We start from the raw sequence: 57,671 nt of genomic DNA, 5'->3' as shown, positions 1-57,671 counted from the left end.
CAGTCTCCAGTTTTCAGTCCCCAATTTCAGATAACTGAAAAATCGTACACTATAATGTCATACGCTGGGGGTCGAGGCTGAAACTTCGCCCTTTATTGACGATAATTAGAATCTAAACCAAGCTAGAAAAGGTATTGCACTTACAAATGAGGTGAATTAACTTATGTTTTAAAATTTTGATTTCAATATAGGGAAACCTTTGAGTAGAAAGAGCTAACTAATGTATATATCAAGTAGTCATGTTAATGCCACAAATCTAGTGTTCAAGTCTTGGCTACCGATCTTAAATTTGTTTTACCTAATCTGTTGGAACCGCACAAGGTATTTATAGAATGAATGTCTCCGCAAGTTTAACGCCGTTCAACAGTTCAACCCAAGAGTCACTGCCGATGATTCTGGACACTTTACCAGATCCTGCGATCGCTTCCAAAACCTGTCCTCGGAGAACCAGGCTACAAATTGACCTGATTTTACTGGCGATTGAAGCTTTAGAGCTTGGCGGTTCAGAAGCAATCCTGGCTTTTGCTCAAGAGTTGGATCTTAAAGGAATTGTTAAAGACAGGGTGAATTTATGGCGGATGCGTAGCTCTAACCCGCTACGAAGGGCGCACATGCGTCGTCCCTTAACTATTATGGAAGCAAAAGCTCTGGTGGTCATTGCTTGCTACATAGCACGGCGTTTAACTGTTGTCATCCGCCAGTTACTAATGATATGTGAACAAATGGAAGAAAAGCAGATTCCATTAGAACAGAATTTGCGGCTATCTAATTATCTAGAACGGTTTAGAGCGCATTTTAAGAGCCGGATGAATGCTCGACGTTCTGGTGTCCTAGCATTAACTTCTGATGAAAAATTAGATGCGCTAGCAATAAATTTGTTAGGACAATTACTCTTTTGTACTGGTACAGCTGGAATGCAGCGGTTCTGGATTAGTCTTTTTGACGGTGAAGTGGAATGAATATTCAACGTAAGTACAGTCTACCTAATTGTACACTGCTTTTAGAAGGGTTAAGTGATGTCACCAGGGCCGCACACTTCCAGGAGATGCGCCCAGAATTATCAATATTGGTAAATGCAGAATGCTATTTATCTGGTTACAACCAACCGATAACGGGAGGGCGAGAATTTTTTGAAAGTTTGGTGAGGGCTGTTAGTGGCTATGCCCAAGAATTTTTAAGTAGCGTACCTAACCCACAAGCACATAACCAGGAATCGGAACTGGTAGAGTTTCAAAAAATTGACAGCAACCGACACAGGTTAATCATCCATTCAGAAGGTGCTCCAGAGGGGTTCGAGTCTCAGTCTAATAATTCCAAACGCCCGCCTATTGAAATAGATTTAAATACGGTGCAGTTGTTTGATTTAGTGGAAGCAGTGGATCAGTTTTTTGCTGATACCCAGACTTTACCAGAACTATCTCTAGAACTACAACCAGTTACCAGACGCTATGGCGGTGCTAGTCAAGCCTTGATCAAGCAAGCTGTTCCTGCTGCTGTAGGAGTCTCAAGTTTAGCAGTAGCAGCGATCGCTTTTAACTTGATTCCACCTCCCCAAATGCGTCCACCGCAGCCTAAGACAGATGAGCAAACTAACTCTACAACAAAGAGCCTCACTCCTCCAGCATCAGCGGCTCCAACACCCATTGCGGCTGCAACGCCCACACCAACACCTACAGCTAGTGCAAAGCCAGTAGTTAAAGATTTAGAAGCACTTTTAAATACAGTTTCGGAAATTACTGATCCATCCCAGCTTCGTGCATTGAATCGCCAAGTATATAACCAAATTCATCCAACTTGGAGTAATCGCTCAGGATTGCAACAGGATTTGATCTATCGTCTGGGTGTAGCTGCGGATGGAGCGATCGTTGGTTACAAGGCGGTGAATAAAGAGGCAAATGAAGGAGTCGGGCAAACTCCTCTGCCTAACTTACTTTATAATCCTGCTAACCGCGCTCCCATTTCTAATGAACCGATCGCCCAATTCCGAATAGTGTTTACTACACAAGGTGTGCTGCAAGTTAGTCCTTGGCGGGGATATGCTAGGACACCAGAGGTAGTAGGTGCAAAAATTACTGACTCTAATATAACTAAAGGTTTAAATCAAAAACTTTATAATACAGTTCGCCAAACCTGGAGTGGTACCCCCACCTTTACGCGAGATTTGAAATATCGGGTAGCGCTCAACAAAGAGGGTGTAATCGCTGACTATGAACCACTTAACCAAGTCGCCTTTGATTATTTCCGAGAAACACCCCTTCCCAAGATGTTCAACGATATCTACGGTTCTAATGTAGCTGCTCCCAATAACAAAGAACCTCTCGCCCACTTCCAAGTAATATTCAAGCCTAGCGGTAAACTTGAAGTCACTCCTTGGCAGGGATATCAGTAATTGGGCATGGGGCATGGGGAAGAGAATTAAGTTCCTATTCCCTATTCCCTATTCCCTATTCCCTATTCCTTATTCCCTATTACCTTGTAATCCGCCGCATATAATTTCCCCACAATTGAGCGGCTTGAGCGCTGCTACCAGATGTTGGGGAATTATTGTCGTTTCCCAGCCAAACGCCAGTTACAAGGCGCTGACTAGGGATAAAACCAATAAACCACAAGTCAACGTTTTTATCAGTCGTGCCAGTTTTACCAGCTTCCCCTAATCCAATGGCGGCACTACGACCAGTACCTCTTGTAACTACACCACGCATTAAACTAGTCATCTCATCGGCTACACCATTTGTCAGCACTCGTTTATTGGCATCTGGATCTTGGTCGAAGGAGTAGATCACACGGCAGGTTTTGATATCATTGCGATCGCGGCAATCACCACTGTCTAAAATCCGGTTAATGGCATGGGGAGGATTCAATACACCGCGATTACCAATAGCGCCAAAAGCACCAGTCATTTCCAAAACATTGACCACGCTTTGACCCAATACCAAGCCAGGAACGGGATCGAGGTTTGACTTTACCCCCAAACGCTGCGCCATTGCCACGACTTTATCCAGCCCAACTTCACGTGCAACTCGCAGAGCGATGGGATTTTCTGAAAGCGCCAGCCCGGTGGCAATATCTAAGCTACCACCAGCACCCGCACGACAGGGTTTATAAGTAAAACCTTGCCAAGTTAAAGGAGCGCAAGAATAACTTTTTGATTCTGAAAATCCCTGTTGAATAGCGGCGGTATAAGCAAAGATTTTGAAGGTGGAACCTGGCTGTCTTTTGGCTTGAACAGCACGATTAAACTGACTTTTTCTGTAATCAGTCCCGCCAACCATTGCGAGGATACTGCCTGTACTGGAGTCAAGAGTGACTACCGCCCCTTGAGAAAAATTAAAATTTCTACCAGCGTTATTCACTGAATTATTCAACGCTGCTTCTGCTTGGCTCTGTATCGCTGGATCGAGCTTGGTTTCAATAATATAGTTTCCTTCTCTTGCGGCTCCCTCCCCCAAGATTGATTCAAGCTCAGAGAAGACGTAACTGTAAAAATAAGGAGCGATCGTTTTAGCTTGCTGTTCGCAGACTTTAGGACTAACTTGGACGGTGGAACGTCTGGCTCGGTTTGCATCATCAGGTTGAATTTTACCCATCTCCAGCAACCGCTTAATCACGCGATTCCGGTATTCCGCCGCTTCTAGCTTATTTGGCCCATCCCCACAAAAATCGAAAGCGTTGGGGGCTGGTAAAATTCCTACCAATGTTGCTGCTTCTGCCAAAGTTAATTCTTTAGCCGACTTTTCAAAGTAATATTGGGCTGCATCTTCAAAGCCGGAAGTATCTCCCCCCAAAAAAACCCGATTTAAGTACATCAGCAAAATATCATCTTTGCTGTAAAAGGTTTCGAGCTTCAAGGCGACAATTGCCTCTCGCAATTTGCGTCCAAGGGTATCCTGTCTGCCTACATACTCGCGGAACAAACTGCGGGCAACTTGTTGGGTAACAGTACTAGCTCCTTGTTGCACATCGCCGCTGCGGCTATTGATCAACACGGCTCGTAAAATCCCTAGAGGGTCAACCCCAAAGTGCCAGTAATAACGACTATCCTCTGAAGCCACTACGGCAGCAGGCAAATAAGGGCCAAATTCCTCTAATCGCTTCATGTCTACATGAGAGATTGTCCGAGGTTCTCTCAGCGGGGTGGCTCCATCACGGGCGTAAACAACTACTGGAGCGCGTGTCGCTGTAGGTAAGGGTTTAACTTGAAATTTCAGCCATTCGACGCCAATCACTAATGCTAACAGGGCACTGACACCACCGACACCATAAGCTGTCCAACTTGCAGCTTTGACATACCAGGCTGGTGGATCGACGTATTGCAACCGCACAGAAGCGGCGAGTTCTGGAGGCCCCAGGGTGAGAATATCGCCGTGACGCAGTTCTAGGGAACTAACACGACGCTTGCCACGATAAATGCCGTTGGTGGAGTTTTCGTCTTTAATTACGAAAACTGGTGTGTGTTGAGTAGAATTGCGCGATAGCGACAGGTGAATTTGGCTGACAACAGGGTTACGGATGACAATATCGCTGGATTTGGAGCTACGACCGAGAATATAGCGATCGCCCAAGAGTGGATATACCTCTGCTTTATCCGCCCCCGCATCCTGCACCCAAAGTTCCGGTACTTTGGCATTAGGCTTGAGCGCCAATTTTGAAAAATCGACTCTAGCTTGAATCGTATGTACTGCTTGAGTCAGTTGACCTAGTAACGTTTGTGGCTTGTGAGGGGGTTGGGGAGAACTCATCGGCTATTCACATCACAGTTTTTAATGAAGAATCAGGCGAATTACAATCTTAGATGTTAGTCTTTCATCATTTTACTCTTAAGCCAAAGCATAATTTAGCTATACGGAACTTTTTGAACTAATTTATACTTTAAATTCAAGTTATACACAAGATTAACTTGTGATTTTCATCACTTATGTACAGAGGCACAAATTTTTTTCCATTCTCAAAGGTTTATCTAATCTACTATTACTAGTTCCATAACTACAAACATAATTTTTTATTTTGTATTTTTTAACACTAGTTACCAATAAATAACAGATTTAATTTTTACCAATTTTACATATCCACATATTCTGAAACAAACCTAAATATATTCATTTAGGAAGATTTTCTAAATCTCATTGTCTGTTTTAATGGGCCGAGTGTTCCGTTGAGGTTAATTTCAGAATGATGGGAAAATCTCTGACCATGATTGGTACAGCTCTATCTTTGGCGCTCACCGCTAACATTGCTGTGGCCGAATCCAGTAAATCCCCCATAGCTCAATCCAGTAGCGATTCATCCACTAGTGCACCAACGGAAATCAAGATGTCGCCAGAAGGGATGAAAATCCTTTGCCAGAATTTCCCCCTTAACTCTCGGTGTGCCGGCGGCACAGCAGTCACCCCTAGCGCTCCTGGTAGCACTACAGTACCAGCAGAAACCACGCCATCAGATACCACCACTCCTGATAGCACAACTACACCAGAAGGTGTTACCCCACCTGAAGATGCTCCTAGCAACTTGACTCCAGCGCCAGGAACCATGACCCCACCTGAAGGTGCTCCTAGCAACTTGACTCCAGCACCAGGAACCATGACCCCACCTGAAGGTGCTCCTAGCAACTTGACCCCAGCACCAGGAAGTGTCACTCCTCCTGAAGGTGCTCCTAGCAACTTGACTCCAGCACCAGGAAGTGTCACCCCTCCTGAAGCCGCTCCTGGCAGCACTACCGAACCAGGTCTCTCTCCCAGTACTCCTGGCTCTAGTTCGCCAAAAACTCCTGCAACAGGTAATTAAATTAAAAGCTGGGGCATAGTCTGAGTACTATTTTGCCATCAGCGATCGCAGGTGCATCTTTCTTGAACTCTTTCACCAGTCATGCGAACTGGTGTAAGATGACAAACAAAAATCGCTGTAACCATACAGATCAAGTCTTCGCATATAGGACTGACCAAAGGTTTCAGTAATAACAAGCCAAGCCTGGGATGATTAATCCCAGGCTTAATAGTTTAATGCGATCTGCCATTTGAAGTTGGTGTTTTTTGCAACGAAGCAATTAACAGGCAAACAATACCAATACTAATAAATGAATCTGCTACATTAAACACAGCAAAGTTAATCAGGCGAAAATCAAGAAAATCAACGACGTAGCCTAAAACAAAACGATCAATACCGTTGCCCATCGCTCCACCTAAAATCAAGCCATAGCCCAACTGATCCCACAAATTTAACGTTGGGCCAAATAAAGCCAACGCTATCAATACTAAACTCACTCCTAAAGATAGCCAGCGCAACCACTCTACTTTTCCACTTAATAAACTAAAGGCGGCACCAGTGTTAGTGACATAAGTGAAGTGAAATATCCCAGGTAAGAGTGGTAGTGTCTGCCCCAAGCTAAAGGTTTGTACCACCCAATATTTTGTGATTTGGTCTAAGAAAAAAGCTATGAAGGCAGCGATCCAGAAAAGACGATTTTTTAAACGCATGGCTAATTAGTCATTGATCGTTGGTCATTGGTCATTGGTCATTGGTCATTAGTCATGAGTTTTTGACAAATGACAAAGGACGAAGGACAATAAACTAATAAAACATTAAGTGACGCAGTACATATGCTATTACAGTAACTGCACAGACGACAGTTAGTTGACCTGGTAGTGCAAACCAGGAGTATCTGAGGATTGCTTGCATCAAGGGTAGATTTTCAGTGCCTTTCCACTGAAAAAAATAGCTAATAATCAAATAAGTAATACCGCATAGGTGGAGGGTTAACAAGCCACAGACGCAACTAAAGGCAAGAGTTTCTAGTCTAGGTCTAGCTTTGAAGGCAACTAAGCCACAAATCCAAGCTCCAGGAATAAAGCCTAGTAAATAACCAAACTGAGATAGCTTGATATAACCAATACCACCGCCATCGGCAAATACAGGTAATAATGTTAAGCCCATGACTAAGTAGGCAATTTGCGACAGCGCACCGGCATTTTTGCCCCCTAAACAGCCTACCAAGAGTACTGCGCCAATTTGAAAAGTGACACCTAAAGAAAAAGTCTGAATTCCGTGCTGACTCCAAGTCCAAGGTAAGGTGATGCCATAAGCTTCTAGAAAAGTGCCACCCATTGTCAGGAGTAAGCCAATCATAGACCATAGTAATTGATTGGAAGCAGCAAACATTTATCACGCAACCAGGAAAAGGCAAAAGGGCAAACCAACAGCAACCAGTATAAACATTAATATATAAACTCTCCCACCTTAGCTATGCCTATACTGCTATAGGAATCAGATTTGATTCCTGAACCTATTTGCGTAGAGAGGGAACAGGGAATAGCGAACAGGGAACAGAAAGAAGGGAATAGATGTGTACACTTTTGACTTTCCTTGTGGTCTGGGAAAAAGTTAAAGGGTAAAGGGGTCAAGGATACATTTAAAACCTTTTCCCTTTAACCGAGCCATCTTGGATGTGTACTGAGTTTTTTCAAAAATCAAATAGGAGTTCTATAGCTTGCTTAAGAGTAGGAGTACACAGAACCCAAGGGACAGGTCTGGGTTCTCATTTCACTATGGAATATCCTACATTAAAGCTGCTTCTTGATTGATAATTGATTGCTAATTTGTACAGTAAATTCATTTAAAAATGTGCAGATTCAAAAAAATATTTAAAACGTACCCAAATTATTTATGTTTTACTTTATCTAGCTAGTAATAGTTAATGGTATAATTTGCATCAATCCATCAAATATTATGCTTTTTAATGTGTGCTTTTAGTAACTTTAAATTTGAGAAATTATAAGTATGTATTAGCATTTGCTTAACCGTTTCTTAACCTTCCTCTTACTCTTGAGTGCTAATGTTCATACTGTTAATCCATAGCATCATTCTATAAAGATCCTTATGTTCTCTTCAAAGGTGCGGTTGGTTGCTCCCCTAGTTGCTCTAGCAATTGGTATTGGCTCTTGCGGCGATAACAATCAAGCTTCTAACAACTCTAGTCCAGCTGATGGCGGTGCTACCCCAGCCACCAATACAGCAGCTGGATCGAATTTATCTGGAAAAGTCCAGATTGATGGTTCTAGTACCGTCTATCCTATTTCTGAGGCGATGGCAGAAGAGTTTCAAAAGGCTAATCCTGGAGTGCAAGTCACTGTGGCTTCCTCTGGTACGGGTGGCGGCTTCAAGAAATTCTGTGCGGGTGAAACTGATATTTCTAATGCTTCCCGTCCCATTAAGCCGGAAGAAGTGGAACTCTGTAAGAAAGGTAATATTGAGTACATTGAATTGCCGATTGCTTACGATGGTCTGTCTGTGGTGGTTAACCCCCAAAACAACTTTGCAAGTTGCCTCAAAGTTGATGAACTAAAGAAAATGTGGGAACCTGGAGCACAAGGCAAAGTTACCCAATGGAACCAAATTAATCCTAAATTCCCTGCACAGAAAATAGGTTTATACGGCCCTGGTACTGACTCTGGTACTTACGACTATTTCACTCAAGCAGTTGTGGGTAAGGAAGGGGAAAGCCGAGGAGATTTCACTGCTAGTGAAGATGACAACACCCTGGTACAGGGTGTAACCGCTGATCAAGGTGGTATAGCCTTCTTTGGATATGCCTATTATGAGAACAACAAAGAGAAGTTAAAGCTGGTTGGCATTGATGCTGGCAAGGGCTGTGTTCAGCCGAGTCCACAAACAATCGGCGATGGTACTTACCAGCCGCTTTCTCGTCCAGAGTTTATCTACGTTAAGAAAACTGCGGCAACGCGTCCTGAAGTCAAGGCTTTTGTTGATTTCAATTATGCTCCAGCCAACCAAAAGCTAGTTACAGAAGTGGGTTATGTGCCTTTACCTAGCGATCTACTCACTGAAGTTCAGGGACGCTTCAATAGTGGGAAAGTAGGTTCGGTTTTTGAGGGTAAAGGTTCTCAAGTGGGCGTTACTCTGAAAGACCTTCTTAAGCAAGAAAAGTAAGAGTTATCTTACTAATTACTTTTTTGAGAATGTGAGTTTATCTGCACAATTTGCACTCAGCCCTAGTAGCTGGAAGTAGTAGCTTGTCAAAAAAGCCTCTTTATACTGACTTTATTTAAGTCTTACAGTCTTGAGAGTAAGCTTTATTTCCAGCTTGAGGGCAGTTCTCATAGAATAGTAGTGTGTCCATAAATACAAAAGGAGTTTTAATTTATGAGGTTGTCCGCAAATGACTTCCAACCCGTTATCTAATCAACCAAGTAATTCCAACTTATGGCAGCCTAATCGGGCTTTGAGTAAACGGGTGGAAACTGGCGTCAGAGCGCTGTTCGCTTTGTTTGCTTTTGTTTCGGTTGTAACCACAATTGGCATTGTCTTAACGCTGATTTTTGAGACTGTTGAATTTTTTCAAGAAGTTTCGATTTGGCAGTTTTTAACAGACACACAATGGACGCCGCTGTTTACTAATAAGCAGTTTGGAATCATGGTGCTAATTAGCGCCACATTGCTTATATCTGTAATTGCGATCGCAGTAGCATTACCACTAGGATTGTTAGCTGCTATCTGCTTAAGTGAATATGCTCCAGCGAAACTTCGCAAATGGCTAAAGCCTGCCCTAGAAATATTGGCAGGGGTACCCACTGTTGTGTTTGGTTACTTTGCACTATTCACAGTTACGCCCTTCCTCCAATCATTTATCCCAGGGATGCAGGGATTCAATGCTTTGAGTGCAGGTATAGTACTGGGAATTTCGATTATTCCTTTGGTAGCTTCTTTGAGTGAAGACGCTCTTTATTCCGTTCCGCGTAGTTTGCGCGAAGGTGCCTATGCATTGGGATCAACTAAGCGGGAAACAATTATTTCAGTAGTGCTACCAGCGGCTTTATCGGGGATAGTAGCTTCTTTCATCTTGGCTATTTCCCGCGCTATTGGTGAAACAATGATTGTTACCATCGCGGCTGGTCAAAATCCTCAGTTGGGTTTAAATCCGCTAGTACCAATTCAGACAATGACAGCATACATTGTCCAAGTAAGCAAAGGAGACACACCAGCAGGCTCACTGGCCTATAAAACTATTTTTGCGGTGGGTATGACTTTGTTTCTCATCACCTTAGCCCTGAATATTTTTAGTTACTGGTTTGTTCGTCGCTTCCGGGAGAAATACGAATGACAAAGAGCAATACTCCGTTTACAAATTTGTCTGACTCTGGGGAAAATAAGAATTTTGATCTCTCAATAAATAAGCGCTACAACCTTGACAAAATTTTTGCGATCGCTACCTGGGGTGCGACTTTCTTCGCATTAGCGGTGTTAGCTATTTTGCTCATAGATGTTTTAACTGACGGTGTTGGCCGCTTGAATTGGTCTTTTATTACTAGTTTTTCCTCTCGCCGTGCCTCCTCTTCTGGAGTATTAGCTCCCTTAGTTGGCAGTATTTGGCTGTTGGTAATAACTGCCTTAATTTCCTTTCCCTTAGGAGTAGGCGCAGGAATTTTCTTAGAAGAGTATGCCACGGACAACTGGTTTACTCGGTTAATTGAAATCAATATTGCAAATTTAGCCGCAGTCCCATCAATTATTTACGGGTTGTTGGGCTTGCAAGTTTTTGTGCGGGTGATGGAACCAATCACCAGGGGACGCACGGTGTTAGCTGGTGCTTTAACCTTGAGTTTGTTGATTCTACCAATTATCATCATTACTACTCGTGAAGCGCTGCGTGCTGTTCCCGATAGTTTACGGCAAGCAGGTTTTGCCCTTGGTGCTAATAGGTGGCAAATCATCCGAGAACAAATTTTTCCTATTGCTTTACCAGGAATCCTGACCGGTACAATTCTCGCACTCTCACGAGCGATTGGTGAGACAGCTCCGTTGATTGTAATTGGGGCTGTTGGCTTCATTACTTTCTTACCCCAGCTTTCTTTCCAAGGTTTGCAAAGTTCTTTTACAGCACTGCCAATTCAAATTTTTGATTGGGTTTCTCGTCCTCAAGTAGAGTTTCACCAAAATGCTGCTGCTGGCATTATTGTTTTGATGCTAGTGCTGCTGTTGATGAATTCAACAGCAATATTTTTACGCAATAAATTTCAGCAGTCACGCTAAACAAATCAACCTCATTATAAATGTAGATTTTCAGGATTTATCTGAAATTTTTGTATGGTATCAAGTTCAAGAACCGCTACTTCCGAGAGTATTTTACAAGCCGAGCAATTATCTGTTTTCTATGGTAATTTCAAAGCAGTTCGTGATGTTAACCTAAACATCGGCAAAAACAAAATTACAGCTTTTATTGGCCCTTCTGGATGTGGTAAAAGCACTGTATTAAGATGTTTTAACCGTTTAAATGACTTGATTCCTGGCGCACATATTCAGGGAAGAATCACCTTCGGTGAAACCGATATTTATGACAAAAGAATTGACACGGTAGAATTACGCCGTCGGGTTGGTATGGTTTTTCAGAAGCCTAACCCCTTTCCCAAGTCAATTTATGAAAATATCGCCTTTGGAGCCAGGATTAATGGTTATAAAGGTGATATGGATGAATTGGTAGAACGGAGTTTGCGGCAAGCTGCGTTATGGGATGAAGTTAAGCATAAACTAAAGCAGAGTGGTCTATCTATATCCGGTGGTCAACAGCAGCGCTTGTGCATTGCTCGCGCTCTGGCAATTCAGCCAGAAGTTTTGTTAATGGATGAACCTTGCTCCGCTCTTGATCCAATTTCAACTTTGCGGGTTGAAGAATTACTCCAAGAACTGAAGTCGCAATATACCATTATTATCGTCACCCATAATATGCAACAAGCCGCGCGGGTGTCGGATATGACAGCCTTTTTCAATGCTCAGGCAACAGAAACGGGCAGCAAAATGGGATATCTTGTCGAATACAACTATACAGAGAATATTTTCAATAATCCTCAGCAGGAAGATACGCGAGATTACGTAAGTGGTAAATTTGGGTAATTTGATAAATATTTTACATTCTTGGTGTTAGAGCAATGAGGGATACTCGGAAATTAAAGCTGTGCGATATTCCTCTAGTTTTTTCATTTGTTTGCTAAGGTTAGCGATCGCTTCATTAAACCTGCCTTGAAAATAGGGATTGGGGACTGGGGACTGGAAAAGAAATATTTTCATTCCTTCGTTGTGAACCGTGTTCATGGAGTCTCTTGCAAAAAATGTGTTACAGTTGTAAGCCTAAAAAACTTCAGGTTAACTAGCTTTGTTAAGGTCATAATTATAAATCCCAACAATTAAGTGATAAAGTAATCCAAAGCATTTTCTACAATTGTGATAGCCTTGACTGAAAATTCGAATCTCCATGCTTTCCGAAGTTTATTACTTGGTGCGTTCAAAAACTGACGGTAATTATCTCATTGCTCGTCCTGATGCCGAAAAATCAGGTTACTTATTGCTGTTTCAGGAAAACTTTGATGCCCTTAGCTATCTCAATACCCATGCAGCAGAAGTAGCAAATCGCTTTGCTGTGGAATCTATTGCGCGTACACAGTTGGGAAACTTGCTCAAACGTTGGGGTTTTAGCGGTGTTGGTGTTGTGACTGATCCGTTATTGCCCAAAGTTGAGTTTTTACAGCACAGTTAACTAATTCGTAATTCGTAATTCGTAATTCGTAATTTGTGTTAAGTGAATAGTTGAGCGTAGGTGTAGCCATCATTATCGCCAAAAATTATTCCTGGAGCAGTCACAACTTCTCCCAGACTACTAGTTTGTGACCAATTATCTAAGGAAGTGCTCATTCTGACACAAGTTTTTTGATGCTTCCAGTGAAGGGTGGAACGATGCCTACGGCAGCAAGCTACGCTCCACCCAACCTAAAATAATCTAATAATTAGGGACTAATTAGCTACCTCAGCTACCTCAATAACCCGCCCTTCATAGTCCTTGACCAAAAAATTCAGGGGCTTATGGTTGCGAATCTTTAATTTCAAACCGCGCATTTCAACTCGCATTAAAATCATTTCCAGGCAGTCATGGTCAAAACAAACATGGCGTTGCTGATTTTTGCTACCTAAACTCGCACCAGTAATGACGTGTAGCTGGGTGTTTTTCTTCAATTGATACCACAGCCCATCATTGGCATTATTCATCATTTTGCTAGACAAGCTCGGCCCAGTAGACATATATAGTGGATCAATGCCAGTTGCGCCGATAGTTTGTTCGTAATTGTAGTAGTAGTGCAATGGCACCTCAGCTGCTGGCAAATCTAGCAGCCCCTCATACAACTGTCGGGCAATCTCCAAATCTGACACCATTACAGTGTGTACTTTTGGGGCACTGGTGAGAAACATCCACATAGCACCAGCATAAGCTGCTAGCAGCATTACCATAATGCCTTGGGTGGAGAATAAGCTATCTAAGGGCAGAGAAGGCAGAAAGGAGCCTAATGTAAGGGGACTGAGCAGGAACGATACCACACTAACTGCTATAACCATGAACAAATAAGGATTCTATAAGGGAGTTGATTTTATGATTGTCGATTAAGACTAAAATTAAGTCCTTGTTTCTAGTTTATCAATACTCTAGTAGTCTGAGTCTCATCTACAAACTGAGCAACACCAAGATATTATGCGATTAACTACGGGAGTGCAATTCCCAAAATTATTTTAACAACTATCAATCGCAAGGCTTATGCAAATTCCTCATTTTACGGAAGCTAATCACCCACTGGTGAAATCGCTGTTCCATCACAGTGACCATGAATTACTGACTCTGTTTCAGCGTTATCCAGATGCCGGAAAGTATTTTACGGTGATTTTTTGCCGCTATAGCCCTATAGTTTATACCTTAATTCGGCATTCGGCGCGATCGCCTGTGCAGGCAGATTATCTGTTTGCCCTCACTTGGCGTCATATCTACTATGAACTAGGTGGACTAAATTTAACCGACTCTGAATCGGGCGAGGAAACCTTAACCATGCAAAATTGGTTAATTAATATGACAGCTTTCTGTATTAACGAGATTAAACTCCCACCCACAGAAGCAATTCATTACTCTCTCCAAGCGACTTCGCCGCCACTATGGTGCTATGTACAACAGGCGTTAGACCAACTACCACCAGTTTTGCGATTAATCGTGTTAATGTCTCAAACTTTCCACTGGAGCGAAACTAGAATTGCTGCCTATCTCCAAGCCGAAGGAGAAGCAATCGCTCCCAATGAAGTAGCCAATTTTCTCCAGGAAGGCTATCGTATGCTAGAGGACAAATTACCCACAGATATCCGCGCCATATACTTTGGGGAAGATTTAGAGGAATCGTAACTCAAGTGTAAATACGTATATTGCTTGTCTTCAATTTAAAACTTAAAACTTCTTCTTAGACCTTCTACTTAAACCCGCAACTTTACGGGTAATTTTTATGAAACAACGGCTTGTATTTCCCAGGCAAAAGGTAGGCTTAATTTGTGTAGGTGCGATTTCTCGTCCCCAGGTACTTTTACAGAGCTTTTTACTGTTTACTTTTTTATTGAGTCCGATGGCGGCGGGTGCGGTTGATATTACGCAACAACTCCACCGCCCTTTAAATAGTTCCGTTGGACGACAATCAAGAGATGAAGCAGATAGTTTGCTGCGTATCGGTGAGCAACAATATGCTTCAGGATATGCGGATAAAACAATTGCGTCTTCCTTGCGGGCACTAGAACTATATCATTCAATTGGCGACCTGAAAGCACAAGGTCTGACTTACAATTTGCTTGCTAAGGCTTATGTCCAGCTAGGTAGTTTAAAAGAAGCAGAAGATGCTTTAAGACGAGGATTAGCGATCGCTCGTGATACTAAAGACTTCCAAAGTCAGATTTTTGTGCTAAATAATATCAGTACATTTCTGCTGCAACAAGGAGAATTTGCTGCTGCTGGTAAAACTGTGGAAGACGCACTCGCAATTGCTCACAATGTCAAAAATATTGAAGGTGAAGGACTATCTTTGAGCAATTTGGGTTTGGTAACTGCTAGGTTGGGAGATTACAACAAGGCGATTAAACTGTACGAAAATGCTTTAATTTTCCGCCGTCAGACTGGGAATGCGATCGGTGAAGCAAATACCTTGAATAATTTAGGAGATGCCTACCTAGCATCTGGAAATTATCAGGATACCATTGCCACTTATGGGGCAGCAATGCGGATAGCTAAAACTAACCGCGATCGCACCAATGAATTACGAGCAATTGATGGTTTAGTTACGGCTCACACTGCCGTCGGACGCTATGAACGCGCCTTTGACTTACTAGAGCAACGTTTAGCACTAGCTAAAGAATTGCGAAATTTGCGAGAAGAATTAAAATCTTTTGAATCTTACGCTCAGTTATACAAGCAACAAGGTAACTTCATAACTGCCCGCAATTTCTACGAAAGGGCGATTATACTGGCGCGGACATTGGAAGATAGCAAACAAGAAGTGCAATTGCTAGATCAGCTAACTAAAATGCTTCAACGCAAGTAGGAGTTAGTAACTTCTAACTCCTCACTCCTTGATTAATTCAAGTACACTGAACCGTTGGCTTCAATTCTCATAGCACTTCTTCCTTGTGCTGCATTTGTCGCTTCGTTAAATGTCACTTCTAGGCTTCCTGGCTCTGAGGAAGCTTGGGGAGTAACTATCAACTGTCCGCCATCTTCCCGTTCAAATGTCACTGTTACTGGTGCGCTTAAACCTTGCAATATTACATCTGACTTACGTTGTAGCGATCGCGGTGCAGTATCGCCAATCACTTGGAAAGTTACATTAGCAGCAGTATCATTTACCAGCCTGATATTAACTGTACCATTTGCTAGTGCGATCGTCGCGCTAGGGGCTTGCCGTGGTTGTTGTGCTGCTGGTTGGTCATTGGGAACCGCGCCTGGTGAGGGTTGTTGTCCAGGAACTGGTTGTGATGGTATAACACCTGTTTCTGTAACTTCACCACCAACACCCAATCTTGTTTGATCTTGTGATGGGGTAGCAGGGACGGGAAGAAGCCCTTGAGCAGCGAGTCTTTGTGTTAGAGCGTTGGGAGGACAACCTTGTGGCACTACAACGCGAGTGTTGTGTGGTTCTTCGTAGAAAATTCTAGGACAAGGGTTAACTTTGGGAGTAGATTCTTGTGCTATTGCTTGAGGAATTGCTGGCAAACTAATCAGTAATCCTCCACAAATAGCGCCAAATAACTCAGCCGACTTGCGAAACTTTTGAAATTGCATATTCATTATTGACTCCTGGAAAAAGTTAAATTTTCTTTATTTAAAAATTTAATACATTACATTCAATATGGTTCAAACTCTCGATGCACACATACAATACTACCAGCTAACTTTATTTCTTGTATCTAACCAGAGACGAGAAAATAATCTAAAATTAGACATAAATATTTTATTCCCAAGAGTTGAAAAGCTAAATCATTAGTGATAAATCTCAAAAATATAGCGGTTATCAATTGCATAGAATACAGACCTAACCCCCAGATCCTTCCCTTATAGCGTTGGAGAGAAGGTCAAAATGTATTGCATACAAACGAGAACCGCTATAACCAAAAAATTAATGAGTTATAAATTTAAAATAATTCATAACTCATTATCCAAGAATCTTGGTGGGTAGAATAGTTTAAGAGATTTAACCGACTACCGTGGGTCTAAATCCCCGCCACAAAACTGAATTACGAATTACGAATTACGAATTATTTAAGCTTCTTCCCAAAGCTGACGAACTTTATCAGGTAGCCAGCTAGCGATTTCCTGAATTCGTTCTGGTGATAATTCGTCTTTAGTAGCAGAAAACACAGCTTTAACTACTTGTTCGCGTTCTACGTTTGGTGGCATTCCACCTTCATTTGCTACCCGAAATAAGAAGCGATCGCTATTAATTTTAAAGATGCCGGGGCCTTGCCAAGGTGGACGCACTCGACTTAAAAATCCGACAATTGGATTTGTATCGTGCCATAAGTCTGCAATATCCATTTGCAGCGATTTGTCATCGGTTATTTCAGCTGGTTTTTGCAGTTCACCTTCAACTCGATCAGCTGCTTCTGTAGTCATCAGGTCACGCATCACCCGAAATACTACTTCGGTGATGTCTCTAGCATCGTAAATGTCTGGCAAACCACTTTGAGCCTTGACTTTTTCCAAAAATGGTATATCTTTTTCTTTTATATCGCTGGAAGAAGTTGCCATTTAAATAAACCCCCAAAGTATTATTCATAGATGCATATTTGCCAAAATAAAATAGCAGTATGTATAACTATCCCAGCAAAGAAAGAGGAGTAGAAATATCAAACTGTAGCAATTAAATAAATGGCTAAATATTGCAACTGTTGTTATGTACAGTAGTAAATTTCGTTACTTTTCTACATCTATCACAGGAAACAGAAATTTATGATCAAATTAAGACTCAAGAGTTATTGGTAAAGTGATAGTAAACGTAGTGCCAATGCCTTGGGTACTTTCAACTTGAATATGACCCTGATGATGTTCGACAATAGCTTGAGCGATCGCTAATCCCAATCCTGAACCAGTAGCGCTGGCTGTAGCTGTATTCCCAGTCCTATGAGTCCGTGCCGGATCTACCCGATAAAAGCGGTCAAACAAGCGTGGTAGTGCTTCCGCTGGAATTCCAACTCCGGTATCCTTGACTTTAACTTGCAACTGAGCAGTGGTATAACGTAGTCCAGAAACGCGATTTATTCCCTCCATCCGCGCCAATTCCACTTTCACCTGTCCACCAGCTGGAGTGTAATGCAAGGCATTAGCAATTAAGTTTGTGAACAGCCGCACCAGTTGATCCCAATTGCCTACAAGGGTAAACCAATTGTCCAGTAATTCCGGGCTAATTTCCGAGGCGGGAGGATCAACTAATTCTAGAGAAAGGTCAATTTCTTTTTCAGGGACTAACAATTGTTGTTCTTCAACCACCTCCATCAGCAAAGCGTCCAGCGGACAAGGTGAAAAAGTATCTTTGCTAATACCACTATCTTGACGTGCTAAGAAGAGTAAGTCATTGACTAACTTACCCAAACGCTGCGTTAAGCGTTCCACCACCTTTAACTGTTGCCGATACTGCAAAGAAGTTGTCCCTTCTACCTCTGCTAAATCTAAGTCAGCAAGGGCAACTTGCACATTAGTTTGAATCAAAGTAATGGGACTTCTAAGTTCATGTGAAGCATCAGCAGTAAATTGTTTGAGGCGTTGGTAAGATTCACCTACAGGTTCCATCGCTTTACCCGAAAGAAACCAGCCACTTGCACCTACGGAAACCACCATTAACCCAATACCTAGCGCCAAATCAAAAATTAACTGGCGACTAGGTTTAGTGACTTCAAACCAGGGATGACTAACACGCAGATATCCTAATACTTGCCGTCCCACTTCTACCCGTTGGGTGATTTGCCGCAATAACAGTGGGGAGTTGGGAGTGGAGAGTAGGGAGTTGAGAGTAGGGAGTTTATTATCTTCACCTTTTTCTTTCTCTTCTTTGACTACGCGCACAGTTTCACCAGTCCGGTTGGCATGAATGGGAATATTTAGGGGTTCGGATAGCGTTGACCAAAGTAATTCACCAGTAGGACTAAACCATTCTAGGTCGATGTGATCATCTTCTACGGCGTCGGTATTGTCACGAAAACTAGCTTCTACGTTAATGCGAACTTTCTCTGCATCAGTATTAATTGGCTCAAATATGAGCGTAGACGCACAACGGCTGGTTGTGATACAACGCTCCACTATTTCCACTACATGGTTAAGGGTGTCATCAATCCGCTCAATCAGCGTACTGCGGACGTATAAATAAACGCCACTGGCAAATAGTAGTAGTAATACAGCAGTGACCGCAGTGTACCAAATTGCAAGACGGCGGCGAGTAGCCTGAAACATATTTTTCATCCACTTTTTTGACTGAATATCTTCACATTACGTGTTTATACGGTTAAAAATTAGCTCACTTTTTTAGCTGTGGTGATTTTGCTGAGGTTTAATTTTTGCTCAAGAATTACACTCTTGTTGCAGTAAATCTGCTTAATCCTATTTTATTCTTTACATCCAGGATAAAAAATCGTTCTTCTTTGGTTATCTATATCGAAGTAACTGGAACGATTGTTGAATACATTCCACTAAAACAACAAAAACATCCAAGCTTGGAAAATTAAGTCATAACTTAATTTTTATCTTGAGTAATTTATTTTGATAATTGAAATAAGTATTAACCAACTTTTATTGTTTGAATTAATTTTGATTTTTGAATCTACCAAAGAGCATATTCTATTGTGGAAACCTGTAAAATTTCAACTCGAAGAATTCTAAGAATCTCACTCATGAGATTTAAAAAAAATCTCAAATTAATTGTGACTTGCTTTTTGTCTTCAACAATTTTGTTCAAAGTAATACTGGTTCAATTTTCTGCGTTCGCATTAGAATATAACGATCAGAATAGTGTTACTTTGAAAGCAGAAAATAATGTAAATGTTATTGACAACAGTTCATTAAACTCGAATACGACAGATAATTTACTAAGCCAAACGCTGTTAAAAAAAACTTTAAAAGATGCTAACTATCGATTACAAAAAGCCAAAAAGTTACGCAGCTTCACCATAGCTGACGTTATCCCAATCGAAGAATATAAAATAGAGCCTCCCAAGCCACCTGAGCAAGAAGAAGAAACTCAACCGGATACAATTAAACCGTCAACTTCAAATGAACAAAAACCTTATACAACAACACAACAAATACTAATAGAAAAGCTACGTCAAGCTAAAAAGCAACAACAAGCAAATCAGAAGAAAATAATTATTGATGCTCTTACAATTAGTGCTAATAGGTATCCGTGGATTGTTAATCCTACAGATAACCTTACTTTTAAACCTCAGTTATTTAAACCAAATGAAGACGAAAATTATATAGATACAGATTTAAATATTAGATTTTCTGGAGACAATCAGTTTATTGATAAATTTACCTATGCTAAATTTCCCAAAGAAGACCAGTTTTACTGGGTTCTCGATAACAATAGATTAGTAATTGAGACTAAAGGTACACAAGTAGGTATTCTTGCACAAGGTAGAGCTACTGAAACTTACAGTACCCAAAATATGACGTCAACTCAAGGATTTTGGGGGTTACAATATCTTACTAGTCTACCTGTTAATTTTGATGAATTAATCGGTGAAGCTGAAATTAATGATTTTTCTATAGTTTCTATAGCAGGAGAACTAGTTAATCCTGAAGGAATATCTGCTGGTAGAGTGATAATTAATAGTGGAATCAATCCTGAAGATCCTAATGTCACAGTTCTAGAAAATATTACACCAATTATTGGTAGTGGTTCCACCTTGAGTAATGACGGTGGCGGAGCTTTATTCGACTTATTAGATGCTACTAATACACCTCGAATTATACAAGCTTTTCCTACTACAAATTTAAAGCCTTTACTAGATGGGGGGAATGTTAGACTCCAACTAGGCGAAATTATTCCTGATTCTGTTCTAGAAGCAACTGGTATTTTATGGGGTAATATTTTGACAGGCGAAGGTTTTGGCTTTACTGCTCCCGTCTCTTCATTACCAGGTATTAAGATTACCCAAAGAGACAAATTTGATAATTTTGATTTATTGAATATAGCAGTTAATCCTTTCTTGACACCACTTGAGAGAGATGTGTCTTATTTAAATTCTTTATCTTGGGTATCTTTCGGCAAAAGAGATCCCATATTTGAAGTGTTATCTGAGACACAAAAAACTTCTAATTGGCACAGACTATATGTTAGCTACCCTCATAACCGCAGTATTATTCAATATGATCCAGAAAAAATTAGTGCTACTTATTCTAATATCTTTTCTAGCCCAGGAATATCTATTACAGCTAATTTCAGCGAATTCAGTATTGATGGGATACAAACAGCTAATTCTACTTTGGGATTGGCATTGGGTGGAATCTTTGAATTTATTAAAATAGATAATATTAATGAAAGTTTAGCAGAAGCGCGACAAAGCTTTAAAAACGGTGAAGGTTTTGTTCCCTTAAATACAAAGTCTACACCAGATCAAAGAAGACAAATTAACAATAGAATTAATCGGACTTTAGCCTATTCTAATGGAGCGACTAGTCTAGAACAGGTATCTGGGAATTTGACACTTCAGAGTAAAATTACTCCCAATGACTCTAGTATCTTGCAAATAAGAACAGGAAATCACAAGCGAGCAGTCCAATTTTTACAAAGAGATATTGAACTTTTAGATCCCGGTGATACATTCTTTTCAACCCTCAGACTTTCTAATGAAAGATTTGGCCCTCTAACTTTTATAGGAAATCAAATTCCTCTGACTAATACTGATATTAATCCTATTAACGAATCTACTGCTGCTGAAGTTATTTTAACTAACTCCGAAGGGAGACAATTTGTACAAAAGTTTAGTTCTGAAGATAACACTATAGTACCGATTCCAGTCAGGACATTTGATTTAGCATTCGATTATTTTGAACTCACCAGAGTTGATCTTATAGGTGTAAACTTTAACAGCTTTAATGGTTATCTATCTTTACCTTCAGTCGAATTATTAGCAGCAGGCTCTACTGGTAATTTAAATTATAGTGCTAGTTTGGGAACTTGGTTTAATATAAATGCTAACTCTGCACCTGGAGTTTCTAATAATAATTTAGGTTTAGCAGAACCATCTGTGGGCATATATGCTAATCTTCTGGTTAACTATATTAAAACTAATGTCCAGTTAAACTCAAATAAAAAACCTGTAGCTATCAATACTCACGTACCATCATTAAAAATTGACTGGAATAGTGCATCAAATAGCAATAATCCTTTCTCTACTGTTCTCAGCTATTACTTTAATCATCAAGAAAGAAATCTAAGCTTTTCTTTAGCACCTGCTATAGCTTTTGTTGAAGAAAATAGTAATGGTGAGTTGCTAGGACTGTTTAGTGGTGATCTTAGTACTAGCACGGGTTTGAATATTAACACAAGTCTAGAGTTAGGGAAAAGTCTTTTCTATGAGTTACAGGGTTTACAAAAAGTTAGCACCAATCTATCTGTTGGTGCTTATATTAAAAATTATACTACAAGGAATTTGGGTTTAAATAGCCGATTGTCTGGCTTGAACTATGGAGCTATTTTTAGATATAGCTTTACCGATAATAATGTTTTTTTAGAATCTAAAATTGGTACGGGTGAAAATGGATTTGATTTACAAATTCAAGGTGGTTATCGATTTTGATAATATTAATATATGTAATAACTGTATATTGAGCACTGCTACAAGCTTTAAAATCTAATTTTTTCGGCATCAGTAAGCAGTGCTCAATATCCAAATCAGGCTAATCTAAAGCACCTGAGCTATTAACACCAGTGCCAGCTCGAATTATAGTTGTTATATCTTCAATTGAAACACTATTATTCAGCGAACTTGTTATTGGATCAATCAATGAGGTTGGGCTAGAGGGTGTATTAGTTTGAAGTAATCCTGGAGTTATAGTGAGACTAGTGATAGTTTCATTATTTCCACCTGCTGTCCCTCCATAGGTAGGTGTAATTGTTATGCCGTTATCAAGGGATGAGCCGGAAGGTAAAATTAACTCGCCACTGACGCCAAGAAAAGTACCGGAAGGTCTAATTAGACTAACAGCACCACGAGCAGTGGCTTGTTGTGCATTTGCTGGCGCTGCTAAAAAATTTCCTGCACTCACTAAACCTAATAGACAGATACTTCCTCGGAAAATTATAGATAATTTGTCAGATAAATTTTTCATGATTTTATTAACTCTTCATGCTTTGCGTCTTAGGCTAGTTCCCAGATTTTGCTTGGGAATGCAGATTCAACCTCGACTAGGAAAAGTAAAGGCGTAATCTTTTTTTATTTCTTTTTGCAAATAAAAATATAGAACCCTTGCTGTGAGTATTTTGTTAAAAATGAACATTTTTAGGCTTCGTATTGTTACGTAAGTGCTCTATCCATTTTTTGGTAAGTGTTACAGGGTTTATATTGATATGACTAAAATTATGTAAAGGGATGATGAGGAGTTGCGGCAATCACTGATGCTTTGATTCTATTCTGAGGGGTTAAAGAAATTTAATCTTTTTATATGGAAAGCTTCTACGCGTCGTATGCAAGACAATTTAGGGGCACATAGCTGCACCCCTATGCAAGTCAGTACAACAATATTCCCAATTTCTCTAAGGAATATTACGAATTACAAATTGGTATTAAACATTTACCAAAACGGCCTCTCGCAGCTTGGCAATTACATCACTCAGATTACCCGTGTTCAGGCGGTAACTCAAAGGATGAGCAATTAACCGAGCCGTGCTTTCATAGAGAGTGGCAACTTCAATCAGACCATTTTCGCGCAAAGTTCGACCTGTGGAAACTAAATCCACGATCGCTTCTGACATTCCAGTAATCGGCCCTAATTCCACTGAACCATACAACGGCACTATTTCCACAGGTAAATCCAGACTGTGGAAATATTCACGAGCGCAATTTACATACTTGGAAGCAACTCTACCATGCGGTGGTAAATCTAAAGGCGATCGGTAAGAACTTGATGCTTTTACCGCCACCGACATCCGACAATGCCCAAACTGTAAATCTACCAAGTGGGCAACTTGCGGCTGCTTTTCCCGCAACACATCGTAACCGACAACACCCAGTTGTGCTTGACCATATTCTACATACACCGGCACATCTTGCGCCCGCACCAACAAAGCTTTTGCAAGTCCCTTTGTGTCAGGAATTTGAAGTTGGCGAGTTCCTGAATCTAAAAAAGCACTAAAATCTAATCCCACAGCTTGTAGCAGGCGGATGCTATTTTTAAGTAGTTCCCCTTTTGGCAATGCAACAGTCAGCATTCTTTTTATTGGTATCCTTAGCGTCTCGACAGTTGAATAATATTGAGAATATCTCTATATGCTTACCACAAGCAGCATGAGAATTTTATTAGTTGATGATGAAATTGAACTAACTGAACCCTTGAGTCGCTTATTAACTCGTGAGGGTTACGCTGTTGATGCCGCTTACGATGGCACAAGTGGCAGTGAACACGCACAAGCAGGCAATTATGACCTATTGATTTTAGATTGGATGCTGCCAGGAAAAACGGGGTTAGAGATTTGTCAGGAATTGCGACGCCAAGGCAAAACTACCCCCGTGCTGTTTCTCACAGCCAAGGATACTTTGGATGACCGCGTAGAAGGTTTAGATGCTGGTGCTGACGACTATTTAGTTAAACCTTTTGAACTGCGGGAGTTACTAGCGAGAGTCCGTGCTTTATTGCGTCGTTCCGGTTCTCAAACCTATGAAACCACCACTGGACGTTTAACTGTCGCTGATTTAGAACTCGATTGTGAAAATCAAGTAGCCTATCGCCAAGGACGAATAATTGAGTTATCTCAAAAAGAAAGCCAGTTGTTGCAATACTTTATGGAACACACGGGACAGCTACTAACTCATGCCCAGATTATGCAAAATTTGTGGCAAGAGGAAGAACAACCTAGTAGTAATGTGATAGCGGCATTAATTCGCCTGTTACGCCGCAAGATTGAGGTAGGTAGAGAAACTGCGCTGATTCACACAGTCTATGGTAAAGGCTATCGTTTCGGTGCTTCCTCAATGGAGTTAGTTTAAGCGTCTACTTCCAACTCACAAGGATTCGGCTCATTGGTAGGAGAATCATTAAAATTTTTCAATCTTTGCGATTTTAATTCCTGTCGAAGTTTGTTGTAGAGGGATAAATCCACAGGCATCATAATTTGTGAAATTCCCTTCCAGACAACAAGCTGATTATTCGCACCCATATCTTCCATGAGTTGCTCAGTATAACGCAAGGAAAACGAGGTTATACATGTTGCCTTCGATACAACGCTATTGTATTGAGTTTTCATCCAATTGATATCTGCTGCCATTTCTTGATACATTGCTGGCGGCGAAGGCAATAACAAGTTGCCTTGGACATACTCTAGCAGCCACCAAGCACCAACTTCTGATGTCAACTGACTGTAAAAACTGCTGTTATAGCCAATAAAACCCATTTGTGGAATATTAGGATGAATCAGATAACGGTAAAGGTTAAAATTACCATCTTCATCGATTACCTGTCGCCGATATTCTTCCTCAAGAAATGGAAGTTCTTGGCAAAATCCTGTTCCAAAAATTACTATGTCTGCCTGTAACTGCTGACCATTAGCTAATTCCACACCATCAGGGATAAACTTGGTGATGCTGGTTTTTATTGCCTGAATTTTACCAGAGTGTATGTACTTGAAAAAATCTGGAGGAGCTATGCTAATGCCACAGTTAGCCTGATTCATAGGTTGTTCAGGCAACATACCGCAGCTATCAAGACCGAATTGCAGGCGTAGCACCATCTCATTAGTCCGCCAAAAAGCCCATACTAGTGGCTTACCCAAAGTGTGCAGTAGTTTTTCAATTCGTCCCATCTTACGGTAGGGGAACCAAGCTTCTGAAAAGCGGGTTAATAAAACATACTTCAGGTTTACTAAACCCAGAAAAAATCTAGGAATCTTCCATAGAGGTTGACGAAAGACGAGAGTGGATTTTTTGGCTATGTTTGCCGCCAAAGTTGCAATGTCGCAGGCAGATTTGCCAAAACCCACTACTACTACCTGCTTACCCTCAATGATTGAGGCATCGTTAAACTCGGTAGAATGCAGTACCCGTCCTCCAAATGCGGCGAACTCCTCCTTACCTGGTAAAGAAGGTAGCTTAGGAATACTATATGTGCCATTGCACACTAACACAAAGTCAAATTCGTGCTTTTCTTCTTTTGCCTTACCCCCATTATCTTCCTTCACTCTGATGGTAACTACCCATCCTGGACGTTCTCCAGTTTTTCGGGAAACATTGGTCACTTCCGTTTGGAAACGAATTCTCTCAAGAACCCTAAAATTATGAGCGTATGAATCTAAGTAATCCCGCATCTGTTCTGCTGTGGGCCACTCTGGGTAGGATGCAGGCATGGGATAGTCTGAAAAACTATAGGTGTCACCCGTATTTTGGGTTGTTAATCCTGGGTAAGTTCGAGATTTTTCCCAAACACCACCAAGTCCTTTTTGTTTCTCGAATACAGTAACGTCATAGCCTTCTTCGATAAAAGTTTTAGCTGTCACCAGTCCGCTGATTCCAGCCCCGATAACGCAAATATCTTTGATTTCCATTCTTTTTTATGTAAATTATGAAATAATTTTTGCAAAGATGAATTTACAGTAGGTTTTATTTATTTGAACTACATCTGTCGTGGGCCCTAAAGAAATAAGCTAATCAGCATTTAAGCTGCAACATAGCTGAAATTACCTTTATGTTTTATATTCCGATGCCACCTAATCACTAACTCGCCTTGATTCAACAGCTTATCTAGCAGTGATTTTAATTCATCTACTGATTTAAATAACCGATGAGCAATATATTCTTTACATGAATGCCAGACTAACTCGATAATGTTGTAATCAGGGCTGTAAGCGGGCAAGAACTCTAGAACAAAATTTGGGAATTCTTCAGATATTTTAGCTAGAACATCTTTGCGTTTATGAAAACTAGCATTATCTAAAATTAAAATAATCTTTGGCCCATATTTCGCAAAATCCTCACCAAGGTTTCCTTTGCTTACCCATTCTTGCTTAATTAATTCATTTAATTGTTGTAATTGCTCATAAAAAATATCTGCGTTCCCTTTTTTAACAAAAAAGCATACTCGTTTTCGGTCTAGTTCTCTGATTGCCCCCATTACATTTACTCGACCACAACGCCGTTGACCTGGAACATTCTTGCGTTTTCCTTTTTTACCCCAACCCTTGCGACGAATCACGCGTAAACTAAAACCGCTCTCGTCCCAAAACCATACCTGTAAACGCTCTGGTTGCTCTCGCGCTATTGATAAATATTGAGTAAGTTTCTCTTTAAACTTCGCTCTTTCAATAGGATTTTGTTTATCTTCTAGGTCATATTTAGCCCAGATATAACTATACTTTTTTCTCTTTAATATCCTCCTAACCTGAGAGCTACTTAAATCAATTCCTGTTTCTTTTGTTAAATATGTGGCTAATCTTTCTGCCGTCCATCTGCCGAAGTCGTAGCCTAAATCTGATGGTTCTTGGTCAACAGTTTTTAATAACAGTTCAATATATTCAGGAGTCGCTTTTCGATAATGTTCATACTCTCTTTTATTATGTAGAGTTTCTAGCTCATCTGGATCACCATGCATACACCAATATGCCACTGTTCTGTGCGAACAGCCTAAAAATTTAGCAATTTCATGTTGCGGTTTCCCATCATTCTGTAGCAGAATAATTAAAATTCTTTCCCTGACGTGTGGTTTGTCGCTCTCTTTTAGAGCTTGCTGTAAGGAGCTAACTTGTTCTGGCGTTAAAAAGTTCTTGGCTGGGGGCGGCATCGTCGCTTTTAAACGGCTTCATCTTCTTATTATGCAACTTAAGTGACGATTAGCTTAGCAGACATTATTGCTCATGGTTAAATAGGCACAAACATTACAAGTAAATAAAACCTACTTTTTAGGATGCAGATTATCAATGAGGTTTGTGCAAGTTTAATCTGCAAAGCAGGTTTTGATGACTCGCATATTCAAAACTTAATTGAAGATTTTGCAAAAGGCTGTGAAATATTGCCTGTCTCACTATAGGAATCCGCTTTGATTTCTGAACTAATTTGCGTAGGCAGGCAATAGGCAATAGGCAACAGTCAAGAAGGCTTCTTATACCAATTCTTTATGAAGACGCATAGAAAGAACCCCACCGCCTGCGGCATCTCCCCGATATTTTGGGGAGGTTGAGAGGAGTCAAAATAATATGCAGCTTCATAGAGAATTGGTATTACAGATTGTGAACCCATTTTTAACTCTATATTGATAAGCTTTGCTTAAGCATTTCTAACAAAGGTATAATCATTTGCTGGAAATGCTTCTATATTGATAAGCTTTGCTTAAGCATTTCTAACAAAGGTATAATCATTTGCTGGAAATGCTTCTATATTGATAAGCTTTGCTTAAGTATTTACAACAAAGGTATAATCATTTGCTGGAAATGCTTCTATATTGATAAGCTTTGCTTAAGTATTTACAACAAAGATATAATCATTTGCTAGAAATAAACAAACTATTGTTACTAAGGTTCAAGCATTTGTAACAATGGCTTCTATTTTTGTAACCAATGGATAAGCTGTAGTTACTTCCTACACGACATTGATATTGCGGTTCTCGACAAGCGTGAAGTACAATTTTGACCTCTCTCCCAAAAGGAGAGAGGCTTTGAATTTTTCCCCATTCCCAAAGCGGGAAAGGGGTTAGGTCTATTTGCACACTTGTACCTCACCGGATTCAAAATGGCTATAACGCAATACGCTTGGGTTAAGCGCTACTTGTACAAAATCGTGGGTTTTTGAGACGCGATAAATCGCCGTCTCTACAAGTGTTTTGGTTTTATCTGAACGTATTGGACTATAACGTAGCTGCTGCAAAAATACTCAAATTATTCTTGAATTTCTGCTTGTAGTATTAAGATTTACCCAAAAACTGATGAATTTGAAGTTGAAGTTTTTCTCGTAATTGTTGCGCCTGTTGATAGGCTACTGCACGCCCTTTGTTTGAGTGGTTATCCAATCGTGCTGGTTCTAAAGACTGAATAAAGTAACGCAAACGAGTTCTCATCGCCCAAATTCCCATTGAGGGAAACAGAAGTAAAATTAGCATCAAAGGCGAGAAAGGCAAGAATGGTAATTTGATTAGTCGTTGCAACTTAGTAAAATTAACAGCCCAAGGATGTAAAGATTCACTACCAATGCAAACTACTGGGAGAATGGGAATATGATAGCGATCGCTCAACTGAATAAAACTCACATCAAACTTTTCTAGTTGATAGCGTCTTCTCCAACCTTTCAAAGGGCCGCGGATACCTTCGGGTGCATATAAGAGAATTTTACCTTGAGCGATTGCTGACTCAAAATTATCTAATTCGGCTCGCACACCACCTAAAACCTGCGACCATTTAGGTGGTAGCCACCAAATCACCCAAGGATGCTCAAATAATGCTGGACTTGCTACGGGTTGTACCACCCATCCTCTGGTTTCACTTAATAAATAACCCAAGGTCAAAAAGTCCCAAGGAAAACACATCCCCGCGTGATTCATTGCCACAATCAATGGCCCTGTTGACGGCAAGTTTTCAACTTGTTGCAATTCTCCCCGAAAATATGATTTAACGATGGGGCCAAGAACTTCTTGGCGAAAGGCTTGTTGATATTTGGGATCAAATTCACCAACTTCTTTTCGGGGTGAACGAAAACCCAGACGCAACCAGCGACTTAGCAACGCTAGATAAAATCCGCCAGGAATTAAAAATAATCCATATTCTAGCCAATTCCAACCATCTGGGTCAGCGTGATAGTGCTGCCAATGGCGGTTGAATAAAATTAGCCAACCTGGAGGATACCAAAGACAAAACCAGTCAAACCAGTTAAATACATAACCTTCACCTGGTAAATTTTCCAGTTGAGTGTTTAGGAGTTTTTCGGAATGTTGATTAATCAAAATGGTTAAAAATCAGGCAAAATTTTTATTAAAAGTGCATCATAGCTATATAATTTTGCCATTGGCATCTTACCATAGAAGTAAAATTAACTACAGACTTGGAAACCCGTTTCAGATTTGGTTGCCAAAATTACCAAGTGAAAAATTTATCAATGGAAATTATTAAGCAAAACTTATATATAGATATCCTTTATATATGAAAAATTAAGTTGAGTATGAAGTATGAGAATGTAACACACCACCAAGAAATTTTTGGCGGTGTGTAATGACTAATATCATTAAATAGCCCTAAATAATACTATTGTGGCGTCACATATTAGACAAATTTAATATTTATTTTATAGATAGGTTTTGCAGTCAACAATAAGCAGTGAAAACTGATAAATGAATATTGGTGTTTCGCCAAAAGATGAAATTGATACTAACTAATGACTATTTAAATTCTTCCTCAAGCTGGAGACAAATGGCGAGACACCTGTCTTAATCTTCCTACTATGGAACTAGGAAAGCCACTAAAAATTTCAGATCTAATCCGTGAACTTCGGCAGCAACTCGATCTCTCTCAGGAAAAGTTTGCAGCCAAGTTGGGAGTTTCTCTGCGAACAATCAATCGCTGGGAGAACGGATCTACAGTGCCTTCACAGATGGCACTAAAGCTGATTGAAGAAATGTTACAGAAAATGGGCGAACCAGGTAAAACACTAGTGAAAGAGTATCTCTCAAAAGCGGAGCAACGGGAGGACTCTTAAGATGATGGTGAAAGTACCCGAAAAAATTTTGATGATGCGTTCTCGGCTCATAGCTTGTGGTGTAATGATTGTGGCAGTCATAGCGGCGTTGCTGCTGACAAAATTGTTGCTGCCAGTCTTTGATCCGAGCGTATTTCCATTATTTTATGCTGCGGTGGCAGTCAGTGCTTGGTATGGCGGCATGAGACTTGGAGTGTTAGCGATCGCTCTTTCTGTGACAACTGCGCTATATTTTTTGATTGAGCCAGTCTACTCCTTCGATTTCTTCAGCCAAAACGTTTTGGTAAGATTAACGACGTTTTCACTAGTATCCTTCTTAATTACCGCCCTTTCTTCAGAGTTGCAAACTGCTAGACGCAAGGCAGAGACAAGCCTAAAGTTGTTGCAAAATAGCGAGATGCGGTTTAGCCGACTGGCAGAATCTAACATCATTGGAGTGATTGTCACTGATATGAAAAACGACTCCATCATGGCAGCCAATGATGCTTTTCTAAAAATAGTCGGCTATGAGCGAGAAGATTTGTCCGCTAACCGAATGAACTGGCGCGATATTACCCCACCAGAGTATCTTTTTTTAAGTGAGCGTTCAGTGCAAGAACTGAAAACCACCGGAGTATGTAAACCCTTTGAGAAGGAATATATCTGCAAAGATGGTACAAGAGTTCCCGTTTTGCTCGGTTCTGTCCTCGTGGGAGACACTGAAGAAACTGTTATTGGCTTCGTTATTGATTTGAGCGAACAGCAAGCTGCACTACGTGAACGCCAACAAGTAGAACAAACTTTGCGGGAGAAGGAGGAGCGACTGAGGTTAGCTAACGAGCGGTTTGAGTTAGCTGCATCTGCGGTAAACTGTCTCATCTATGACTGGAATATAGAAGAGGATACCGTTGAAAGAACCGAAGGGTTAACTCGAATTTTGGGCTATTCTCTCGCTGAAGCTGAAGCAAATGGTAATTGGTGGCGCAAGCTTGTGCATCCAGAGGATTTGCAACGTGTACAAGATGAGGCGGGAGTTGCTTTGGCGAATAGCGATCGCTATACTGCGGAGTATCGAATTCGCAACAAAAACAATCAGTACATCTATGTGTTAGATCAGGGGATAATAGTGCAGCGAGATGCTGATGGCAACCCACTACGCTTAGTTGGCAGCACTACAGATATTAGCGAACGCAAGCAGGCAGAGAAGGCAGTCCAAGCAAGTGAGGAGCGGCTTAGGAGTTTTGTGAAAGCGAATGTAGTTGGTATTCTTTTTGGTGATGTGAATGGTAGTATCACCGAAGCCAATAACGAGTTTTTGCGAATTGTCGGCTATACCCAGGAGGATATCCAAGCAGGTAGATTACGGTGGACTGATATCACGCCATCTGAGTACCAATATTTAGATGAACTGGCCATTACCGAGGCAACAGCGAAGGGAACCTGTACTCCTTATGAGAAGGAATTTATTCGCAAGGATGGTTCTATTGTCCCAGTTGTAGTTGGTTACTCTCTTTTAGGAGAATCTCGACAAAAATCAGTTGCATTTATTCTGGATATTAGTGATCTCAAACAAGCTAAAAAAGCACTGAGTCAGAGTCAAGAGCAATTCCAAGCTTTTATGGACAATATTCCAGCCGCAGCATGGATTACGAATGTAGACGGGCGTGTAGTTTACCTCAGTCCAACTTATTTGAGTACATTTGACTTAGCAGTAAATAAGGCGATTCATAAAAATATTTTTGAGCTATACCCAGCCCAAATCGCTCAACCTCTCCTCGATAACATTAGAATGGTTGCCGAGACAAATCAGGTTGTTCAAACGATTGAGTCTGCCCCACGCACAGATGGCACTCTCGGCGAATTTTTAGTCTATAAGTTTCCCATTGCCAATGCATCTGGGCAACGTCTAGTAGGAGGGGTTGCAATTGACATCACCGAACGCGAACGCGCCCTTCGGGAACGTCAGCTTGCAGAACAAGCTTTACAAGAGCGCAGTGAAAGACTCAAACTGCTCTCGGAAACAACCAGCGATTTGCTTTCAACTGAGCGCCCCTTGGATTTAATGAACAGCTTGTTTAGCAAACTCTCGGCGCAGATGGATTTGCACTTTTACTTCAACTATCTAATCGATACACAAGAAAATAAGCAAAAACTCCGGTTAGTAGCTTGGAATGGCATCACTGATGAAGTATTTCAAGCAATTGAATATCTGGAATTTAATCAAGGCATGTGCGGAGTGGTAGCACAAGAACGCCGTCAAATTGTCATCAACAATGTCTTGCACTCTAGCGATCCAAATGCCCACATTCTCCGTGCTTTGGAAATCACAGCCTACGCAGGGCAACCATTAATTGCTCAAGGAAAGCTGCTTGGTGTTCTCTCTTTTGCCAGTCGCACCCGTACTCACTTCACTTCTGGGGAAATTACTCTATTACAAGCAACCTCCGATCAGGTGGCGGTTGCTCTGGAACGCGCTCAGTTAATGGCTTCTTTACAGCGACGGAAAGAGGAATTGATCCAAGCTAATCGGATCAAAGATGAATTTTTGGCGGTTCTTTCCCACGAACTTCGCACGCCGCTAAACCCGATCCTGGGATGGTCGAAGTTACTGCAAACGAAAAAGTATGATGAAGCAACCACCACTCGCGCTCTCGAAACCATTGAGCGCAATGCCAAGTTGCAAACTCAATTAATCGAAGATTTGCTGGATGTCTCTCGCATTCTGCAAGGTAAACTTAGTCTGAATATTGCTCCTGTAAATCTGGCAACTGCGATCGCTTCAGCCATAGAAACTGTACGTTTAGCTGCTGAAGCCAAATCTATTAATTTGCGATTTACGATTTTAGATTTTGGATTAGAAAATTCTCAAAGAAATTTAGAATCTATCGATTTTATCAAGCAACCTGACAATCTCAAATCTCAAATTCAAGTTGCGCTGGAAGCGCAACAGAGTGGCGACTCCAAATTTGTCGTAACAGGTGATTCCAATCGCTTGCAGCAAGTTATCTGGAATTTACTTTCCAATGCTATTAAGTTTACTCCCCAAGGTGGAGAGGTAGAAATCAGTTTAGAGTCTGTTGGTTCTCAGGTTCAGCTGCGAGTCAGTGATACAGGTAAGGGAATTAGCCCTGACTTTTTACCATTTGTCTTTGATTACTTCCGACAAGCTGATGGCGCAACTACCAGAAAATTCGGCGGACTGGGATTAGGATTAGCTATTGTTCGTCACATCGTCGAGCTACATGGCGGCACAGTTAAGGCAGAAAGTTTGGGTGAAGAACAGGGAGCAATCTTTACAGTCATGCTACCGCTACTCAAGATTCATCCAGATAACCAGCAGATTGTCTCTCAACTGGATGATTCACCCGATCTAAATGGGTTGAAAGTTCTGCTTGTGGATGATGAGCGTGATACGCGAGAATTAATTGCTTTCATTTTGGAGCAGTCTGGCGCAGTAGTAATCCAGACTGCATCTGCGATGGAAGCACTACGAATTATGCCTCAGTTCCGACCAAATCTGCTGTTAAGCGATATTGGAATGCCGGAAGTAGATGGATATATGCTAATGCGTCAAATTAGAGCTATGTCACCAGAACTTGGAGGGAAAATTCCAGCGATCGCTCTTACCGCTTATGCCGCTGAGGTTGATTATCAACAAGCAATTGCCGCCGGATTTGGGCAGCATATCACCAAGCCTGTGGAGCCAGCTAAGTTACTCCGAGCGATCGCTAACTTAAGTAGTCGGCGCAATTAAAGCTAACTGGCTAAGGCTGTCATTTGTCCTTTGTCATTGGTCATTGGTCATTAGTAAGGGTTTTAAGCCTATTTACGTTTCGTAACATACTTGGTTTTTTTCGCGCCAACTTACTTAATTGCGTTAGCGGAGAGGGGCGTTAGCCCATTGCGAATTGCGAATTGGTATTAGGTTTCCTCTAACCACAACATGGCTTATTAACAGCCTTGACTACCTCAGTCGAATTAACTGTAGTCACCAAATTCTTTTCTGGCGCGGTATCTCCCACCTTCACCACAAAAATTTCCCAGCGGTTTCCATCTGGATCTGTTACCCAAACCTTGTCTTGCAAAGCGTAGCAACAATCAGTATTGTCTTCAGTAAATAATGCTAATCCTGACTCCGTAAACCTTTGTATAGCCGCTCGCACTTCTTCTGTACTTTCAACTTGTACACCCAAATGAGACAATGCACCACCAGCCTGGATGCTAGGAGCTAAATTCAGTGTGAGATTTAGCGCTGGGCTAGAAAGATCAAATTTGGCATAGTCATCTTTATACTTCACAGGTTCCACGCCAAACATTGCCCTATAAAATGCTACAGACTTTTCAACGTCAGTAACATTCAAAGCCACATGAGTTTTCAGCACTGCCATAATTTTGCTCCTTGTAGGATTTTCAAAATATCGATATATGTCATTGGTAATTCGTAATTAGAAATTACGAATTACCAATGACACCTTGGATCTCGCAATGTTGCCTTTTCTGGCTCCCGTGGGAACCAAAATGCCGTTTGCTTACAAACTTCAACCAGCATCAACATTACTGGCACTTCGATTAAAACACCTACCACTGTAGCAAGTGCAGCACCAGAATTTAAGCCAAACAGCATTACAGAAGTTGCGATCGCCACTTCAAAATGATTACTAGCTCCAATTAATGCTGCGGGTGCGGCATCCTCATAAGATATATTCAGCTTCAATGCTGCCACATAACTAATCAAGAAAATAAAATTAGTTTGGATGAATAGTGGCACGGCAATTAATAAGATGTGCAAGGGATTGTTAACAATCAATTCACCTTTAAAAGCAAATAGCAAAACCAAAGTCATCAGCAAGGCAGTAATGGCAATTGGACTGAGATACTTTAAAAATCTCCGTTCAAACCATTCTTTACCTTTGTTTTGAAAAATCCAATAACGGCTGTACATTCCTGCTATTAAAGGCAATCCGACATAAATTAGCACCGACAACACAATCGTTTGCCACGGCACTGTTAAATCATTTGCCGCCAGTAACCACCTACCTAAAGGTGCATACAAAAACAGCATTGTCAGAGAATTCACCGCCACCATCACCAAAGTATGTCCCTGATTGCCGTAGGAAAGATAACCCCACAGCAGCACCATCGCAGTACAAGGAGCAATTCCCAGTAAAATCGTACCTGCAATGTAGGAATTAGCGATCGCAACTTCGTTACCGCGAATTAATTCTATGCCTGTAATTAACGGGCGAAATAACCAACCTAAGAAAAACTGAGAAAATACCACCATCGTGAATGGTTTAATTAACCAGTTGACAACCAAAGTGAGAATTACAGGTTTTGGGGCACGGATAGCATTTGCAGCTTGGGTGAAGTCAATTTTCACCATGATGGGATACATCATAAAAAACAGACAAACTGCAATGGGAATTGACACTTGATAGATACTCAATGCATCCAATGTCACCGCCACCCCTGGAAATAATCTCCCTAGTCCAATTCCCGCCAAGATGCAGAAAAACACCCAAACAGTAAGGTATCTTTCAAAAAAACTCAAATTACTCCCTGCTTGTGCTGTATTCGGCTGCGAATTCGTATTCATGGATATAAGCCTGAAATATTGTTGGAGGGATAAGGGGAATGACCAATGACCAATGACAAATGACAAATGACAAATGCCTTAATCCCCATCTCCCGCTTTCCATGCGATCGCTTTACTAGGTTGAGGATCGGGTAGCTTCAGAGTAATTAATGCTGCTGCTAGTACAAAAAACATGGATGTCCACAGACAGCCCACTAACCCGAAAAACTGGTATACCAAACCTGACAAAACAGTTCCAGCTAATCGACCACCTGAGTTTGCCATGTAGTAAAAACCAACGTTTAGCGCTACTTTGTCATCGTCAGTAAATGCCAACACTAAATAAGAGTGAACTGCTGAGTTGAAGGCAAACACAACGCCAAAAACCAGGAGTCCACCAACGATCGCAATGTTTGCAGGTATACCTATTTGGAGAGCAAGAGCGATCGCAGCTGGAACTACTGTTAAAGTAAATGTCCAAAACTGGATAGTCTTTGATTGCGGTGGACGGCCAGAACCAAATCTCTGAATCAGTGTTGGTGCTAAGAATTGAATAACGCCATAACCAATTACCCAACAAGCCAAGAATCCACCAACCTGATAGAACGACCAGCCCAAGGTTCCACGTAAGAATACTGGCAATCCCACAACAAACCATACATCCCTAGAACCAAAGAGAAAGAATCGTGCCGCCGAGAGAATATTAATCTCTTCACTCTTAGAAAACAGTTGGCTAAACTTGATTTTCTTCTTGATTTTGCCCATTCCTTTAGGCAGCATCAGCCCAGAAAACATAATCAGGGAAAGTCCCCCTGCCATAATCCACAGGGAATTGATAAAGCCAACCGCAGCCAGGAGAGCGCTACCAATAAAAAAGCCAACTCCTTTGAGAGCATTCTTAGAACCCGTCAGCACCGCCACCCATTTAAACAAAGATGACTGGGCATCCTGAGGCACCACTAACCGAATCGCACTTTTAGAACTCATTTTGGTCAAGTCTTTGGCAATCCCAGAAAATGCTTGTGCCACCATCACATAACCGACTGCAATCCACTGTGCCCAATTTGGATTGAGGAATGACAACATGACTAGAGAAAAAATCTGTAATCCGATGCCGCTATAAAGTGTTACCTTCAATCCGAACTGGGAACCAATCCAACCGCCTAAAAAGTTTGTGACAACTCCGAAGACTTCGTAGAACAAAAACAGAAAGGCAATTTGGATTGGGGTATAGCCAATTTGGTTGAAATATAGCAAAACCAGCATTCGCAGGGCACCATCAGTGAGGGTAAAGCCCCAGTAGGCGAGGGTGACTAGGATATAGTTCTTGAAATTGGCGCTATGAGCTGTAGTAGAAGCCATGAGGGAAGAAAGATTTAAACGCAGAGGAACGCAGAGTTAGCGCAGAGGCACGTAAAGTATTAATATTTCAGGCTCAGAGCTACTTTACGGGCGAGTTCAACCATTCGGTTGGCATAGCCCCATTCGTTGTCATACCAAGCGAGTATTTTCACTTGCGTCTCGTTTACCACCATCGTGGAGAGGGCATCAATGATGGAAGACCGAGGATCGTCTTTGTAGTCGATAGAGACTAAAGGACGTTCTTCATATCCCAGAATTCCTTTGAGCGGTGCTTGTTCTGAAGCTGCTTTTAGTAAGCTATTAATTTCTTCTACGGTTGTAGGTCGCACAACTTCAAACACGCAGTCTGTTAAAGAAGCGTTGAGCAGCGGTACTCGTACTGCCAAACCATTGAGTTTGCCATTGAGTTCCGGATAAATTAATCCGATCGCAGTTGCCGATCCAGTCGTGGTAGGAATCAGAGACAGACTGGTAGCCCGTGCGCGGCGTAAATCCTTATGAGGCGCATCTACGATGGTCTGAGTATTGGTGTTGTCATGGATTGTGGTAATGATTCCATGCTTAATGCCCAAACCTTCATGGATCACCTTCACGACTGGAGCCAAACAGTTAGTTGTACAAGAAGCAGCAGTTAGTAAATGATGCTTTTCCGGCTCATAAAGTTGGTCATTAACTCCCATGACAATATTCAAGGCTTCTTCCTTCACTGGAGCAGCCACAATTACCTTCTGTACTCCCCGCTTAAAATACGGGTCTAAGGTGGCGGGAGTCCTAAATTTACCGGAGCATTCCAGCACAATATCAACACCCAACTCTTCCCAAGGGACTTCGCCAGGTTGGGAATGTTCGCTAAAGCTTAAGGGTGTACCATCAATGAAAATGCGTTCATCGCCTTCTGTTTCTACTTCTGATGCCCAACGCCCGTGGACAGAATCAAATTTGAGCAAATGAGCGGCTGTTACTCCCCCACCTTTAATCTCATTGATATGAACAAACTCAAGTTCTGACCAACCCCAGGCAGCCCGCAAAGCTAGCCGTCCAATTCTGCCAAATCCGTTGATCCCAACACGTATACTCATCAGTTTTCCTAAGTTTATTTAAATTAATGGGTAGCAGTAAACTGATTCCATAGTGTGTTTGTAGTAAGGACTGAAGTCCTTAATTTTTTAAGCGCTAAAGTGCTTACTACGAACTTCTCAGAACTTTTTCGATAGACCACTATTACTTTTGAAAAGTCAGTTTTTTTGAGTAAAATTACTACTTTTGTTGTGTCTTCAACAAATCACTAATTTGAAAGTTGATCTGCTCCTTACCTGCAAATACTGTTCCTTCTTTACCAGCTTGAAAGTTTTTTTCTGCCAATTCATAGGCTTCACTAGGTAAAGGCACATACCCAACCGAACTGGTTGTTATCGGTGCGTACTTGAGGTAATAATCTACGAATTCTTTTAATTCTGGCTGATTTTGCAGAGATTGAGCGTTAACATAAATCAGCAAAAGTCGAGCTAACGGCTGATATTCAGCTTTTTCAACAGTTTCAGGTGATGGCAATACTGCTCCTTTGCCGCTATCAATTGCCAGAGGCTTTAACCGAGTTTTGTTGTCTTCGTAATAAGCAAGCCCGAAATAACCCAAGGCATTAGGATCTGTGCCGACTCCGCGCACTAGGGCGAGATCATCTTCACTGGAGATATAATCAGTGCGGCTGACTCTGGTCTTACCAACAATAGCTTCTGTAAAGTAATCAAAAGTACCAGACTGACCGCCAGCACCATACAGGTTAATTGGTTGATCCGGCCAAGACGATCGCACTTGGTTCCAGCGAGTGATTTTTCCTTGGGCTTCTGGTTCCCAAAGCTTTTTCAATTCGGCTACGGTAATATCTTTTGCCCAGGTATTTTGGGAATTCACCGCAACAGTCAGCGCATCACAGGCAACGGGAAGCTCGATAAACTTGACACCATTTTTGTTGCAAGCTTCTATCTCTGCTTTCAGAATGGGACGCGAGGCATTGCTGATGTCTGTCTCTTTGTTACAGAATTTCTTAAATCCCGCACTAGTACCAGAAAAGCTTAGGAGAACTTGTCCTTTGTACTGCTGCTTGTTTTGTTGAAACTGGTTAGCGATTTCTTCGGTGATTGGATACACTGTGCTAGAACCATCAATCTTTATTGCCCTCACTTTTGTCGCATCACTGACTTCTGCAACCTTTGGCGATTGCTGAGTTGGAGTAGATAAATTAGATGTGGCTGTGCAACTAGTCGCAAAAGCCAACACTCCAAATACGAGAGCCAAATTCTTTGCTATTGCGTTCATTGACCTCACCTTTAGGGGTAATTTTGAAAGTATGTTTATATCATTTCAAAAAAACTTGATGTGTCAATATAAAGCATAGCACTATACATAAAAATTCATCAAAAAAAGTTGATGCATTTATCAAGGTTGTGGAAAACAACCGTCCTATAAGCCAATAAGGTTTGGATAAGCACTCTTGACTTTCCTTGTGGTCTGGGAAAAGGGTAGATGTATTTAAAACCTTTCCCCTTTAACCGAACCGTATTGTCCTATAAGCAATCTAGTGTCAGTGAAGAGACAGAGGGACACTAAGTTGTGAGCATATATGCTGACCGTTAACCAAGCAACACAAATTTCACAAGCCAAGATGATGACGCATCTTTTGAGCAATTTCTTCATGAAATTGAAGGTCAGACACTTGTTTGCTTGTATTGGAGTTGTAGGAACTCTGACTGAGGGTCATTTCTTTGCCAGATTTCAGCACCATATATAATTCTGTACAAGCATCAGAATCATCATAATCCTGCTCAACCTGAATAGATTTAACTTCACTGAAGGAGAAAATTTTAGTATGGTCTTTCCTAAATAGGTAAGTTGTGGTTTTGAAAATTTGTTGCCGTGTGCGGTTAAACGTCCATACCGTAAAGTATTTATGGAACGGAATACTGATTAATATGATGATTGGGCCAAGCATCCAAATCCCAAAAATATAATAAAAAAAAGAGTTTCTAGACGGTATATTTGGGTCGTTGGTCATATTTCTCATCAATGTATATATAAACCCAATTACTAGAACTGCTATGACTAAATTTACACAGCAGGAAATCCAAGCGTTCTTGAAAGCAGCAGACTTAGGTTGAACACCTAGCTGAAAGGTCAACTCTAGTGAGGTTTCTTGAACAATTTGCAATTGAGACTCTTGCCCGCGAGGCTGCCCACGAATACGCATAATAAAATTAAGTAGCCATGATAAATTGGTTACACCAAGACGTATGAAAGCTTCTCCCCCTGCTCAAGAACTTCTTTTTCAGTTCAAGTAGGTGGAAAAAAGCATTTTGTTCTAAATGTCAGGGTTCCCAAAATCAATGCCACTTTATCACTTGAGAAAATCAGTCCCAAGCATAGATAAACTTATTCTTAATCGCAGCAGGAACGGGCAGAAAAAATTACACGATTGTGGCTAAAATCTGCCAGATATTCCTCTAAAATACCAAATTGGGGCAAATTTAAACTGTAATAAATCCAGCGTCCTTCCTGACGGGAGTTAACTAAGCCAGCTTCCTTGAGGGTTTTCAGGTGAAAAGATAGTTTGGACTGATTTACCCCCAAGGCTTCGCACAAATCACATACACATAATTCTCGCTGTCGCAGGAGTTCTAGCACACTAATCCTGAGTGGATCAGAAAGAGCATGAAAGCCAGCAGCAATTAAATGAGGAATAGTAGCAGAGGGGGTTTGCATGAATCAGATTTCGATAAGGGGATGCTATCTATCTCTATTGTGAAGCAGAGACTACAGCTTCAGGTTGATAGCGGATGCCGGCTTGCTTGAAGCGATGTAAAACTTCACCCAAGCGATCGCAATCTGCAATCAAACTGATCCTTACATAACCTTCACCTGCAACCCCAAAGGCATTACCTGGAGTCAGAACAACGCCAGTTTGTTGCAACACATTCAAGGCAAAATCTGTGGAACCCATACCAACGGGACATTTCACCCAAAGATACATTGTCGCCTTAGTTTTGGGAATATCCCAACCCAACTCTCCTAACCCGTCAATCAGGAAATCGCGGCGGGTACGGTAGCGTTGTTGTACTTCGTGCAAATACACATCTGGCAGTTGTAAAGCGGTTTCGGCGGCTTTTTGCAAAGCGGAGAAAATGCCGTAATCCAAGTTAGTTTTCAGTGTCCGTAAACCTTGAATTACATGGCGATTACCCACGACAAACCCAACGCGCCAACCAGCCATATTATAGGTTTTAGATAAGGTGTGAAATTCCACACCAATATCTTTCGCACCGGGAATTTCTAACAGGCTAGTGGGTTGATAACCATCAAAAGCTAACTCGGCGTAACACAAATCATGCACCAGCAAAATTTCATATTTGCGGGCGAAGGCGACGATTTCTTCAAAGAATTCGCGGGGTGCAGTGGCGGCGGTGGGATTGCTGGGATAGTTGAAATAGAGAATTTTCGCTTGTCTGGCAACTTCGTCAGGAATGGCGGCTAAATCAATTAACCAGTCATTTTCGGGTTTCAGAATCAAGCTGTGGATTTTCCCGCCAGCGATCGCAGGGCCGCGAAAATGGGCGGGATAAGCTGGGGAAGGAACCAGAACTAAATCGCCAGGATTAACGTAGGCGATCGCTAAATGGGTTAATCCTTCTTTAGAACCCAATAGTGGCAAGGCTTCACTATCAGGATCGAGAACCACACCATAACGGCGATGATACCAGTTGGTGATCGCGCGGCGAAAACTAGCAGTCCCTTCAAACGGCGGATAACCGTGATTGGCGGGATCTTTCAAGGCTGCGATCGCAGCTTCTACAACTGGTGCTGGCGTTGCACCATCGGGGTTTCCCATGCCCAAATCAATTAAATCCAACCCTTGTTCCCGTGCTTTAGCTTTCAGTTCATCTAAACGGGCAAATACATAAGGTGGTAGTTTTTGTATGCGTTCTGCTGGGACAATCCAATTTAAACTCATAAAACCTCGTCACTCATTCCCTTGGGCGAAACTCGATTCGTAGTGTCTCTACTATCTATAGGTGCAGTAGTAGAAACCATTGCCGCCATCAACTGTTCTGGCGCGACTTTAAACGGTAGTCGATGGATGTCAGAATTAGGAACTAGAGCAATTTCAGCGGCCGTTTGCAACTCACCTAATGTAATATTGCCCAATCCCAAATCACTCAATTTTTGGGGCAGTCCAATTTCTGTATAGAACTTTAACAACTGTTGGCGTGATGATGCTGCTAGTTGATTGCCTTGTAGCATTTCTTCTAAACGCAGTTGCACCAAAATTCCAAAAGCAACTTTTTCGCCATGAATACTGCTATGTCCCGAAATATGAGTTAAACCATTATGCACCGCATGGGCAGCAACTGTGCGACACTGCGCCCCGCCAAGTCCGCCAACTACCCCAGCGAGTAAAACACTGGCGTCTACCACTTCTCGCCAAATTTCACTACCTGGTTCTTTCAGGGCGGCGACTGACTTTTGTAAAAGGATATCTCGCAAAACTCGTGCTTGTTGCACCGCAGCAATAATTAAAGTGTCTTGCAAGTGTCCACTACTCACAGAGGCTTCGTACCACTTAGCGATCGCATCACCAATTCCAGCTACTAAAGTCCGTTGTGGTGCAGTTTTAATCAACTCATAATCAAGTATCAATAAATCGGGACAACGAGATAGCCCCACATCGTAGAGAAACGCCCCATCTTCCGAATAAACATTCGATAAGGCACTCCAGGCTGCACAGGTAGCCCCTGATGTAGGAATTGTCACCACTGGCAACTGTAACTGCTGCGCGAGTAATTTCGCTGTATCTAGGGCTTTGCCCCCACCAAAACCAATAATTACATCAGCTGTATGTTCTTTTGCCGCCTTTTGTAAAGACTTCAGGCTAGCTTCACAGCAATCTGCACCATAAGTAGCTTGGACAGTTTTTAACTGTTGCCTTTCTAAAACTGGTTGCAAATTTTGTTGGCTGATGGCGAGAGTAGACTCACCTGCCACAATTAAGGGACGACTTCCCAAACGGGCGATTTCGGCTGCGGCTGCTTGCAACACCTCAGAACCACGAATTACTTTTGCTGGGGCAACTGTGAGTGTCAATAATGAACTAGAGTTTTGAGTAGACAAAGAAGGTTGAGTAGTAGAATTATTGTGCATATAATCTAGTTTGCCAAAACTTTGATATTTCTTAATCAAATAGACTAGTGATCAAGGATACTTGTTGCCAAGCGGGTTTTAGAATGACTCCAACCTTACACCTGACTCAGCTAGATTTGAGCCAAGTAATGAAGACTGATTAAGTAGTTTGACGACGTTGCTTGAATCTATAATGCCCATTGACCTGAAATTCCGAACTATCAAAGTTTTGAATAACCGTATAACTAATTAACATTACCATTGTCAGATTCTCAAGAAAAGCAATTGAGAATCGATAATGTGTAAGCGATCATGGCGATCATGCTATTTCATGCAATCCTTAGCTACAGATACATACTTAGAGATGTGTAACTATACGCCCCTACAACTGATTCCTTTACTGCAAAGACTTGTGAAAATGGCAACGGTGGTAATTAGGAAAAAAACTGACAAATCACAACTGTCAGTACCAATTACCCGCACTCTGATTAACTTTTTACCACAGTAAAACCACTAAAGTGTGAATATCTTAATCTAAAAATAACTATTAATGTATCAGTAAATACAAAATAAATTTTGTCATCCTGATAACAGGTAAATAAATTTTGTTTTCTGGGATTGGGGATTGGGAAGAGACAAGGAAGAAACTTGTTCAATAATTTTCTCTTGTCTTCCTCATCTCCTCCGGCCCCACTGCTCCTTAAGCGTTGGGTTTTGGCAATTGAGCAAAATTGTCTGTGTAAATTTCGACTGTTACTGGAGAATTTTGATGAGAAACGAGCGATCGCTTGGCCTCACCCAAGTAAACTGGTACAGAAGTCCCTGGTTCTGGGTGGATAATGGTACGAGCGCGAACTGTCAACTTGTCGTCTTCCCGTGTACCTGAACGACCATAAGAAAACAAATTACTAGCTGCTTGACGTAAAGTTGCTTCTAATTGTGTGGGTGTAATTTGAGTTGATGTAGCAATCACTGCTTGGGTTGACCCATTGTCATAAACTAGAGTGTAGCGGACTGCTCCGGGAATCACAGTCCGACTCAAGGGGACTATTGAGAGTGCAAATAAACCACCAGTCAGCACCAGCATAAAGCCAGTCGTACCCACCAGTCGAAAGCGGATGCCCCATTTGAGAATAAAAGCCAAAACTGTTAAGGCAGCAAATACCAAGGTAGCTATACCTGACCATTGGGTGTACTGAAGAAAGTTAGCTGTTGTGAGCATAAGGTTGGTTATGGATGCGTCTTTTTTTTCGTTACCGACACACCCATTTTACCGGAGAGCTTACACCATAAGGGTTATCGTCAGCATCGCTTGATGCGAGTTGTATTAGAAAAAGTGAGAAATATTTTAGTGAGCAACAACAAGACCGTGGAGGTTTTGTAGCAACCACTGATTAAAAATTACGTTAGCGAGTCCGCGATAGCAAAGCGTTAGCGACGCAGGAGCGTCGCGTCATTACGAATTACGAATTACGAATTACGAATTATTTAGTATTGCCGACAAATAATAGATTTATTTCCATCATCTGAAGTTGAAACATATATCCTATATTCTGCCGAACATGTTTCAAATGAATTACCTGTTGTGATTTGGATGTCATCGGCAAGCTCACAAGTGTGAAATTGTCCTTTTTCATCGAAAGATATATAACTTTTTCCTCGGCAGGGAAAATTAGATATTCCCGAAAGAGAAGTGGAAACTTGCACAGTAATATTTTGCTCAAGTATACAAGTTAACAGTGAACCATTGGGATAATAAATTATATTGCCTGTTTCACACTCAATTGCTGCTTTCGCAGGGGGAGTAAAAGCAAAATTTATTGTAGATAATCCTAATGAAGAAGTTATAAATACAAAGCCTTGTAAGGATAATTTCATGAATAAATTCCGTTTTTTATGAAGCTAAATCTTTATTTAAAATATATTTAACTGAGGAAAATAATAAATATACAAAAGGGCATCTACAAGAGATGCCCGTTATGCAGGAAAATCCCAAAGGGTTATCCCTACACCTTCCCAACAATCAGCAACAGTGACTAATTAGGTATTAGTCACACTCACAGTCACAGACGTGAATATAGTAATCTTATTAACTTAAAACTCTAAATGTCCCCAGTGCATACACTGAAAACCAATCATCGCTATTACAAGTTACTATGCTTGCTCAGGCCTAGCCTGTGGTAGACATCTTTTGATCCTTCAATACTTAGATGAATTAGCTTTTTATGATGTAAATACTTACTGTTTGTCATTTACTAACTAATTTTAACGAGATACAAGCCTTTCTTGTTCATGATAATGATGTACTACTCCACAAATGGCAGCCAAAATTAACCATGAAAGTGTATTCAAACGGAAATCGAAGAGAGTTACATCTACCATATTCAATAAAATCCAGCCAACAAAGGCTAGAAGATAACTGAAAAATATCAATCTGTCCTTTGTATTTATATATTTTGACTTTTGCAGTAATTGAATACCTGTAATCAAAATCCAAGCGAGTAAACCACAAAATAAAAAAGCACTAGGAAAACCAGTTTCAGCAGATAACATTAAAAACAAGTTATGGGGATGACCCAAAGGAATCTGCATCTGAGCTTTGTAGATTTGACTAAAACTGCGTAATCCCCAGCCAGTCCAAGGATGTTGTTGAGCTAAAGACCAGGCAAACTCCCACTGAGTTTTTCGCATTAAAGCGACTGGTCTATCTGGATACATATCATCATTTAACCTTGCCCAAAAGAATGCAGGAACTACCCGGCGAAAAATTTGAGCGACTGGTAAGGGAGCAAAAGCTGCCAAAAGCACACTAGAAACGATCGCAGCGACACCACCCACAAGAATGCGCCAACCTTGGTAAAGTGCATAAGCTAAACAGGCAAAAATAGCGATCGCCCATCCATTACGCGAGTTGGTAAAAATCAAGGCAATAAAATTTGTAATCACCGCCACGGTTAGGAAGAGGAAGGGGAGTGGGGACTGGCGACTGGGGACTGAATTCTTACTAATACCCAATCTCCAATACCTAATACCCAATCGCCATTGTTCTAGCCACAACCCTAGAGCAAGGATGAAAACTATTGTTAGATAAGCTGCGAAGGTATTAGCGTGCAAGAAAAGTGAAGCGATGCGACCTGGCGGATTTCCTCCTGGTCTGATTGTCCAAGCTAAGACAACCCACAAAATCTCGAATTTCAAACTCCAGCCTAAAAATAACTGTCCCAAGCCGATAATTATCACTGGCATGGAACCAATCACTAAAATCCAAGCCATTTGCCGCAATTGGGCAAATGTTTGAATCAAATCGCTATGAGCTGCGAAAAGTAAAAAGAATGGTAATAAATTAAATAAACCGAGGAAAGCTGTTGTCTTGTCTTGAGCAAACCCAGCACTCACGATCAGCAATAGACTCAAAAGGGCAAATCCCCAGTTTAAGGGGCGGCGACTAATTTTGCGGGCTTGTTTCAGCCAAGTTATTAATGATACAAGTCCTATAGTCACAGCCCCCACTAAGGGACTCAATGGGAAGATGAATAGTGCCCATAGAGAGTAGTTCCAAGAAGATTGCCAACGAGATTTGAAATAGTCAAAAACCTTGTTCAAGCTGGCTCCCAACATTCCTCACGAGTGAGGCGAATTTGAGCTAGGGCAAAGATGGTAGGGATGATTCGACCATAGTTAGTGGCGATCGCTCTCCAGCCTAAATCTGCAAAAAACCAACCCCACATCATTGGCCCAATTACGGCAAACATCGTGCGGGCTGCCCCATAACGAGCTGCACTCACAGTCATACCCCGTTGCGCCATTTGCATAGCTACATAGCTTTGGAATTGCTTCGTAGCTGCTTCTGAGCCTTTAATCGCAGCTTGTTTTGCTACTTCATAAGTAGCAAAGTGGATGGCAAATTGACGGGCAATTTGCTTCAGTACAAGTGGCTGAAGAAGAGAAGTAACCGCGATCGCACTACCACCCTTGAAAAGTAACCCCAAGGGATCACGTTGCAATAAAAGTGGTAGCGGTTGTTTGAGTTCTGACTTGAGCAGCTGACGCTGTACCCGTACAGTCAATTTTTGTTTTTCCTGTTCCGGCAATTTTTTCCACACCTGTCCTAGCAGATGTAAAAATACTTCTGCTTCTAAATCAATAGTTGCCAGCTGATTAGAATAGGGAATTTTTAGATACTTACATACTTGAACTAAGGCTTGTCGGTAAGTTACCTGGCCTGTGCGTCCCCGTAATACAGTCATCCCATCTGCTGCCAAAAAGCGAAAGCGACCCTCTAGTGAATCTAACCAAGCTTTCCGGTCTTGGCTTTGCACTTCGATGGGTTCGGGTGTGTGTACATAGTCTAGGGGATTGAACTTACGACTAAACAGAATTGCTGTTAAGTCTTGCAATTCCTCTTCGGTCGCTAACTCTAGCGCCGCCCTCATTTCATCCAATTTCCCATCCTCCCTTCCATGCAGCTTTCTGTACCTTATTCTACTATTAGCTTTCAGCAGTCATTAGTAGTAATTTTGTCCTTTGATAATAACTAACTAATGACCATTTAGGAGGCAGGAAGCAAAAGGCAGAAGGTAGGAATAACTCACACATAACTGCGTGGGAGTTAAGCTGTGTAAGCTTTATATCTTGCGGCACTTTCCGCTTGTACCAGTATCTTCTTTTTAAATTGGGTAATGATCCAGAACTATGCTTCCTATGCTTATCGTTGGCGCAGCCTCTCATAGAAAAGGAAAGTTTTTCTTTCCTCCTGCCTTCAATTAATAACCGATAACTAGGGAATATTGACTCATGACTGATATTGCAGTAATTGGTGCCGGAATCGCCGGTTTAGTTTGCGCCCAGCAGTTAAGTCAAGCTGGATATTCGGTGATAGTGCTGGAAAAGTCCCGTGGTTTGGGAGGAAGACTAGCTACACGCCGCTTGCATGGAACTTGCGCGGATCATGGGGCTTGTTATCTGAAGCCAAAGGGTGAATTATTTAGACGTTTTGTGGAGATATTGCGATCGCGCCATATCCTGGAAGTTTGGACGGAGGAGGTTTACGAACTCACAGCAAGTACTCCTTTATCTGAACCGAAAAACCGCAGTCCCCGATATGTTGCACCTAGGGGAATGAGTGCGATCGCTAAATCCCTCGCTCCAGGTTTAGAAATATTACTGAATCAGCGTGTCATCGCTATTACCCCAACTCCCGAAAATAGTTGGCGTTTGACTCTCGAATCTAGCAACGAAGAATTAACTGCAAAAGCTTTAGTTGTCGCCATTCCTGCACCCCAAGCTGTGATGCTGTTAGAACCTTTAGGCGAAACTGTACTTGATACAGTCTTCCTTGATAACTTGCGTTCTGTAGAATTTTATCCCTCAATTAGTGCGATCGCTGGATATCCTCCCACATCCCAACCCCTCCCTCTGTGGAAAGCTCTAACTTTTGTGGATGATATTGATTTAGCCTGGATTGGCTTGGACAGTAGCAAGCGTTCCAACCCTCAGCAGCCACATTTTGTAGTTCAAAGTAGCGCTGGTTTTGCCCAACGTCATCTAGAATCCCAAGATTTACAACCTGTTGGACAGCTTATGTTGCAACAAGCAGCTGAATCTCTGTCCCTCCCTTGGCTGAATATTCCCGAATGGATGCAAGTACATCGTTGGCGTTATGCCTTTCCTAGCCGTCCTTGGCATGAAGCTTTTTTGTCTGCCGGAACTCCCCTACCTTTAGTTTGTTGTGGTGATTGGTGTGGGGGCAATCTTGCCGAAGGTGCGATGCTTTCTGGATTAGCTGCGGCTGATAAAATTAATCATCAGTTGCTTCATCTACCTTTAGACAATGTGAACTTTCTAAACGTTTTTGTCTGATCCCTTCATCTGTCGCTAGACTGATTTTGCACTATAGCAACTCGCTATTTTTATGACTTGCTAAATCAAAGTGCAACAAATAAGTTTTTTAGATGAAACAGCAAATTTTGCAGCAAATGTAAAATGTGATGTAAATTACCAACAAAGCTTAACTTCATTAAAAACTTGTTCCTAATTCAAGTTGTTTTATTGCCGTTAATCTTGATCCCCTAGTCTTCGTGCTGCGTTTTATGTAGATTTCTGCCTTTTTGGCAGAAATTTGAAATAATTAGGATTATAAATATAAAATGTCGCAAACTTACCAGATATTGGACGCTGCTTTAATAATTCATGCTGTAAAACAGTATAAATTTTAACTAAAACAAGCAGAGCAAAATGTCTAATATTCTACTAAGATAAAAGGCTAGTTTCAGTGTCTATTACATCCGTCAGTTGAATCAGTTTTAAATGATTATCATGACGACATCGCCATCTAAAAAAGTTGTTTTCTCCATCAATCATTGACTGAATTAAAAAAGGAGTTTAAAAATCATGAAAACGGTAGTTAATTTAACACAACAATCAATAGTAGGAGAGATTGAAAGCGTTTTGGATACATATCCATACCATCCATATCAAGAAGCCTTTGCAATTCCTGACTTACGCCAAGAGCTAATTGCTTTCGTCCTCAATCGTATTCCCTCCTTTTACACCGCGATGTCTGATAAACAGATTCCCTTAGCGGAGGCTGAAGAAGGAAGCTTGGCTTATTACAAATTGCCTCGTAAACCTTTGGAACAGCAACTACATTTGCAGAATTTGATTCACCAAGGCATTTGTTTAATCGTTCAAGAGAAGTCAGATTGGATTAGCCATCATGTTTGTGAAACAGTTCAACCAGCTTGTGAACCCTCTCACTGGTTTGGTTAATAGTTCGAGTGAATTTTGAATTTTTGGGCTAATCCTACAGTCTTTGTGGGATTAGCTCAATATTTTTTAAGTATCCTGCTCTTGAGGTGTAAACTTTGACAATTACCAGGTTCAAAGGACATTCCCAGGATATGAGAAAAATAACTGCTCTAATGTTGGTAAGTATTACTGTGACTGTCGGGGTGGGAGTAATAACACCAAAAGTCACTAATGCCCAATTATTTTATCCACCAGTAAGCGATCGCCATTCATTAATGGTAATCGGTCAAGGGGTAGTGAGAGTGCCAGCAGATACAGCCGATATTGAATTGGTATTCAGTAGCGGAGATAGCAATAATGAGTTAGAAACGCAACCATCAGCCATACCTGAAGCCCGTCGTTTATCCTCACGGACTCTACTCTTAAATTACAAAACAGCAGCAGAATCTTTACCAAACACAAAATCCCTAACGAAAGCAACTCTCCAGCCTGTAGTTAATAGTTTAGTTGCCAAAGGAATTAGGGCTGATAAAATTCAAGTGCAAATTAGCACTAATTCCAGTGAAAATAACGCCAAAATATTGGTGAGATTGGAAAAACCAACGCGCGATCGTGTCCAGGAAATTGTTGCTACAGCAAACAAGGCAACGAGCGAAGTTGAAAATCTTTCCGTCAAGAGCGTGGGTGTTGAGTACGCAGTCAATGACTGTCAAGCTTTGCAGAGTTCAGTTTATCAGTCAGCGATGAAAGACGCTCAAAGCCGCGCTCAAGCTTTAGCAGGTGCTATGAATGTTAAACTTGATATTCCTTCGGTAGCCGAGCCATTTTACACATTATTATATCCCTCGTGTAGTTCTAAATCTGGAGTTCCTTTACCGTCTTTTGCTAGTTTTTTATTATCACCAGCTTATGATCCAGATGCTCCAGCAGAAGTAGAGATGAAAAAGGATATTTTTGTGACATATACAACGAAATAAGCATTTATATTAAGTGTGTCGCACTTTTATTTATTCAAAATTAGGAGTGCGATCGCTTAATTATTTTCTTATGAGCCGAATCAATAAGGATAGGTGCGACTTGAGTTTAGACTAGATTGCTGATTTTAAACTTCAATAATGAAAAAACTCCAGAAATGTTTGTGACAAATCTGGAGTCAGGAAAGATACGCATTTACCTATACCAAATTTTCACCGTGATAAAATCCTACGTCATCAGGGTATACACTCAAATGTAGATAAAGGTGTCTGAAGATTCTCGTTTACACACCTTCTTTGTTGAAAGTCACACAAAACAGCCCCAGATTAACTGAGGCTGTTTTGCGAGAGTTGTTTGGCAGGAGGGATAGATCAAGAATGATATCCCATGTTAAATATAGATAATTCAGTATGCATCCTTATTCAGCCATGTTTTGGCATATCCGGATGATTGAGAAAATTGTGTAGGCGTAGCCCGTCGTAGACATCGCTTTTCCAAAAAGAAACTCCAGATGCCCTTAAGGCATTCTGGAGCAGTAACAGGTTTCTAACATCAATTAATTTTTACCTATGCGATCGCCCAATGTCGTTAGGGTATATACTCAAATGTGTTTTATGTCTACTCATCCGCAAATCGAACAACAAGTTACCTTTTTTTCTACCTCTAACCTGAATATATCTACAGAATTCTACGAACAAAAACTGGGCTTAGAGTTATGGCTTGACCAAGGAACTTGTCGAATTTATACTGTTAGTGGCTCTGGATACTTAGGATTGTGTCAAGCAAGCGAAATATTGACTCCTCCAGCCGACAAGCAATCAAGTGTCATTTTTACCCTGGTAACACAGCAGGTGGATGAGTGGTTTGAATATCTCAAAGAACGTGGCATCGAATTTGAAAATCCACCCATACTAAACGAAAAATATAAGATTTACCACTGTTTTTTCCGTGATCCTGATGGTTATTTGATTGAAATTCAACGTTTCGAGACTAACGGCAACAAAAAAGACATAACTAAATAAGTCATGTCTAAACGTTTAATTTACAGGGCAGGATTTGTACAGGTTAGAACTTTTTGATTTACTGGGATACACAATGCTGTATAACCATCATTGATAAGCATGTATCTTTTCTTTTATAGATTTAGAGAGGTGGAGTGTGGAATTTATGCAGTCACGGTGAAATCTCTAAATTTCTTGACAATTGCTCCATAGGCGTTACTTTTGACTTTTATATAATGTCTGACTAATTGCTATATCGGTTCAATAAATATTAAATTAAGGTAACTAAATGATAGCCGAAAAACTCAAGTGGGTAAGTACAGCATTACAACCTAAAGGTTCAGTGATGAAAGCAATTTCCAAACATATTTTATGGTGTGGAGCTTTCGGATTTTTAATTTCTCTGCTTTACCATTTTGACAAACCTGTATCCCAGCCTATTTTAGGAAGTGTTATTCCTAGTATTGTTTTAGGATTGTTACTTGTATTTCGTACAAATACGGCTTATGAGCGATTTTGGGAAGGGAGAAAATGCTGGGGTTCTATAGTAAATAACGTCCGAAATCTAGCTAGGCAAATTTGGGTATCAGTTGATGAAATTTCACCAGAAGATAAAGACAATAAAATCACAACATTAAACTTATTGGCAGCTTTTGCCGTAACAACTAAATTACATTTGCGAGGAGAAGTTGTCAATAGCGAGTTAGAAGAATTAGTGCCATCTACTAAGTATATAAAACTGAAAATTATGAATAATCCCCCCATAGAAGTTGCCTTTTGGATAGGAGATTATTTACAGGAACAGTATAATCGTAATTGCATTAATAGCTACCAGCTAACATCTATGCAAGAATTGTTGAATAATCTTGTGGATAATTTAGGTGCTTGCGAACGTATTTTAAAAACACCTATGCCGCTTGCCTATGCTTTTCATTTAAAGCAATTGCTAATATTATATTGCTTTCTGCTACCATTTCAAATAGTAGAAGAACTCGGTTGGTGGACAGGTTTAATTTCTGCTTTGGTTGGGTTTACTGTGTTTGGCATTGAAGCTATTGGCTTAGAGATAGAAAACCCCTTTGGTTATGACGCCAACGATTTACCATTAGATGCAATTTGCGAGACAATGAAACGCAATATTGACGATTTAATTACTTTGACGCCCAATGTGCGATCGCGTAAAGATAATAGTATAGTAAATTGAAAAAATTTCAGAATATTGATTAACAAAAAACAATATAAAATATAGTATTTTTATAACTGCCGAATTGCCATCTCTAAACCTTCGCATACACCAGTAAGAAAATCTAAATCCAAAGTAGCGATCGCATCACTAGGTTTGTGATAATGTGGATTCCGCAAGAATGCCGTATCTGTCACCATCATTGCCGGATAACCCAAATCCCAGAAAGGTGCATGATCGCTAAGTCTGGTTTGGGGAACTATTAAACCTCGATTCGGCACGGGTAGCCATTGACTAGGTACGCCAGCTTTGCGAATATCACGGCTCATACCAATTAAGTCCGGCAATGTCCGCAAATTCCCAATTAAAGCAATAAAATCGCCTCTGTCTGGGTAGAAGCGTTCCAGAGGAGGAGGGTAACTTTGGGAACCAGGTGTAGAATCCTTATAACCCAGCATTTCTAGGGAAATCATTAAGCGTAGCCGTTGCTTTTGTTGATGCAATAAAGCTGCATAGTCAGCACTACCCAGTAAGCCATATTCTTCCATATCGAAAGCAACCAGCCTTAAGGGGTATCTGATAGGTTCAGCAGCAAACTTTCTAGCTAATTCCAGCAACACCGCCACACCTGTAGCATTATCATCCGCCGCTGGTGTTCCCGGAACACCATCATAGTGAGCGCCAATTAAAATTGGTAGCAAATCCTTTTTTTCCCCTCTCGTTCGAGAAGGTAAATTTAATATCAAGTTATTACAAGCTTTACCTCTGACTTCAAAGGTGTGGATTTCCACACTCCCCCATTGGGAAAATTGCTGGCGGATATATTCTTGGACAAAAAAATGTCCAGCCGTTGCCATGTAAGGATCGCGTTCGCGCGCGATCGCACTCAGGGAACTTTCTAATCGCTCTGTTAAATTCAAATCTTTTAACTAGTGGCAATATTAGACTTTTCAGGCACTCAAAACAGCAGAGCAAGCATTAATAAGGTGCATTTACCCAACTTGCAGATACCGTAAACAGAAGTAGGCAGATAACAAGAATTGAGGCTGCTTGGGCACACCAACCATCTCAATGCTATCCTAGTCTTGCAACTATCTCCTCTAGCTGCACTTCTTAGCTCACTGCCTTAATGATAACTATCATACCATTGAGGTGTTTCATCCTGTAGCACAAAGCTAAAGGTAGTTCCGCCCAATCATAATAAACGTATAAGACACTTTAGGAGAAGAGTAACGCATGGGCAAGGTAGTCGGCATCGACTTGGGTACAACCAACTCAGTAGTCGCCGTTATGGAGGGTGGCAAGCCGGTGGTGATTGCCAATGCAGAAGGAATGCGAACAACCCCCTCCGTAGTTGGCTTCAGCAAAGATGGCGAAAGGGTGGTTGGGCAAATGGCACGGCGACAAACCGTCCTCAATCCACAAAACACCTTTTTCGCAGTTAAACGTTTCATTGGGCGGAAGTATGGCGAACTTAATCCAGATTCTAAGCGTGTACCCTACACCATCCGCAAAGACGAAGTAGGTAATATTAAAATTGCCTGTCCCCGCCTCAAGAAAGATTTCGCCCCAGAAGAAATTTCGGCAATGGTGCTGAAGAAATTGGCAGACGATGCTAGCCGCTATTTGGGTGAACCAGTCACAGGGGCAGTAATTACAGTACCCGCCTATTTTAACGATTCTCAACGGCAAGCAACCCGCGATGCTGGCAGAATTGCTGGCTTAGAGGTGTTGCGAATTCTTAATGAACCGACTGCTGCATCTTTGGCTTATGGATTAGATCGGGGTGACACGGAAACCATTTTAGTCTTTGACTTGGGTGGTGGAACCTTTGACGTGTCAATTTTAGAAGTAGGCGATGGGATATTTGAAGTCAAGGCTACCAGTGGAGATACGCAACTAGGTGGTAACGACTTTGACAAAATAATCGTAGATTGGTTAGCAGAGCAATTTCTGGAAACAGAAGAGGTAGACTTAAGACGCGATCGCCAAGCTTTACAACGTTTGATGGAAGCTGCGGAAAAAGCCAAAATTGAGCTTTCTGCTGTTAGCGTCACTGATATTAACTTACCTTTCATTACTGCCACTGAAGATGGCCCCAAACATCTGGAAACTCGTCTAACGCGTTCCCAGTTTGAAGGTTTGTGTGGTGATTTGGTGGGGCGCTTACGGATACCAGTGAAACGGGCGCTCAAAGATGCCGGACTCTCACCTAGAGACATTGAAGAAGTTGTGTTAGTTGGCGGTTCTACACGGATGCCAATGGTGAAGCAGTTAGTGCGGGACTTGATTGGTACGGAACCCAACGAAAACGTCAACCCCGATGAAGTCGTGGGAGTGGGTGCAGCAATTCAAGCAGGAATTCTCGCTGGCGAACTCAAAGATGTGCTGCTTTTGGATGTCACACCTCTTTCTATGGGATTGGAAACCATCGGCGGCGTAATGAAAAAACTTATTCCCCGCAACACCACCATACCAGTCCGGCGTTCCGACATTTTTTCTACATCTGAAAATAACCAAAATACTGTGGAAATCCACGTAGTCCAAGGCGAACGGGAAATGGCAGCAAACAATAAGTCTTTAGGACGTTTCAAGCTGTATGGTATCCCGCCAGCGCCACGAGGAATTCCCCAAGTTCAGGTGTCATTTGATATTGATGCTAACGGTATTTTACAGGTAACAGCCTTAGATAGAACCACTGGGCGAGAACAGAGTATCACCATTCAAGGCGCTTCCACCTTGAATGAGTCGGAAGTGAATCGGATGATTCAAGATGCTCAAAAATACGCTGATGTCGATCGCGAACGCAAAGAAAGAGTAGAAAAACGGACTCGTTCTGAAGCGTTGATTTTCCAAGCAGAACGGCAACTTAGAGAAGTAGCTTTAGAATTTGGTATGCAATTTGCCCGCAGCCGCCGCCAAAGAATTGATAATATTTGTCGAGACTTAAAAGAGAGTCTTAAGGAAAATAGCGATCGCGGTATTGATCAAGCCTACGCCGATTTACAAGATGCTCTCTATGAGCTAAATCGGGAAGTCCGTCAGACTTATGCTGAAGATGAAGATGACGACTTGTTTGGTACTATCCGTGACATCTTTACTGGCGGTGATAAGGAACGAGAACGCGAATTTCCCAGAGATACATATCGGGAACGCGACTCATACAGTCAGGACTATGGCAGAGATTACGGCAAAGATTACGGCAGAGACTATAACCGAGACAGTCGTTCTCCCTCTTATGAAAGCCGTCCTCCACGCAGCAAATCCCGTCCTAGCTACCAAGATAACTGGGATGATGAAGAAGACAGTGATTGGTTGTAAGAAAAGTTAGAAGTTAGGAGTGAGGAGTTAAAAATTAAATCTTTTAACTCCTAACTCATAACTCCTAACTCATAACTCCTAACTCATAATTAATCTAAAATCTAAAATTTAAATAACTGAACTATGCAAAATTTGCCGAACTTTCGCGATTACTACGAGATTTTAGGAGTGTCTAAAAATGCCTCTGGCGAGGAAATTAAAAAGGTTTATCGGCGGTTAGCAAGGCAATATCACCCCGATCTCAATCCGGGTAACAAAGAATCTGAGGAAAAATTTAAGGATATTGGCGAGGCTTATGAAGTCCTTTCAGACTCAGCCAAGCGATCGCAGTACGACCAGTTTAGCCGCTACTGGAAGCAAAAAGGCTTTGCGGGCAACAAACAGACGCCAAAGGCTAAAACTTGGCAGAGTAGCGCTAGCGATCGCAACGGCAATCAGGATGTAGATCCCAGCCAATTCTCTGATTTTGAAAGCTTTATTAATCAAGTTATCGGCGTCAAAAATAAGAGTGGGGCCAGTAATTCTAGTAATGGTAACAATAGCGATCCATTTCGTTCCCCCAGAACAAAAGTTGCCTATACCGTTAATACCCCCCCACCTCGCACAACCCGCCGGGATATAGAAGCCAGATTAACACTGCCACTAGAAAAAGCTTATCAAGGTGGTAATGAACGCATTCGCTTAGAAGATGGGCGATCGCTAGAGGTTAATATGCCTCCAGGGATGGTATCAGGCCAAACTATTCGTTTGCGAAATCAAGGCGTTGGTGGTGGCGATCTCTACTTAAAAATTACCGTTGAGCCTCATCCATTATTTAAACTAGAAGGTGCAAATATTCTCTGCCAAGTACCAGTTACTCCCAGCGAGGCAGTTTTAGGAGGACAGGTAGAAGCACCCACTCTTGATGGCCCTGTAAAAATGACTACCCCTCCCGGAGTTAGGTCTGGTCAAAAATTTCGACTAGGTAATAAAGGCTATCCCAGTGATGACGGTAAACGTGGGGATCAATTAGTAGAAATTCAAATAGTTACACCGAAAAATATTAGTCAAGAAGAACGGGAACTTTACGAAAAGTTACGGCAAATTGAAACCTTTAAACCCCGTGCTGATTTAATCCGTTAGGGATAATACAGTA

49 protein-coding genes are annotated in these 57,671 nt (G+C 41.3%); 22 read left to right on the top strand and 27 right to left on the bottom strand.

The window, feature by feature from the left end; all coding sequences use genetic code 11:
- Positions 1-332 precede the first annotated feature (332 nt).
- Together ACWATR_RS14390 and ACWATR_RS14385 are read left to right on the top strand one after the other, a co-directional pair.
- Positions 333-959 carry a DUF3038 domain-containing protein gene (locus ACWATR_RS14390; protein ID WP_069071111.1) on the top strand — a complete coding sequence of 209 codons (627 nt, stop codon included), beginning with the start codon at positions 333-335 and terminating at the stop codon, positions 957-959.
- Entirely contained in the window at positions 956-2,389 is a 1,434-nt protein-coding gene (locus ACWATR_RS14385; protein WP_460333381.1) for a DUF4335 domain-containing protein, read from the top strand. Before ACWATR_RS14390 ends, ACWATR_RS14385 begins: the two co-directional genes overlap by 4 nt.
- Positions 2,390-2,468: 79 nt before the next feature.
- Here ACWATR_RS14385 and ACWATR_RS14380 read toward each other — a convergent pair whose 3' ends face one another.
- The gene (locus ACWATR_RS14380; protein WP_460333378.1) at positions 2,469-4,739 is read right to left on the bottom strand and encodes a transglycosylase domain-containing protein; all 2,271 of its coding nucleotides are present in this window, start codon (positions 4,737-4,739) and stop codon (positions 2,469-2,471) included.
- Positions 4,740-5,169: 430 nt separating this feature from the next.
- On the opposite strand from ACWATR_RS14380, the gene ACWATR_RS14375 reads away from it, so the two are divergent.
- Positions 5,170-5,781 (top strand): hypothetical protein, encoded by a 612-nt coding sequence (locus tag ACWATR_RS14375; RefSeq protein ID WP_460333375.1) that lies wholly within the window; start codon positions 5,170-5,172, stop codon positions 5,779-5,781.
- Positions 5,782-5,993: 212 nt separating this feature from the next.
- Here the strand turns inward: ACWATR_RS14375 and lspA are convergent, their stop codons facing one another.
- Positions 5,994-6,470 (bottom strand): signal peptidase II, encoded by a 477-nt coding sequence (gene lspA, locus ACWATR_RS14370; RefSeq protein ID WP_181932463.1) that lies wholly within the window; start codon positions 6,468-6,470, stop codon positions 5,994-5,996.
- A gap of 94 nt (positions 6,471-6,564) precedes the next feature.
- Complete coding sequence (locus tag ACWATR_RS14365) at positions 6,565-7,152, bottom strand: biotin transporter BioY (protein ID WP_181932462.1); 588 nt, start codon at positions 7,150-7,152, stop codon at positions 6,565-6,567.
- A gap of 717 nt (positions 7,153-7,869) precedes the next feature.
- Between ACWATR_RS14365 and ACWATR_RS14360 the strand changes: the two genes are divergently transcribed.
- From ACWATR_RS14360 to pstB, 4 genes are all read left to right on the top strand, one after another.
- Positions 7,870-8,940, top strand: a complete 1,071-nt coding sequence (locus ACWATR_RS14360; RefSeq protein WP_460333372.1) for a PstS family phosphate ABC transporter substrate-binding protein — start codon at positions 7,870-7,872, stop codon at positions 8,938-8,940.
- 229 nt (positions 8,941-9,169) lie between these two features.
- The gene (gene pstC, locus ACWATR_RS14355; protein ID WP_435026519.1) at positions 9,170-10,111 is read left to right on the top strand and encodes a phosphate ABC transporter permease subunit PstC; all 942 of its coding nucleotides are present in this window, start codon (positions 9,170-9,172) and stop codon (positions 10,109-10,111) included.
- A complete protein-coding gene (pstA, locus tag ACWATR_RS14350) occupies positions 10,108-11,040 on the top strand; it encodes a phosphate ABC transporter permease PstA (RefSeq protein WP_460333369.1) in 933 nt (310 codons plus the stop codon). Before pstC ends, pstA begins: the two co-directional genes overlap by 4 nt.
- 54 nt (positions 11,041-11,094) lie before the next feature.
- On the top strand, positions 11,095-11,898 hold the full coding sequence (gene pstB, locus ACWATR_RS14345) for a phosphate ABC transporter ATP-binding protein PstB (protein WP_435026517.1): 804 nt from the start codon (positions 11,095-11,097) through the stop codon (positions 11,896-11,898).
- A 27-nt stretch (positions 11,899-11,925) separates the two neighbouring features.
- Here pstB and ACWATR_RS14340 read toward each other — a convergent pair whose 3' ends face one another.
- Positions 11,926-12,096 (bottom strand): hypothetical protein, encoded by a 171-nt coding sequence (locus ACWATR_RS14340; protein ID WP_460333366.1) that lies wholly within the window; start codon positions 12,094-12,096, stop codon positions 11,926-11,928.
- A 160-nt stretch (positions 12,097-12,256) separates the two neighbouring features.
- Between ACWATR_RS14340 and ACWATR_RS14335 the strand changes: the two genes are divergently transcribed.
- Entirely contained in the window at positions 12,257-12,538 is a 282-nt protein-coding gene (locus tag ACWATR_RS14335; RefSeq protein WP_069071101.1) for a hypothetical protein, read from the top strand.
- 254 nt (positions 12,539-12,792) lie between these two features.
- On the opposite strand, the gene ACWATR_RS14330 is transcribed toward ACWATR_RS14335, so the two are convergent.
- Positions 12,793-13,389 carry a glyoxalase-like domain protein gene (locus ACWATR_RS14330; protein WP_334849089.1) on the bottom strand — a complete coding sequence of 199 codons (597 nt, stop codon included), beginning with the start codon at positions 13,387-13,389 and terminating at the stop codon, positions 12,793-12,795.
- 196 nt (positions 13,390-13,585) lie between these two features.
- Here ACWATR_RS14330 and ACWATR_RS14325 point away from each other — a divergent pair, with 196 nt between their 5' ends.
- Together ACWATR_RS14325 and ACWATR_RS14320 are read left to right on the top strand one after the other, a co-directional pair.
- On the top strand, positions 13,586-14,215 hold the full coding sequence (locus ACWATR_RS14325; RefSeq protein ID WP_460333361.1) for an RNA polymerase sigma factor sigma-70 region 4 domain-containing protein: 630 nt from the start codon (positions 13,586-13,588) through the stop codon (positions 14,213-14,215).
- 97 nt (positions 14,216-14,312) lie between these two features.
- A complete protein-coding gene (locus ACWATR_RS14320; RefSeq protein WP_460333358.1) occupies positions 14,313-15,395 on the top strand; it encodes a tetratricopeptide repeat protein in 1,083 nt (360 codons plus the stop codon).
- A 32-nt stretch (positions 15,396-15,427) separates the two neighbouring features.
- Here the strand turns inward: ACWATR_RS14320 and ACWATR_RS14315 are convergent, their stop codons facing one another.
- The 3 genes from ACWATR_RS14315 to ACWATR_RS14305 form a co-directional block, all read right to left on the bottom strand.
- The gene (locus ACWATR_RS14315) at positions 15,428-16,138 is read right to left on the bottom strand and encodes a hypothetical protein (RefSeq protein WP_460333355.1); all 711 of its coding nucleotides are present in this window, start codon (positions 16,136-16,138) and stop codon (positions 15,428-15,430) included.
- Positions 16,139-16,609: 471 nt separating this feature from the next.
- Positions 16,610-17,098, bottom strand: a complete 489-nt coding sequence (locus ACWATR_RS14310; RefSeq protein ID WP_181932452.1) for a DUF2267 domain-containing protein — start codon at positions 17,096-17,098, stop codon at positions 16,610-16,612.
- 210 nt (positions 17,099-17,308) lie between these two features.
- Positions 17,309-18,793 (bottom strand): sensor histidine kinase, encoded by a 1,485-nt coding sequence (locus tag ACWATR_RS14305; protein ID WP_460333352.1) that lies wholly within the window; start codon positions 18,791-18,793, stop codon positions 17,309-17,311.
- Between the two features lie 563 nt (positions 18,794-19,356).
- Here ACWATR_RS14305 and ACWATR_RS14300 point away from each other — a divergent pair.
- Positions 19,357-22,140 (top strand): hypothetical protein, encoded by a 2,784-nt coding sequence (locus ACWATR_RS14300; RefSeq protein ID WP_460333349.1) that lies wholly within the window; start codon positions 19,357-19,359, stop codon positions 22,138-22,140.
- A gap of 100 nt (positions 22,141-22,240) precedes the next feature.
- Here ACWATR_RS14300 and ACWATR_RS14295 read toward each other — a convergent pair whose 3' ends face one another.
- Positions 22,241-22,672, bottom strand: coding sequence for a hypothetical protein (locus ACWATR_RS14295; RefSeq protein WP_460333346.1), 432 nt, complete (start codon positions 22,670-22,672; stop codon positions 22,241-22,243).
- Between the two features lie 454 nt (positions 22,673-23,126).
- The gene (gene hisG / locus ACWATR_RS14290; protein ID WP_460333343.1) at positions 23,127-23,771 is read right to left on the bottom strand and encodes an ATP phosphoribosyltransferase; all 645 of its coding nucleotides are present in this window, start codon (positions 23,769-23,771) and stop codon (positions 23,127-23,129) included.
- Between the two features lie 76 nt (positions 23,772-23,847).
- Between hisG and rppA the strand changes: the two genes are divergently transcribed.
- Positions 23,848-24,546 (top strand): two-component system response regulator RppA, encoded by a 699-nt coding sequence (gene rppA, locus ACWATR_RS14285; protein ID WP_460340425.1) that lies wholly within the window; start codon positions 23,848-23,850, stop codon positions 24,544-24,546.
- Here rppA and ACWATR_RS14280 read toward each other — a convergent pair.
- The 3 genes from ACWATR_RS14280 to ACWATR_RS14270 form a co-directional block, all read right to left on the bottom strand.
- Positions 24,543-26,096, bottom strand: coding sequence for a flavin-containing monooxygenase (locus ACWATR_RS14280; protein ID WP_460333340.1), 1,554 nt, complete (start codon positions 26,094-26,096; stop codon positions 24,543-24,545). The two genes, rppA and ACWATR_RS14280, sit on opposite strands and share 4 nt — an antisense overlap.
- 110 nt (positions 26,097-26,206) lie before the next feature.
- Positions 26,207-27,328, bottom strand: a complete 1,122-nt coding sequence (locus ACWATR_RS14275) for an IS630 family transposase (RefSeq protein ID WP_460329681.1) — start codon at positions 27,326-27,328, stop codon at positions 26,207-26,209.
- 1,116 nt (positions 27,329-28,444) lie between these two features.
- Entirely contained in the window at positions 28,445-29,476 is a 1,032-nt protein-coding gene (locus ACWATR_RS14270; RefSeq protein WP_460333337.1) for a 1-acyl-sn-glycerol-3-phosphate acyltransferase, read from the bottom strand.
- A gap of 494 nt (positions 29,477-29,970) precedes the next feature.
- On the opposite strand from ACWATR_RS14270, the gene ACWATR_RS14265 reads away from it, so the two are divergent.
- On the top strand, positions 29,971-30,225 hold the full coding sequence (locus ACWATR_RS14265) for a helix-turn-helix domain-containing protein (protein WP_460333334.1): 255 nt from the start codon (positions 29,971-29,973) through the stop codon (positions 30,223-30,225).
- 1 nt (position 30,226) lies between these two features.
- Positions 30,227-33,958: a PAS domain S-box protein gene (locus ACWATR_RS14260; RefSeq protein WP_460333331.1), complete on the top strand. Its 3,732-nt coding sequence runs from the start codon at positions 30,227-30,229 to the stop codon at positions 33,956-33,958.
- A 178-nt stretch (positions 33,959-34,136) separates the two neighbouring features.
- On the opposite strand, the gene ACWATR_RS14255 is transcribed toward ACWATR_RS14260, so the two are convergent.
- From ACWATR_RS14255 to ACWATR_RS14215, 9 genes are all read right to left on the bottom strand, one after another.
- Complete coding sequence (locus tag ACWATR_RS14255) at positions 34,137-34,592, bottom strand: ArsI/CadI family heavy metal resistance metalloenzyme (protein WP_460333328.1); 456 nt, start codon at positions 34,590-34,592, stop codon at positions 34,137-34,139.
- Positions 34,593-34,663: 71 nt separating this feature from the next.
- Positions 34,664-35,800, bottom strand: coding sequence for an ACR3 family arsenite efflux transporter (arsB, locus tag ACWATR_RS14250; RefSeq protein WP_460333325.1), 1,137 nt, complete (start codon positions 35,798-35,800; stop codon positions 34,664-34,666).
- 78 nt (positions 35,801-35,878) lie between these two features.
- Positions 35,879-37,141, bottom strand: a complete 1,263-nt coding sequence (arsJ, locus tag ACWATR_RS14245) for an organoarsenical effux MFS transporter ArsJ (RefSeq protein WP_420758594.1) — start codon at positions 37,139-37,141, stop codon at positions 35,879-35,881.
- A 59-nt stretch (positions 37,142-37,200) separates the two neighbouring features.
- Complete coding sequence (locus ACWATR_RS14240; RefSeq protein WP_460333318.1) at positions 37,201-38,220, bottom strand: ArsJ-associated glyceraldehyde-3-phosphate dehydrogenase; 1,020 nt, start codon at positions 38,218-38,220, stop codon at positions 37,201-37,203.
- A 178-nt stretch (positions 38,221-38,398) separates the two neighbouring features.
- Positions 38,399-39,457, bottom strand: a complete 1,059-nt coding sequence (locus ACWATR_RS14235; protein ID WP_460333315.1) for a PstS family phosphate ABC transporter substrate-binding protein — start codon at positions 39,455-39,457, stop codon at positions 38,399-38,401.
- 334 nt (positions 39,458-39,791) lie between these two features.
- Positions 39,792-40,385 carry a hypothetical protein gene (locus ACWATR_RS14230; RefSeq protein ID WP_460333312.1) on the bottom strand — a complete coding sequence of 198 codons (594 nt, stop codon included), beginning with the start codon at positions 40,383-40,385 and terminating at the stop codon, positions 39,792-39,794.
- 188 nt (positions 40,386-40,573) lie between these two features.
- Positions 40,574-40,897 (bottom strand): ArsR/SmtB family transcription factor, encoded by a 324-nt coding sequence (locus tag ACWATR_RS14225; protein ID WP_460333309.1) that lies wholly within the window; start codon positions 40,895-40,897, stop codon positions 40,574-40,576.
- Positions 40,898-40,931: 34 nt separating this feature from the next.
- Positions 40,932-42,143: an aspartate aminotransferase gene (locus ACWATR_RS14220; RefSeq protein ID WP_460333306.1), complete on the bottom strand. Its 1,212-nt coding sequence runs from the start codon at positions 42,141-42,143 to the stop codon at positions 40,932-40,934.
- Complete coding sequence (locus ACWATR_RS14215; RefSeq protein ID WP_460333303.1) at positions 42,140-43,330, bottom strand: iron-containing alcohol dehydrogenase; 1,191 nt, start codon at positions 43,328-43,330, stop codon at positions 42,140-42,142. Before ACWATR_RS14215 ends, ACWATR_RS14220 begins: the two co-directional genes overlap by 4 nt.
- A 277-nt stretch (positions 43,331-43,607) precedes the next feature.
- On the opposite strand from ACWATR_RS14215, the gene ACWATR_RS14210 reads away from it, so the two are divergent.
- Positions 43,608-43,817, top strand: coding sequence for a hypothetical protein (locus tag ACWATR_RS14210; RefSeq protein WP_460333300.1), 210 nt, complete (start codon positions 43,608-43,610; stop codon positions 43,815-43,817).
- Between the two features lie 192 nt (positions 43,818-44,009).
- Here ACWATR_RS14210 and ACWATR_RS14205 read toward each other — a convergent pair whose 3' ends face one another.
- From ACWATR_RS14205 to ACWATR_RS14190, 4 genes are all read right to left on the bottom strand, one after another.
- Positions 44,010-44,531 (bottom strand): DUF2518 family protein, encoded by a 522-nt coding sequence (locus ACWATR_RS14205; RefSeq protein ID WP_460333297.1) that lies wholly within the window; start codon positions 44,529-44,531, stop codon positions 44,010-44,012.
- A 266-nt stretch (positions 44,532-44,797) separates the two neighbouring features.
- Positions 44,798-45,187, bottom strand: a complete 390-nt coding sequence (locus ACWATR_RS14200; RefSeq protein WP_460333294.1) for a hypothetical protein — start codon at positions 45,185-45,187, stop codon at positions 44,798-44,800.
- 387 nt (positions 45,188-45,574) lie between these two features.
- Complete coding sequence (locus ACWATR_RS14195) at positions 45,575-46,927, bottom strand: O-antigen ligase family protein (protein ID WP_460333291.1); 1,353 nt, start codon at positions 46,925-46,927, stop codon at positions 45,575-45,577.
- The gene (locus tag ACWATR_RS14190) at positions 46,909-47,751 is read right to left on the bottom strand and encodes a YaaW family protein (protein ID WP_460333288.1); all 843 of its coding nucleotides are present in this window, start codon (positions 47,749-47,751) and stop codon (positions 46,909-46,911) included. Before ACWATR_RS14190 ends, ACWATR_RS14195 begins: the two co-directional genes overlap by 19 nt.
- A 352-nt stretch (positions 47,752-48,103) precedes the next feature.
- Here ACWATR_RS14190 and ACWATR_RS14185 point away from each other — a divergent pair, with 352 nt between their 5' ends.
- The 5 genes from ACWATR_RS14185 to ACWATR_RS14165 all read left to right on the top strand — a co-directional run bounded on the left by ACWATR_RS14185 (position 48,104) and on the right by ACWATR_RS14165 (position 53,236).
- Positions 48,104-49,168: an NAD(P)/FAD-dependent oxidoreductase gene (locus tag ACWATR_RS14185; RefSeq protein WP_460333285.1), complete on the top strand. Its 1,065-nt coding sequence runs from the start codon at positions 48,104-48,106 to the stop codon at positions 49,166-49,168.
- A 531-nt stretch (positions 49,169-49,699) separates the two neighbouring features.
- Positions 49,700-50,077, top strand: a complete 378-nt coding sequence (locus ACWATR_RS14180; protein WP_460333282.1) for a hypothetical protein — start codon at positions 49,700-49,702, stop codon at positions 50,075-50,077.
- A 95-nt stretch (positions 50,078-50,172) separates the two neighbouring features.
- Positions 50,173-51,033 (top strand): SIMPL domain-containing protein, encoded by an 861-nt coding sequence (locus ACWATR_RS14175; protein WP_460333279.1) that lies wholly within the window; start codon positions 50,173-50,175, stop codon positions 51,031-51,033.
- Between the two features lie 612 nt (positions 51,034-51,645).
- Positions 51,646-52,053 (top strand): VOC family protein, encoded by a 408-nt coding sequence (locus ACWATR_RS14170; RefSeq protein ID WP_460333276.1) that lies wholly within the window; start codon positions 51,646-51,648, stop codon positions 52,051-52,053.
- Positions 52,054-52,321: 268 nt separating this feature from the next.
- The gene (locus ACWATR_RS14165) at positions 52,322-53,236 is read left to right on the top strand and encodes a bestrophin family protein (RefSeq protein WP_460333274.1); all 915 of its coding nucleotides are present in this window, start codon (positions 52,322-52,324) and stop codon (positions 53,234-53,236) included.
- A gap of 50 nt (positions 53,237-53,286) precedes the next feature.
- Here the strand turns inward: ACWATR_RS14165 and ACWATR_RS14160 are convergent, their stop codons facing one another.
- Positions 53,287-54,135 carry a M28 family peptidase gene (locus tag ACWATR_RS14160; RefSeq protein WP_460333271.1) on the bottom strand — a complete coding sequence of 283 codons (849 nt, stop codon included), beginning with the start codon at positions 54,133-54,135 and terminating at the stop codon, positions 53,287-53,289.
- A 316-nt stretch (positions 54,136-54,451) separates the two neighbouring features.
- Here ACWATR_RS14160 and dnaK point away from each other — a divergent pair, with 316 nt between their 5' ends.
- Both dnaK and ACWATR_RS14150 read left to right on the top strand, forming a co-directional pair.
- Complete coding sequence (gene dnaK, locus ACWATR_RS14155) at positions 54,452-56,536, top strand: molecular chaperone DnaK (RefSeq protein ID WP_460333268.1); 2,085 nt, start codon at positions 54,452-54,454, stop codon at positions 56,534-56,536.
- 123 nt (positions 56,537-56,659) lie between these two features.
- The gene (locus ACWATR_RS14150) at positions 56,660-57,658 is read left to right on the top strand and encodes a DnaJ C-terminal domain-containing protein (protein WP_460333265.1); all 999 of its coding nucleotides are present in this window, start codon (positions 56,660-56,662) and stop codon (positions 57,656-57,658) included.
- Positions 57,659-57,671 lie beyond the last annotated feature (13 nt).

Source organism: Nostoc sp. UIC 10890, from assembly GCF_054786515.1.
Note: the sequence above shows the minus strand (reverse complement) of the source record. Positions and strands in the feature narration are given on the sequence as shown.

Coding starts and splice junctions, on each gene's coding strand:
- ACWATR_RS14265 (WP_460333334.1), top strand. CDS start 29,971: ATGGAACTAGGAAAGCCACTAAAAATTTCAGATCTAATCCGTGAACTT.
- ACWATR_RS14275 (WP_460329681.1), bottom strand. CDS start 27,328: ATGCCGCCCCCAGCCAAGAACTTTTTAACGCCAGAACAAGTTAGCTCC.
- ACWATR_RS14305 (WP_460333352.1), bottom strand. CDS start 18,793: ATGTTTCAGGCTACTCGCCGCCGTCTTGCAATTTGGTACACTGCGGTC.
- ACWATR_RS14165 (WP_460333274.1), top strand. CDS start 52,322: ATGATAGCCGAAAAACTCAAGTGGGTAAGTACAGCATTACAACCTAAA.
- ACWATR_RS14255 (WP_460333328.1), bottom strand. CDS start 34,592: ATGGCAGTGCTGAAAACTCATGTGGCTTTGAATGTTACTGACGTTGAA.
- ACWATR_RS14315 (WP_460333355.1), bottom strand. CDS start 16,138: ATGAATATGCAATTTCAAAAGTTTCGCAAGTCGGCTGAGTTATTTGGC.
- ACWATR_RS14180 (WP_460333282.1), top strand. CDS start 49,700: ATGAAAACGGTAGTTAATTTAACACAACAATCAATAGTAGGAGAGATT.
- ACWATR_RS14295 (WP_460333346.1), bottom strand. CDS start 22,672: ATGAAAAATTTATCTGACAAATTATCTATAATTTTCCGAGGAAGTATC.
- pstB (WP_435026517.1), top strand. CDS start 11,095: ATGGTATCAAGTTCAAGAACCGCTACTTCCGAGAGTATTTTACAAGCC.
- ACWATR_RS14260 (WP_460333331.1), top strand. CDS start 30,227: ATGATGGTGAAAGTACCCGAAAAAATTTTGATGATGCGTTCTCGGCTC.
- ACWATR_RS14390 (WP_069071111.1), top strand. CDS start 333: ATGAATGTCTCCGCAAGTTTAACGCCGTTCAACAGTTCAACCCAAGAG.
- arsB (WP_460333325.1), bottom strand. CDS start 35,800: ATGAATACGAATTCGCAGCCGAATACAGCACAAGCAGGGAGTAATTTG.
- lspA (WP_181932463.1), bottom strand. CDS start 6,470: ATGCGTTTAAAAAATCGTCTTTTCTGGATCGCTGCCTTCATAGCTTTT.
- ACWATR_RS14240 (WP_460333318.1), bottom strand. CDS start 38,220: ATGAGTATACGTGTTGGGATCAACGGATTTGGCAGAATTGGACGGCTA.
- ACWATR_RS14230 (WP_460333312.1), bottom strand. CDS start 40,385: ATGCGTATTCGTGGGCAGCCTCGCGGGCAAGAGTCTCAATTGCAAATT.
- ACWATR_RS14335 (WP_069071101.1), top strand. CDS start 12,257: ATGCTTTCCGAAGTTTATTACTTGGTGCGTTCAAAAACTGACGGTAAT.
- ACWATR_RS14385 (WP_460333381.1), top strand. CDS start 956: ATGAATATTCAACGTAAGTACAGTCTACCTAATTGTACACTGCTTTTA.
- ACWATR_RS14170 (WP_460333276.1), top strand. CDS start 51,646: ATGTCTACTCATCCGCAAATCGAACAACAAGTTACCTTTTTTTCTACC.
- ACWATR_RS14220 (WP_460333306.1), bottom strand. CDS start 42,143: ATGAGTTTAAATTGGATTGTCCCAGCAGAACGCATACAAAAACTACCA.
- ACWATR_RS14235 (WP_460333315.1), bottom strand. CDS start 39,457: ATGAACGCAATAGCAAAGAATTTGGCTCTCGTATTTGGAGTGTTGGCT.
- ACWATR_RS14200 (WP_460333294.1), bottom strand. CDS start 45,187: ATGAAATTATCCTTACAAGGCTTTGTATTTATAACTTCTTCATTAGGA.
- ACWATR_RS14365 (WP_181932462.1), bottom strand. CDS start 7,152: ATGTTTGCTGCTTCCAATCAATTACTATGGTCTATGATTGGCTTACTC.
- ACWATR_RS14225 (WP_460333309.1), bottom strand. CDS start 40,897: ATGCAAACCCCCTCTGCTACTATTCCTCATTTAATTGCTGCTGGCTTT.
- ACWATR_RS14185 (WP_460333285.1), top strand. CDS start 48,104: ATGACTGATATTGCAGTAATTGGTGCCGGAATCGCCGGTTTAGTTTGC.
- ACWATR_RS14210 (WP_460333300.1), top strand. CDS start 43,608: ATGTGTAAGCGATCATGGCGATCATGCTATTTCATGCAATCCTTAGCT.
- pstC (WP_435026519.1), top strand. CDS start 9,170: ATGACTTCCAACCCGTTATCTAATCAACCAAGTAATTCCAACTTATGG.
- ACWATR_RS14360 (WP_460333372.1), top strand. CDS start 7,870: ATGTTCTCTTCAAAGGTGCGGTTGGTTGCTCCCCTAGTTGCTCTAGCA.
- ACWATR_RS14215 (WP_460333303.1), bottom strand. CDS start 43,330: ATGCACAATAATTCTACTACTCAACCTTCTTTGTCTACTCAAAACTCT.
- ACWATR_RS14325 (WP_460333361.1), top strand. CDS start 13,586: ATGCAAATTCCTCATTTTACGGAAGCTAATCACCCACTGGTGAAATCG.
- ACWATR_RS14195 (WP_460333291.1), bottom strand. CDS start 46,927: ATGTTGGGAGCCAGCTTGAACAAGGTTTTTGACTATTTCAAATCTCGT.
- arsJ (WP_420758594.1), bottom strand. CDS start 37,141: ATGGCTTCTACTACAGCTCATAGCGCCAATTTCAAGAACTATATCCTA.
- ACWATR_RS14340 (WP_460333366.1), bottom strand. CDS start 12,096: ATGAACACGGTTCACAACGAAGGAATGAAAATATTTCTTTTCCAGTCC.
- ACWATR_RS14380 (WP_460333378.1), bottom strand. CDS start 4,739: ATGAGTTCTCCCCAACCCCCTCACAAGCCACAAACGTTACTAGGTCAA.
- ACWATR_RS14150 (WP_460333265.1), top strand. CDS start 56,660: ATGCAAAATTTGCCGAACTTTCGCGATTACTACGAGATTTTAGGAGTG.
- rppA (WP_460340425.1), top strand. CDS start 23,848: ATGAGAATTTTATTAGTTGATGATGAAATTGAACTAACTGAACCCTTG.
- ACWATR_RS14205 (WP_460333297.1), bottom strand. CDS start 44,531: ATGCTCACAACAGCTAACTTTCTTCAGTACACCCAATGGTCAGGTATA.
- ACWATR_RS14330 (WP_334849089.1), bottom strand. CDS start 13,389: ATGGTTATAGCAGTTAGTGTGGTATCGTTCCTGCTCAGTCCCCTTACA.
- ACWATR_RS14280 (WP_460333340.1), bottom strand. CDS start 26,096: ATGGAAATCAAAGATATTTGCGTTATCGGGGCTGGAATCAGCGGACTG.
- ACWATR_RS14320 (WP_460333358.1), top strand. CDS start 14,313: ATGAAACAACGGCTTGTATTTCCCAGGCAAAAGGTAGGCTTAATTTGT.
- ACWATR_RS14375 (WP_460333375.1), top strand. CDS start 5,170: ATGATGGGAAAATCTCTGACCATGATTGGTACAGCTCTATCTTTGGCG.
- dnaK (WP_460333268.1), top strand. CDS start 54,452: ATGGGCAAGGTAGTCGGCATCGACTTGGGTACAACCAACTCAGTAGTC.
- pstA (WP_460333369.1), top strand. CDS start 10,108: ATGACAAAGAGCAATACTCCGTTTACAAATTTGTCTGACTCTGGGGAA.
- hisG (WP_460333343.1), bottom strand. CDS start 23,771: ATGCTGACTGTTGCATTGCCAAAAGGGGAACTACTTAAAAATAGCATC.
- ACWATR_RS14310 (WP_181932452.1), bottom strand. CDS start 17,098: ATGGCAACTTCTTCCAGCGATATAAAAGAAAAAGATATACCATTTTTG.